Origin of the sequence: Modicisalibacter tunisiensis (assembly GCF_020148005.1) — a bacterium.
GTDB classification, from domain to species: Bacteria; Pseudomonadota; Gammaproteobacteria; order Pseudomonadales; family Halomonadaceae; genus Modicisalibacter; species Modicisalibacter tunisiensis.
Map to the genome: position 1 here is coordinate 1,597,510 of NZ_JAGXFD010000001.1, position 56,351 is coordinate 1,653,860.

The following is a 56,351-nucleotide window of genomic DNA, read 5'->3' on the forward strand; positions in this document are numbered from 1 at the left end:
ACATGCCCTGGCTGGCCGCCGCGGACAGCGCGCTGCGCGAGGCGTTCGGCTCGGCGCTGATCGACCTGGTGCCGTCCTACACCACGCTGCTGGTGCACTACGATGTCGTCGCGCTCACCCCGGGCGAGGCCCGGGAGCGCATCCGCACGGCGCTGACCGATCTGGCGCCGGCGTCGGCGGAGCAGGGCCGCCGTCACGTGATCCCGGTCTGGTACGACGAGAGCGTGGGGCCCGAGCTGCCGCGTATCGCCGAGCGGCTGGGCACCAGCGTGGCGGACGTGGTCGAGCGTCACTGCGCCCGGGACTATGGCGTCTTCGCGCTGGGCTTCGCGCCCGGCTATGGCTTCATGGGGCTGGTCGAGGCGACGCTGGCCACGCCGCGGCTGAAGACGCCGCGCCAGAAGGTCGCCGCCGGCAGCGTGGGCATCGCCGATCGACAGACCGCCATCTATCCACTGCGCTCGCCGGGCGGCTGGAACCTTCTCGGCCGCACCGCCGTGACGCTGTTCGACCGCGATCGCGAAGGCTACAGCCTGCTGCGTCCCGGCGATCGGGTGCGCTTCGAGGCCATCGATCGCGAGACCTTCATCGCCCAGGGCGGGGACACGACCCCCTTGGAGGAACGGGAGGAGCGCCCATGACCGCCGCGACCACACCGGGCCTGCGGGTCGAGCGGGCCGGCCCCCAGGCGCTGATCCAGGACGCCGGGCGCTTCGGCGTGCGCCATCTGGGGGTGACCCAGGGTGGCGCGCTGGACTGGGTATCGCTGGGCTGGGCCAACTGGCTGCTGGGCAACCCGCCCGAGACGCCGGGACTGGAAATCGCCATCGGCGACCTGGAGCTGCGCATCGAGGCGTCCGCCAGGCTGGCACTGGCCGGCGCCGACCTGGGGGCGACGCTGGACGGCCGCCCGCTGCCGAACAACGCCAGCTTCGCCGTCGAGGCGGGCCAGCGGCTGGCCTTCGCGGCCCCGGTGCGCGGGCTGCGCGCCTACCTGGCGGTGCCGGGCGGCATCGATGCCGAGCCGGTGCTGGGCAGTGTCGCCACGGTGACCCGCGAGGGGCTGGGTGGCCTGGACGGCCACGGCCGGGCGCTCGCCGCGGGCGACACCCTGGGCTGGCGCGGGCAGGGGTGTGCCGACCGGGTGCTGCCCCGCGACGTGGTGCTGCCGCCCGAGGCCGAGGCGGCCCTGGCGCTGGTGCCCGGGGCGCAGATCGCGCACTTCGCCGGCGACAGCGTGTTCGCCGCCTTCAACCGCGAATGGCGGGTAGATGACCGCGCCGATCGCATGGGCGTGCGCCTGCTCGGCCCCGAACTGCACTGTCGGCTGTCGGGGATGATTTCCGAGGGCATCCCGCTGGGCGCTGTCCAGGTTCCGGCGGACGGCCAGCCCATCGTGCTGCTCAACGACCGCCAGACCATCGGCGGCTATCCGCGGCTGGGGGCGCTGACACCGCTGGCCTGTGCCCGGCTGGCCCAGCTGGCGCCGGGCGAGTCGCTGCGGCTGACGCCGACCACGCCCGCACAGGCACGCCGGGCCCATCTGGCCCAATGGGCACGCTGGCATGCCGACGACTGAGCGGCGGCAGTGCGCTCAATGCGAGAACGAGAGCTATGCGGTGATGCGGGCAGCGCGTCTCCCAGGGTGTGCGGGTCACTCACTGCAGGCGCGCGCCCGCCTGGCGCGGCCGTGCCGTCATGACGGTCCGGCCACGAAAAGGCCCGGTCGAGGACCGGGCCGATACGTGTCAGCTAGCAGCCTGCCGCCAGCGGCAGGTCGGCGAGCGCTTACTGCGTCTTGTCGCCGTCCATGCTGTCGGCGGTGTCCTGGGCGGCCTGCTGGGTCTTCTCGCCGGCCGTGTCGAGCGCCTGTCCGGCGTTGGTCAGCGCCGAGGCGGTGGCGGCCTTGGTGCTCTGCCAGGCGCTCTGGGCGGACTGCTTGGTGTTCTCCCAGGCGTTGGCGGTAGTCTGCTTGGTCTTGCTCCACCAGTCGTTGGTGTATTCGGGCTGCTGGGTGATCTCCTTCTCGGTCATGTCGACGTGGACCTTGTAGGCGATGTTCTCGAGGTCATCGCCGTTGACGGTCTCGACGGTGAAGTGCCCGGTCTCGATCACGTATTGCTTGGAGCCGAGATCGAGCAGGTTGCCGGTATCGATCACCAGGGCGCGAACCTTCATGTTGTCGTCGAGCAGCACATCCTCGACATCACCGATGTCCTCGGACGGGTTGCTCTTGCTGTAGACGTCGGCATCGGTCAGCTCGTCGGCGGAATACAGGCCCTGCGGGGCGGCCATGGCGCTGGTGCCCAGGCTCAGGCCTCCGGCGGCGATCAGGGCGGCAAGAAGGGCTTTACCAGCGGGCTGGGTAAAAGTCGGGCGCATATCCATGTGTCGCTCCTTGTGCAAAATCCGTTTCATGGGGTCGCCTCGTGTCCCGCGATGGCGGATTCCCGAGGCGGCGAGCGATCCTGCTCAGGTGGCATGGCGACCGGCGCCGTCCCGACCCCGGCCGCCACTTTGCTCGCGTCGCCCCTTCACCATAGGAAGTGAGTGACGAATTTCAACCGCGCGGCGACAGTCTCGTTACAGAACCAGCCCCAGGTCGTCCTGGCAGCCGCCGATGCCGGTCAGCTCGATTGCCAGGTCGGCCACACCATCGCCGTTGACGTCGCCGCGCAGCATGCCGTCGGCCAGGCGCAGTTCGCCGCCCTGTCCGGTGAAGCTGTCGCTGCCGCGCCAGACGAAGGCCTGGTCGCCGTCCTGGGCCAGATCCGCATCGATGGCGGACAGGTCGATCACGTCCCCCTGAGACGGCAGGAAGTCGAGGATGCGATCCGGGGCGTCCGGCCCCGAGGCCTGGGTGGCCCGGAAGGCGAAGGTATCGGCGCCGTCGGTGCCGATCCATTCGTCGCCGCCCGCCGCGGTGGCCATGATGTCCGAGGCCGTGCCGTCGACATCCAGCTGCGTCGGCAGGGCCTTGGCCGCGTCGTAGGTCTTGTAGCTGAAGCGCCAGGCCTCGCCGGGGGCCAGGCTGAGCGGCGTGTCGTCGGTGACGACGTAATGGCCGCTGCCGTCCGCGTCGACGACCTGGGCATTCCACAGCGCGCTCAGGCCGCTGGGCAGGTCGAAGGCCAGGGAGATATCGTCGAGCGTGGCATCGCTGGTGTTCTCGACGATGACCTCGCCGACATAGCCGCTCGACCATTCGCTCTTGACCTGCGTGGTGACGCGGGTCAGGGCGTCGGCATCCACCGTGCCCACCGCCGTGGTGGCGCACAGGTCGCTGTCGTCGAGCGTGACGGCCTGGCCGCCGAGGGTCAGGGACGCCGGCAGCATCGACTCGTCGGCATAGGCCTTGAACGAGAAGCTCAGGCTGTCGCCGGCGGCCAGCATGCCGTCTCCATCCGGGGTGACCGTGTAGTGGCCTGCCTCATGGCGCGTCAGGGTGGCGCTGTACAGTTGGGTCAGGTCGGCGTTCAGATCGAAGGCCACGTCCGAGGCCTCGACGGCGTGGTCACCGTGGTTGCTCAGGGTGACCCGCATGACATAGCCGCTCGACCAGCGGCTGACCGGTGTCAGGGTATAGCTCAGCGCGTCGCTGTTGCCGGCGTCGGTGACCGTCGTGCCGGTCGGCAGCCAGTCACCGCCGGTCAGCGTCAGCGACGAGGAGGTATCGCTCGTGGCGTCGCCGTCGCCCAGGATCGTCTCCGCCGAGGGCACCTGAAACACCTCACCCTGGCGGAGTTCACCGGTTCTCAGGTCGAGGATCCGGCCGTCGGCGAAGTGGGCCTCTTCCATGTCGATCAGGATGTCGTCGTCGCCGGGGCCATCCAGATACCAGCGGTCGTTGCCGAGATTGGCGATGTGGTAGTCGCCGAATGCCTGATCGAACACGGCGATGTCGAAGCCGTCGCCGCCGTCGAGGACGTCGTTCCCCCAGCCGGCGCCGCCGCGCAGGATGTCGTCGCCGGCGCCGCCGTACAGATGGTCGTGCCCCAGGGCGCCGTCCAGATAGACCCCCGCGTCGGTGCCGTGAATGATGTCGTCGCGACGCGTACCGACCACGTAGTCGAAGGTCACGGTGTTGGCATCGCCGTCGGTGGGTGCGCCGAAGCTCTCGCCGTCGTTGACCCACAGCGTGGTCGACATCTCGTCATGGGCGGCGTCGCGCAGCGACTGCTCGACATGCACCGTGTTGGCGTGGTCGCGGCCGCCGTGGAAGTTGATGTCGCGGTCGGTGAGCGCGACGTTGATGCTATTGCCCACCGAGGAACTCCAGGAGGCGAACAGCACGCCGTGGCGCATGGCCAGGCTGGTCAGGTCATCGTACTGGCCGTCATAGCTTTCGCGCAGCTCGAACCCGTAGCCGTTGCCGCCGCCCCCCTTGTTGAAGCTGCCGTGGGTGCTCAGGCTCTCGGCGGTCATGTCGAGGGAGCGGGCGAACTCGAAGGCGGTCGAGGGGCCGTTGGTCACCGCCACGTCGCGGATCTCGGCCCCGACCGTGGCGTCGAACTCGATGGCGTGGTAGCGCAGCAGGTCCGTGCGCTGGTTGACGAAGTCGCCGGCGTCGGGCTCGCCGAGCGTGAAGCCCACGCCGAAGCCGGACAGCGAGACATGGTCGAGGGTATCGATACGCTCGACGTGCGTGTCGCCGGCGGCGAAGTCGAAGTGCACGCCGCGGTCGAGGGTGACGGTGTCGCCATCCACCGCGACCACCCGCGCCATGCTGGTGCGCAGCGGGGAGTCGGTCTCGCGCCACTGGCTGTCGCCGATGGCGTCGAGGAAGGCCGCGTCGTTGTTCTGGTAGAGACGGATCGTGTCGCCCGCCGCCAGGCCGTGGCCGTCGCCGAGCACCAGTTGGTCGCTGCCTTCGCCGACGGCGTCCTGCAGGGTACCGACGTCCACGGCATCGCCGCCCTGGACGCGAATCGCCTGGCTCGCGCCGTCGGCCAGCGCCGCCTCGCTGAAGAGGAAACGGGTCTCGGCCGAGCCGGCACCCACCAGCGACAGGTCGCTGCGTTCGATGGCCAGTGGTGCGTCGAAGTGATACTCGCCGGCGGCAAAGTGAATGCTCGCCCCCTCGGGGGCGTTGTCGATCAGCGTCTGCAGCTGCTCGGCGGTGATGTTCGTGTCGACACTGGACACGCCGTCGACGAAGACATAGGCCTCGGGCAGCTCGGCCAGCGGGTCGACGGGGGTGACGAGCGCGGCGGCGGCGTCGGTCAATGACGGCGTCTCGCCGTTGACGGTGAAGCCGGCCGGGAACTCGGTGCCGTCGCCGAGCACCTTGATCTTGAAGCGGGCGGTTTCGCCGGGGGCGATGTCGTTCTTGGCATCGTCGTCGCCGATTTCGTAGTAGCCGGCATCGGCGGTCAGCAGGCTGCCGCCCCAGACATCGCCGAGTGTTCCGTGAGTCGTGAAGCCGATCCGGTAGTCCGTGATCGGGTCGCTGCCCAGGTTGGTGATGAAGACTTCCATGACGTAACCGCCGTTCCACTGGCTGGAGAGAGTCAGGTCGATGAGTGAGCGCAAGGTGACCACCTGTTCGAAATCAAGGGTTCGACAAACCGCCGGCGGCCCTGGGGTCGTCGTGCGGAATCGGGGTGTGGTTACCGGTGAGGTGCTGTCGCTGGCGCCGTGATGGCGGAGAAGAAGCAGCGGCAGTGGGGCGGTCAGTCGCCCGGAGGGAACGTCCGTGGAATGCTTACCTCGCAACCGAATGGGTTATCGGCGCGCCGGCGAGATTTTTTAGTGAACTTTGGTATTCATTCTTTGCAGTCTGTTGTGCGCGGGTGAGTGCCTGCCGCTTGCGCAGTCTCCACGGCAACCAGGCCGGGGGCGCTGGCGAGGCGCCATTTCCCGCGAGCGTGATTACCCTGACGGGAGGACCGGGCAGGGCGCCTGGCACGGGTCGACCTGATGGCCAGCCTTGACCTGGCGCTACTGAGAGGCCCCATGGTGATCAGCCGGTCGCCGCCGGCACCGCGATCAGGCTCACCAGGCAGGCGTCGACCTGGCCGACCTGGCCGGTCAGGCGCCGCCCGGCGGACCAGTCGGGCGACAGCGTGCGGTCGAGTTCCAGGGTGGTGGCATCCAGCGGGTCGTGCGCATCGGCGACGAGGTGGGCATCCTGGAAGTAGAAGCGCACCCCGGTGAGCGGAAACAGCGCCTTGAACAGGCTTTCCTTGAGCGAGAAAACCCGGGTGGCGAAGACGCCGCGGACGTCGCGGGGCAGGGCATCCATGAGGGCCTGTTCCCCCGGAGTGAGGATCTGCCGGGACAGCCGCTCGGCGCGCGCGACGGGCAATATCGCTTCGGCATCCACGCCCAGCCCCTGCCAGCGTTCGGCGCAGGCCACCACGCCGGCGGCGAGACGGCCGCTGTGGGTGATCGAACCGACGATACCGGCGGGCCACAGTGGCGCCCGGCTGGGGGCAATGCCGGGCACCGCCGGGGTGCCGGTGAGCATGGCCAGGGCGGCGCGGGCGGCCAGGCGACCGCCCAGATACTCGAGCTGGCGCTTGGGTGCCGCCTGGTGCACGGATTCCGGGGGTGTGACCGGTACCGCTTCCCAGGCCCCGCCGTCGAAGGCATGGCGATCCAGGGCGATGCCGCGCCAGATGACCCCCGCCAGCGGCGCGGGCCAGGGCCAGTCGACATGCCAGGGGCCGAGACCCTGGGGGAGCGACTCGCCGAGGCTCATGGGCCGGCGGGCGCGTCCACCAGAACGGCGTCGAGGGCGACGGGCACCGCGTCGTCGATGCGCTGGTAGCCGAGCATCTGCAGTACCAGTCGGGCGACGCTGTTGTCCATCAGCGCCTGACCGTCCAGCGTCACCGGCTCGGCATTGGTGAGCCGGATACGGTCCCGGCTCTTGCGGGTGAAATGCACCGGCAGACTCTCGCGGCGCGGCTCGCCGTTGCCGTCGATGCGCAGCGTGAGCGTGTCGGTCAGCGACTCGCCGACCTTCAGGGCGTCCAGGCGCTGCGGATCGAACTCGGTGACCACGGTGACCAGCGGGGTGGTCGCCATCTCCTGAAGCCACGCCGGCAACGGACCGATGTGCTTCATGACATCGGTCTGCGACAGACGCAGCGGCAGGCGCAGGGTACCGTCCGTGCCGAGCGTGCCCTGCAGATGGTCGATGTGATGGGTATGCGGCTGCCTGCCCTCGGCTGTGATCTCGGTCAGCGTCGCGGTCACCCGGGACTCGGGCGCCAGCAGTTGCCAGGCTGCCTGCACGGGCGATGCCGCCAGCAGCAGACCGGCGACGCCGGCCGTCACCCACCCGCGGCGGGATCGTGCGGAACACGGTTGATCGAAGCGGACGTCCATGCCGAAGCCTCCTGAACAGGTAAGGGCCGAGAATACCAGCGGGACGCTGGTCTCAGCCATTGGCATTCGCTATCATAAGCCGCGCGTTTGCCGGGCCTATAGCTCAGCGGTTAGAGCAGGGGACTCATAATCCCTTGGTCGCTGGTTCGAATCCAGCTGGGCCCACCATTCAAATCAGCTACTTAAGAATTTTCTGTGGTGAGTCCCATAGTCCAAGGGTACAGTTTCGGTACAGTGCCGATCCTTCAGCCCCCTGGAGTTTTTCATGGCCACCATCGTCAAGACCCCCTCTGGTAGCTGGAAAGCTGTCATCCGCAAGACCGGCTGGCCCACTACCGCCAAGACCTTTCGAACCAAACGTGACGCTCAGGACTGGAGCCGCCGCACCGAAGATGAAATGGTGCGTGGTGTCTATATCCAGCGCAGCGCCTCGGAGCGTATGACGCTCGAAGCCGCGCTCAAGCGGTACCTGGCCGACGTTACCCCTACCAAAAAGCCCAGCACCCAGAAGAGCGAACGCCACAAGGCCAACACGCTGATTGAGCACTTGGGCAAGTACTCCCTCGCGGCCCTGACGCCGGAGCTGATCGCCAACTTCCGTGACACCCGTCTGAACAGCATTGGCCATCGTGGCCAGCCCATCAGCGCCAATACCGTGCGGTTGGAACTCGCACTGCTGGGGCACCTCTACACCGTAGCCATCCAGGAATGGGGCCTCGGCTTGACCTACAACCCCGTTCAGAACATCCGCAAGCCCAGCCCTGGAGAAGGGCGCGACCGGCGTTTGAGCGCCGACGAGGAGAAGCGCCTGTTCGCCGTGCTACGGCAGCACAGCAACCCCATGCTGGCCTGGATCGCCAGAATCGCCCTGGAGACGGGTATGCGCTCCTCGGAGATCCTGACCCTCACTCGCTCCCAGGTTGACGTGAAACGCCGTGTGGTGCGCCTCACGGACACCAAGAATAATGAAGCTCGCTTGGTGCCGCTGACTCAGGCTGCCACGGAGGTATTCAAGCAGGCGCTCAACAACCCGGTGCGCCCACTCGACTGCGACCTGGTGTTCTTCGGCGAACCTGGAAAGGACGGCAAGCGCGGTCCATATGTCTACACCAAGCTCTGGAACCAAGCGAAGAAGCAGGCAGGGCTCGATGACTTCCGCTTTCATGACCTACGCCATGAGGCTGTCAGCCGGTTGGTGGAGGCCGGACTGTCTGATCAGGAGGTCGCCGCGATCAGTGGCCACAAGTCGATGCAGATGCTGAGGCGGTATACACACTTGCGAGCCGAGGACTTGGTTGAGAAGCTGGATAAAACGATCAGTTTTAGTTCGGTGTGAAAATTGGTGTTACTACCGTTCACTTCGGCTAAAGATAGAATCTTTAAGTTTTTATTAGGGGAGTTTGGTGTTTACTATTATTGGTTGTTAGTATTATGCGTGAGTAAATAATTGTTGCGGAGATTTTTGTGTGTTATTGTATTTAATGTGAAATATCTTGGTGCGGATAATTATTAAAAAATTCCATGATAACTAAGTTAATCGCGGGTGCCAAATGAATAGCCGGAAGCCATCTAGTAATGAACGTATTAATTTTCGGGCAGGAGTGCCTGACATCCTATATAGGCAAGCCGGAGGCCGATGTTCAGTCCCGCGCTGCAAAAATCCTACAATGGGTCCGTATTATGAAAAGGATGGCGTCGTAAATATGGGTGTCGCTTGCCATATATATAGCGCTTCGAAGAATGGCCCTAGAGGTCAAGGTGGGAAGAGCGAAGAGTTTATAAGCAGTGAGAAAAATGGGATATGGTGTTGTCAATATCATGGTGCATTAATTGATAAAAATAAGGGTGGTGACTATCCGGCTGAGGTTCTTTTCGCCTGGAAGGAACTTGCAGAGGCCCGTGTTAGAAAGCAAATGAATGATTCGCCATCTCCACTTGGCTGGGTAGAGTCGATAGAGTTAACCTCATTTCCAATACTGAGTCCCTTGCCGAAAATTAATTTGTATAGAAATACTTTGATGTGGGGGAAGCACGGTAGTGGAAAGACTTCATTGCTCGAGATCGCTGCTTCTGTCACGAATTCATGTTTTGCAGAACGGTTTGTTAATACGAAAAGGCTAAGTGAGTGTGGAGAAAGTTGTCCAGCTACTATCTCCGGAAAGGTTGTCTATTCTACGGTTGATAATTTTGACAAAGAAATTTTTGTAGAGGTTAAGGGTCCTGTTATATCGAGATGCGACGGGTCCAGGACTTATCTTCTTCCACCCGGCGATTTAGAGATAATCTACTGCTCCTTCTCAAATGCAAGAAAACAGGAAGGAGAAGATGATGTCGATTTTTTCATGAGAGCTCTTGGTGTAGATAGGAGTGCTCTTTATTCCCTATGTGATATTGGTACAAAGACAATTATTCCAGGTGACATAAGGTTATCTGTTTCATACGCATATGATGATGAAAATGACAAAGAATATATAGAGCGGAAGAGCGATGGAGAACCTTGTTATAATATTGAGATTAAAGTTGAAGGTCGGGAGTTTTATGTTACATATAATGGCTTGTCAGGTAGTGAGAAAGGTCGTTTGATTATAGATTTGATGATAACAAAGGCGCGTGAGATTTGTAAGGAGCGCCTGACCTTGTTGTTAATTGAAGAGGTTTCTTATAACTTCGACGAAAGTAACTTTGAACGTCTTCTTGTTTCGCTTTCTAAAGAAGATTTTCAATCTGTTGTTTTAGTGCCTCCCGCAAGAGAAAATGAGATTTTGGATAATTCTGCTGAGCTGCCGTCTCTTAGAGATAAAGAATACCTTAGAAAGTGGAGCTTAGCGGTAGTAGGAAAAAATGATTGTTGAATAGATTTCACTGTCTGTGATGTGACGGTATTCACCTGACACATGATCTCGTGGGTTACCTATAGTTAAGCAGTTTTTTTCGCTTTCTTGGCTCCTCTTTCGGTGTTTTGGGGAGCCTTTTCTCGATGATGGCACAGGGCTTCATTCCCCATACGTTGAGGCCTGTTGCGGTCGTTTTGAGTTGTAGCTTTACTAACGAGGCGGTTGTGGCATTCATTGGCCACAAGACCATGAAGATGTTGCTGTGGTATACGTATTTTAGTGTAGCCGAACTTGTCTCAGAACTAGATAGATTCAAGTTATTTAGCTCAACTTCTACGTGTGGCTGGATGAGGTGATAATAGTGTGCTTACTGTCTCTTCTCCCGCCTGGGGGGATGACGAGGATTTGCTCGGCTGTTGTCCTAGGTTTTTATCTAGTCTAATGACAATAGCTTGTTACCTATGGTTAAGGTGGTGTCGAGCAGGCTATAAGAGAAGCCGCCCATGTATTCGGAATAATAAGAATAATAATCTTATTATTCTTATTGTTATTTCCCCGTTCCGGTTGGCTCGATCTCATTGATGCGATAATTGTTAAATTTTGTTATCTTCCTAAGGCGCTGAAATTAATGAATTTTTATGCGCATCATTTCTTCAAAAGAATACACCTTGATAATCAATATATAGTGCATTGATTGCTGCGCAAAAGGCGTGCGCTTGAGCTTTGACTTTGCTTGGTTAGCATTGGTTACGTCGATGTATGATTGATGGAGGGCTAGTCATGAAAGTCGAAGATTATCTTGTTGATCGGTTCGGCCTATTGATGAGCATAACAGACCTGGCGGATCTTCTTGGTCGTTCGCCCGATGGTGTGCGAGTTTCTCTTTATTCAGATACTGAGGTCTCTCGAAAGCTGAAGCCGACGATGGTGAAGGTAGGGCGTCGTGTCTATTTCCGGACGCTCCAAGTCAAAGACGCTCTGGATTTGGAGCCTTCTGAATATGGCGCGTGTTAGTCCCTCGGTAGTACAGAAGATCCTGGGTAGGGTAGTTGCTTATCATGCCGCATTCACGCTCCTTCCCGGCGTTTCAGTTCCTGGTGCAGTTTTTCTCAGCCAAGCATTTTACTGGACGCGTAACACCAAGGCGGAGGAAAGAGGTGGGTGGTTTTATAAGAATCAGCGTGGCAGAGATAGCTGGGAGTCAGAAACAGGGCTTTCTCCAAAGCAGCAGGCTAATGCTAGGAAATCGCTAGTGGAAATTGGCGTATTGGAAGAGGAAAGGAGAGATGTACCTGCAAAAATGTGGTATCGGGTGAACTGCGAGCGCTTGCTTGAGCTTCTGGCGGAGCAATTCGACGACGACCCTTCTGGAAGTGATTGTAATTCCCAGTTTTTCCCTTTGGTCGATTCTACTATCCCTTCTGTCCAATCTGGTGATCAGGATGGTCAAACCTTGATTCGACCAAAGGGCAAATCTATTACAGAGAATACAACACAGAGTACATCAAGAAATAAAAGCGAGGCGGCTAAGGCCAAGAGTTATCTTGGGTCCGAATCAAAATTAACTCGGGCGGAGATGGCTGAGTTATTGGGCCAGCAAAGAGCAGACCTCATAGCCAGAAATTACGGCAGTGACAAGGTTGGAGCTCCCGCAGTAGAAGAAATGCGAAGAACCCTCCGCACATAGGATTCAAGCGGCGCGGAACGGGGGTGATGACCCCGAACCGCGCCTAACCACAACTGCCTGCATAGGAGGCATCCATGGCTAACAAACAGGGTATCACACCCGCCTACACCGATAGTGGCCTGTCGCGGCTGTACCGGTCACACGCGGTCGAACAGCATGCCATCCAGAGCGAGGTTCGAGCTCTGGTGATCATCGCCGGCTACGCAAGCGATTTTCTGACCGAGGATTTGGAAATCCTTCCCGAGGATTTCTTCACCTGCATCGAGGAGATGAAAGAGGTGATGGAGTCCATCGACCTGAAAAGCCTGGATTTCGAAAAACGGTCGCTCACGCTCCAGAGGACGAGACGGCGTCTGGAGGCCAAAGCGACCCGTCAGGATCGTCAAAAGGAGGTTTGATCATGAGCAACAAAATTTCGTGCGCACGAAAAATGGCCGGTGTCGCTCTCGCGGCCACCGTCGGTCTTTCGCAGCCAGCTATGGCAGGCGGGATTCCCGTTATCGACGTGTCGAGCCTGACCCAGCAGATTTTGCAGGTTCAGCACATGCTTAACCAAATCGAGCAACTGAAAAGCCAGCTCGAAACGGCCAACAAGGAGCTGGACAGCATGAGCGGGGTTCGTGGCCTGGGCAACGTCATCGACTCGGCCTATGACACCGCCGTGAACGTCGATCCTAACCAGGTGCTGAGTGACGCCGGCATCAGGGGTGCGAGCGAACACGGCCTGTCCGGTGACGTGGCGGACCTGTACGACAGCGGCAACCAGAACATGGCGATCTGGCTTGGCCAGTCCCAAAAGTCCCTTGAGCAGGCTCAGGAGCGTTTCAGCGAGCTGACCGGCTTGGTGGCTGAGGTCAACAACAGCCCGGACCAGAAAGACATTCTGGACCTCCAGGCCCGTATCGGCGCCGAACAAGTCATGCTGCAAAACGAGATGGCCAAGCTGTCCATGCTCCGTTCGCAGGCCGAGGCCAACCAAGCCATGCAAAACCAGCGCGTGCAGCAGATGCGCGTCGCGTCATCAGGGGAACCGTTCGAACTTGATTGGTAAGGAGGCCTTATGAGTACCAAGAAAATTTCGTGCGCACGAAATATTGCCATTGTGGTTCTGATCAGCGTTGCGCAGTCCGGGTGCTTTGATGACACCCCGGATACTGGCCCGGTGCAGACCGTGGACTGGTACAAAGCACATGACAATGAGCGCAAGGTGACCCTGGAGACATGCGGCAACAACCCTGGCGAACTCCAGGAGACGCCGAATTGCATCAATGCACTCCAGGCAGAACGGGCACTGTCTAGCGGTGAGCCCTTCGAACTTGACCTGTCTAGCCTTAAGAGCGAGGAGGACTCATGAACCTGTTTGAAGGCATGTTCTCCGTCGTTGATCAGGCACTGGACCAGTACATCATCAATACGGCTACTGACCTAATCGCTTACATCACTCCGATGTTTACCAGCATGTTGATAGTCTGGATTGCCATCTGGGGCTATTTGATGATGTTTGGCAAGGTCAGTGAGCCCTTGCAGGAGGGCGTTTTTCGCATCCTTCGCATCGGCTTCATCATGACGCTGGGGCTGACGGTCGGTACCTATATGGGCGTCGTGGTGGACGTACTGGCTCGCGGCCCGGAAAAGGTAGCAGCAGTCATCACGGGGTCCAATGGAGGTGCCGCGGCCATTTTGGACAGCCTGTTCTCCCGCGTTCTCGCCGTAGCTGATCAGGCCTGGGATAAAGCGGGAGTCATGAGTGGTGATTTCGGCATGTATCTGGTGGCAATTCTGATCATGGTGTTTGGTGGTGGTGTTGCCATCGTAGTGGCGTTCCTCTTACTGGCCAGCAAGGTCGCTACCACAGTGCTGCTGGCAATTGGTCCGCTCTTCATCATCGGCCTGCTTTTTAACGCTACCCAACGCTTTTTCGAGAGCTGGCTGGGTATGGTGATCAATTTCGGCATGCTGCTGCTTTTGGGCTCAGCCATTGGCCGAATGGTCATCGATGTCAGCGAAGCGTTCATGAGCATCGTGGAATCCTCGGCAGGCAGCATGGCCAGTATGACCACAAGTGCCTATCTGATTGCTTTTTTTGCCCTTGGAATCCTCGTGCTGAAGCAGGTGCCGGCCATTGCTTCTGCATTGGGCGGTGGTGTGGCACTGGCAACTCAGGGCGCTCTGGGCTCTGCTATGTCCGCGATACGTCCCTCGGCAATCCGCCGTCAGTATCGCGGCGTTCAACGTGATGCACGCTTAGCAGGCAGTGCGGCAACCTCTCCTTACCGTGGCGCCAAGTCTGCCTATCGTGCCTACCAGAAGCGTTTCGGTGCTGGCAACACGATGACAAGAGGCTAAGTCATGAATACCAATATCAAGTGGTTAGATACTTGGCGCGCCCGTGTGGCGCGGGTAAAGCGTGGGGTGGGGCTGGTCATCTCGGGCCTGTTACTGGTGGTGGGTATCCTGTTGTCTGTGGCGTTGCTTCCTGAACTGCCTGGTTTGGTCAGCGGCACCATTACTGGCGATGGCGAGGCTGCTCGTACCCTGTTTGTCTGTGTGGCCGGTATTGCCGTGTGTGTTCTCCAGTGGCTTTGGCGCGCAACGATATATCCCGAGCTTCGGCGTGATCCACCTCAGAAGGAGACCTCATGAGCTACCGGCGCTTGACACCCGAAGAGATCGAGGACCTGCGAGCTGAGATGCGCGCTTCTGGACAGTGGATGAAAGCTGAGCTGGCCAAGCGTCGCCGGGAGCAAGGAGAGACGGGTGCGGTTGAGACAAGTGCCTCCCCTATTACTAATGGCGAAGCCTCCCGATCAGCCCCAAAGGTGACGAGCAGTTTTGAGACAGGTCCGTCCGTATTACTAATGGCGAAGCCTAACGCGTATCCCCGTGCTTGATAGCCTCGCCCTAGAAGCAGCCATTTTTCTTACGTAAGAAAAGTATTGGATGGGTTTGGGGCTAGGGCAGGATTCGCGAGCTGCCAGCAAGTGGTACCACTGCCCTATTCGGAGCACCGAGAGAGGGCACTGCCAGATTCAAAATTTCGTGCGTACGAAATCCATGAGTTTTTTTTGAGCTAGGGCAGGATTCGCAAAGTGGTAGCAGTTGCCGGCAGCGTGCTGGCATTTGGTACCAGATTCGATGAGCAGCACGTGATGAAGGATGACGAAATGACAGAAACAGCAGTGGTCAAGACCAGGCTGACACCAGCCGAGAAGGAAGGGCGGTCTCAAGTTCCAAGTGCAACGCTATTGAAGGGTGCTCGGACCGGCGACGGATTTCTTGAGCACTTCGGCATAAACTTCCAGCGGCGTTCGCCAGTCCAGTGTCTTGCGCGGCCGGGTGTTCAGTGAGTCAGCGATCTCGTCGAGTTCTTCCTGGCTGTAGACCGACAGATCCGTGCCCTTCGGCAGGTACTGCCGCAACAGCCCGTTGGTATTCTCATTGGAGCCTCGCTGCCATGGGCTATGCGGGTCAGCGAAGTAGATCGCCGTACCGGTCTTCTGCGTGATCTCGGCATGCTTCACCATCTCTCTGCCTTGGTCGTACGTCATGGACAGGCGCAGAGCTCGCGGCACCTCATTGAGCTTGTCGCTGAAGCCAACGGCCGCCGCTGTGGCGGTAGTGCCATCCACTTTCGCCAAGATCACCAGGCGCGTGGTGCGCTCCACCAGCGTACCGATGGCAGAGCGATTGTTGGCGCCCATGATGAGATCGCCTTCCCAGTGGCCAGGCATCAGGCGATCTTCGATCTCAGGCGGCCGCATGTGGATGCTGACCAGCTCGGGAATCTGCTGGCGTCGATCCTTGCCACGGCTGCGCGGCCGGCGCTTGCCATTGCCCTGGCGAAGACAGGCGATGAGCTCTTTCTTGAGGCTGCCGCGGGGCATCACATAGAGCGCGTTGTAGATGGCCTCATGTGAAACCCGTCGATGTGAATCGTTGGGAGACATGCGCTTCAGTGTGCGGGCTATCTGTTGCGGTGACCAGTACTTGCGCAGCAGGTAGACCACCACCTCGAAGAGCTCCCCGTCGGGGTGCAGCTTGGGACGCTGACGTGGCTGCTGTCGCGTCAGACGAGCTCGATAGCCCGCCAGGCCGGCATCGTAGCCCTTGATGGGATCAACCGTGTGGCGAGCGATTTCTCGCGACACGGTGCTCGGTGCACGGCCCAGGTGAGTGGCGATGGCCCGGATCGAATGCGTGGCTCGCATCATCATGATGGCGGCTCGGTCTTCAGCAGAGAGGTGGCGATAGCAGTGATTCATAGCAACACCGTACCTGATGGGTCACGTGTTGCACTTGGTCATTGAGACCGCCAAGCCTGGCAGCGCCTTTGTGAAGCATCTGGCCGTTCGGAGTCTGACGTACTACGAGAGATGATCCAGCGCGTCTGTGGGGAGAGCATCGCCGAAGAGGGGCGGGACATGATGCGGGGCCCCAAGTCCTGCAAGCTATCGATTCGCCTGACTCGTCAGGAACAGGAGCTGATCATCGAGCGAGCCGCCTACGAGGGGTTTCCGAATCGCACTCGCTGGGCTTCGGCACTGATTAGGGCCACGCTGCTACGCCAGCCAGTCATGAACGAGGAAGAGCTCTCGGCCCTGATCCAGGCCTCTCTTTCACTGACTGACGTGATTGAAAACTCGGGCGGCAGACGTTTGGGCTTACCTCGTATGCGGATCAAGGATCAGAGTGAGGGAGAAATCAGTATCAAGGAGCTACAGGACAGAGTCTGGGAGGTTAACGAGCGCGTGATGGCACTGGTCTCCGGTGGGCGAAAGCGTTGGAATCTGGTGTGAGAATAGGAGAATGGAAATGCCGCGATATAGTTTCAAGATCGATCCGTGCCCTCAAGAAGACGGCTATGGCTGGGTCCTGAGGTACTTTGAGGATGATTGGGAGATCCCAGGATATGAGATCTTTGCTGTACCTCACGATGTTGAATGGATGAAGAGAGTTGAATACGAAAATGCCAAGTTTTCCGGAGAGCTATGGGTCGAAGAGATGGTAGAAGGAGGAGTGAATGTAGTAGAAGCTCAGGCTGAGAGCGAGCCAGACCCTGGTCAACTGAGCTTCAAGCTCGAAAGATAATTGAAAGTGTGTCCAAGCTCCCACATTGCTGCCAATTGGGATCTGCATATCAGTCTATGTCCCATGCCTGCTTTAGGCGCGTCACTGTATGCTCCCATTTTGGTGTCGTGGGTTTGCAGACAGTGTTCTGATTGCCGAACAGGCCGACTTCGCTGAATGCCTGCGAGGCAGGAAATGAGGCGATCCAGCGGACCGGCACGAGATATTCCGCTGCCTCCTCGTCGTCTTCATCGGTCGCCCGGTGGATCTGCGGATACTCGGTGGCCGTAGTGAGATCCTGGAGTCGCTGACATGCCTGATCGGTTCGCACCGTGAAATGATCGCCTCGGCAACGCTCTCCGGTCACCTCGGCCACGCCTACATAGCCGGTCTTGGGGATGTTGACCCAGACCCGGTCCCCCTCAGAGAGCATGGCGAGGGTCTTCGAATACCAGGCCGCACCACCGCCGGCAATGAAGCCGTAGCGTCGTGCCAGCTCCCAAGGGCGGTTATCACCGAAGGAAGCGTAGAACTCGCCGTTCCAGGGCTCCTTGCGCGTCTTGCGGGCGGCCGGCTGAGTTGGCTCATCCGGGTCGATCATCCAGGCGCGGCTCAGGTAATGGTTGCCCTGGTCCTCGAAGGCGGCGAAGAACATGGCGTTGATCGAGAGCTGGGCATGCTCGTTGAGGTAATTGATGATCCGCTCGCTGCTGGCGTCGAGCTGGGTGGCTACGACGACCAGCTGGTGATTCTCGTTGAGGGTGACACTGTCCAGCGTGATGCCGAACTTGGCCTCGAAGGCGTCCTCGAGAGACGCGTGAGGGCGCTGATAGCGTTCGGCGAAGGCCTGGTATATCTCGATCAGCTGGTAGTCGGCCAAGGTGACGACCCAGGAGGCATAGTCGATGGCCTGAGCGACCACGTCGCGGGGCGTCTTGTCGCGCTTGAGCTCGATGACGATGACCGTGCCGTTGGCGTCGATAGCCAGCAGGTCGATCAGCTTGTCGAAGCCGGTGCGTACCTGCCGGCCGATCAGCAGCCAGTCCCGATTGAGGATCGAGACATCCTGCATGATCTGATCTTCCAGCTGCCCCTCGTCGGCGAGCCCCGTGGGCCGCAGCTTCTGCGGCAGCTCGCCCGTAGTACCTGCCAGCTTCCAGATTCCTTGCTCGATGGCCATCCAGGTGCCTCCTTGCGTTTGGTAGAGAAAAGCGTTGCCTCGCCTTAGGCGGTGTCCTACCATGGTCATCAACACGGCCCCCGCCTCTTGGCTCTCGCGAGCTTACGCGGGGGTTCTTATTTGTGTTCTCGCCGCCTCACTCGGCCCACCAGCGCTCCCAGCCCGGTGGAGCCCCCATGTCTTCCAGCGATAGTTGCCTTCTGGCATGTGGAGTCGGAAAGCTATCCAGATGGGCCTGCAAGCGCCGATGCCAACCGGTATTGGGGCAGACCACCAGGGTCATGTGCCGAGCGATGCCCAGTAGCAGGAAGGGACGGGCGAGCCGCTGTTCGTCTCGGAACGCATCGCACCATGGTATTTCGCCAGGCTTGGGCAGCCTGGGCTGGTCGATGACGTTGCGGTTCCAGAGCCGGCTGTGGTGGGCGCAGACATTGCGCAGGTAGTTGAGCGAGCGAAGCCAGCTCTGGAAGACCTTCCAGTCCTGAACTCCATACTTCTGCGCGATCCGTACCTGGTCCGGCACCTTCATCATGGCGAAGAGCTGCGAGAGGGTACCGAAGTCCCAGGTCTCGACGGCGACCCAGATCGGCAGCCGCGGCCCGTGCTTTTGCCGATAGTGCTTGACGAAGTCCTCCTTGGAGCGTCGCTCCATCCCCTCGCAGCGATCCTGCCACTTCTCGAAGCTGTCACGCGGGTCACGACCGGATTTGCGGCGGGCGAAGGAGGGGTGGAAGGTGGAGCGATGCAGGTGCGCGAAGGCATCGCTCTCGCCCAATAGGTAGGCGATATCCACGCGCAACGCGATCTCGATGCGCTCCAAGGCATCGGTCAGGCGAAGCCGAAGCTCCTTGTCGAAGAGGTATAGTCGCACCGCGTCGACGAACTGGGTGCCGGGAACGAACTGATCCGTTGCTCGGGTGATTGGGCGGTCATGTCGGTCATGACCGACCGTCTCGAAGACCCGGAAGGGATACCAGTAGGCGCTTAGCCGGTAGTAGCCGACGCGCTCCAGATACTCCAGGGCGGCGCTTTCATCGCCGACCTGCATTCCGCGCTCGGTGAGCAGTGCCAGCTGCTCTTGAAACGACTTCCAGGGGCGATCATAGGCCATCAGCTCACCGCTTGGTCCACTACTGCTTCGGCGAGTTGAGACCGGGTCTCTCCAGCCTTGCTCAGTCGGGCCTTGAGCTGGTCGCAGAGAGACATGAGTTCTTCGATTTTTTCGTTTATTCGATACTGCTCAGCTTCTGGAGGAAGAGGTATTGGCATGTCTCTTAGTGTTTTTAAGTTTAACCCTTTATAAGCAATCCCTTTTAGGTTTTCTTCGATCATGTCCCAGAAGTACGGCGAGGCAATCAGGTTGACTATATAGCGCCCAGAAATCAACCTATGAACTGGAATCATTGCAACCTCTCTTGCAATGTTGTAACCCTTTATTTCATCTGTCGCCAGGCCGACACCCCCAAGCGTCCCTCGAATGTTTAATAAAACTTCACCTCCTCGTATTCTTGTTCTTTTATAAGCTTCTTCGATTTCCGGCGAAACTTTTCTTACGGCATTGGTGTCAATTCTTCTGGGTTTTACATCACTGCATCTAAGAGTTGGGATGCCTCCAGTATGAGGCTCCTTTTCAAGCTTGATGATGCCGTAGGAAATTTCTCTGGCTGGTTCAACAAGATCTCTAACCTTTGTCCAGCTCCAGCTCTCCGGTATAGTAAAAGCTACTTCTTCAAAGCTGGCCCTAGAGTGCTTATTTTTACTGTCTTTACCTGATGAAATGGTTGGCAGAGATTTTCCCTCGAAGATCTTGTCCAGCAGCACGATAGCCGGCTCGTCATTGGGGTTCTGCTCCACCAGCCGTCCCATCACCGCCAGTTGGAGGATAGTCTGCTTTAGCTTGTCGATGCTGGTTTCGGTAGTGAATAGCGTATCGAAATGCTCGGCCACGCGAGCCCAGTGCTCAACCAGTTCGGCGGCGTCCGATGAGCGAGTCAGGGCATCGAGCAGGGTGTCGACCAGCACCTCATGGGCTTTCAGCTGGTCGCCGACCTGCTGCTCCAGGCGGTCGCAGAGGGCCATAAGCTCGTCGACTTTTTCGACGATTTTGCACTGTTCCGCAAATGGAGGGAGAGCAATCAAAGCATTATTGAGAACACTCTTCGTCACATGCTTTAGTCCGACCCCGCCCTGTGCACTCTGGACAAAGTGCGACATCTGGCCATTGACAGCCAGTTTCATAAAGAGTGGGTCGAGATGGTCGCCAAAGAAAACGCACTTGTTAATGTGCTGGTTTAGAGCTGCTGGACCTCTCTCCCAGATAAAAGCCCCAAAAGAAGTTCCGGGCGTTCCTGACCAGCTTATGAGGAAAGCACCGTTGTCGATTCTGTGGTTTTCATTTATCTCACCATTGAAGTAATTGGTGGGGGCATGAGGGTCGTTGAGGTTTTGAATTCTGACAATAGGGAGCCCAGAAGTTGACCATTCAGAGGATTTGAAAGCCTTGCCGTTGTACATTTCCATGGTCTCGCCCAAACGAACCCACGACCATCCTTCGGGAAGAAAGAATGGCTTATCTTCCTCATCAATTGGTTTCAAGCCTTTTGACTTCTTGATCTTCCCTTCCTTAACAAGCCGGGTCTTTTCTTCGGCGATACGGTCCAGTAGCTCGCTAGCGGGCTCGTCGCTAGGGTCCTGCTCCGCCAGCTTGCCGCGCACGGCGAGCTCTAGGATCAGCTCGCGCAGCTTCTTGATGCCAGTGAGCTCGATTTTCCCGTTCTTACCCGATGCACTATGCCCCGAGCCGCTCTTGTGCGTCACGGCGCTGGTCCAGAGATCGAGGTGGTCGGTGATCAGCTCCTGAGCGCTCATGCCGACTCCTCCGCTTGCTGGGGCGCTGGCTGATCCTGAGACGTATGACTGAGCGCGTCGCCGAGTACGGTCTTCAACTGGTCACGTAGCTCCTGGATCTCGGCCTGCTGGCGAGCGTATTGCTCGAGAAGCTCGTCCGGATCGTGGCTGACTTGCTCGTCCTGCCAGGGGTTCTTGATGTCCAGGTTGTAGTTTCGCGCCTTGATCTCCTCGATGCCGACCTTCCAGGCCTGCTTGGTTTCCTGGCGGCTGGCGAAGCCGTCGGCCTCGTCGCCCCACCAGTCGATCTCGGTGGCGAACTCCTCGACGCGCATAGGCTTGGTCTTGCTGTAGTTCTTGTAGCCCTCGGGGTAGGGGTGCTCGTAGTACCACACCTGTTCGGTCGGCTGGCCCTTGGTGAAGAACAGGAGGTTGGTCTTGATGCCGGTGTAGGGGTTGAACACGCCGTTGGGCAGGCGAACGATGGTGTGCAGGTTGCACTCGCTGAGCAGTTTTTCCTTGAGGCGCGTCTTCATGCCCTCGCCGAACAGGAAACCGTCCGGCAGCACCACAGCGGCGCGGCCATCCTGCTTCAGTAGGCGAATGAACAGCGCCATGAACAGGTCGGCGGTCTCACGGGTGCGGAATTCCGCCGGGAAATTGTTCTCGATGCCGTCTTCCTCGGTGCCGCCGAACGGCGGGTTGGCGACGATCACATCGACCCGCTCCTTCGGGCCCCAGTCCCGGTAGGGACGGTTCAGGGTGTTGTCATGACGAATCTGGCTGGGGACCTCGATGCCATGCAGGATCATGTTGGTGGTAGCCAGCAGGTGCGGCAGCGGTTTCTTCTCCCAGCCGTAGATGCTGTGTTGCAGCGTCTGCTCGTCGGCGGGCGTCTGCACATAATGTTTACGCTTGTGCTCGATAGCGCAGGTGAGAAAGCCGCCGGTGCCGCAGGCCGGGTCCATCACGCTCTCGGCAAGCTTGGGATCGACGCGGTTGACCATGAACTCGGTCACGGCGCGGGGCGTATAGAATTCCCCGGCATTACCGGCGCTTTGCAGGTCCTTGAGGATCTGCTCGTACATGTCGCCGAAGGCGTGACGCTGCTGAGAGGCGTTGAAGTCGATGCCTTCCTGAATGCGGTTGATCACTTGGCGCAGCAGGTGGCCGGACTTCATGTAGTTGTAGGCATCCTCGAACACGCTGCGGATGACGGCGGCGCGGGCGTCGCCGCCGGCATCCAGCTGTTGCAGTCCGGGAAAGAGGGTGTTGTCGATGAAGCTCTTCAGGCCCTCACCAGTCAGCCCCTCCGGGTCGGCGGCCCAGCTGCTCCAGCGCAATTGCTCGGGGATGGGGCTGACGTAGTCGTCGTAGTCCAGCTCCCATTCCTGTTCGCGGTCATCGTAGATCTTCAGAAACAGCATCCAGACCAGCTGGCCGATGCGCTGGGCGTCGCCGTCGACGCCGACGTCCTTGCGCATGATGTCCTGGATGCTCTTGATGGTGGTGCTGATGCTCATGGGAATCTCGTCTCGATAACCGAAAGCGCGCCGGTGTGGCTGCCGGCGCGCAGAATGCGACGTATTGTACCTAGCTGTGTCAGCCGGCTGTAGCGGCGTCGTCGTAGAGCGTTTCCTCGAGGGCTCTCACGGCCTCGCGATAGCCGGCCTTGCCGCCGAAGGCCTTGGCGAGCTCCACGGGGGTACCGAGCCGGTCCAGCGGTGCCAGTTTCAGTACCTTGGTGTCCTCGATGGTGGCCACGCCGTTGTCGGCGTACTTGTCGAGCAGGGCGTCCAGCACGGCGCGGGCCTGGCCTTCATAGCGAGTGAAATAGTCCGACTGGCGGGCCTTGGCCGCACGCTGGCGACGGGTGAGTGCAGGCTGGCCGTAGACGATGTGCACGATGGCATCGAAGGGGTCGGGCGTATCGCCGAGGGTCTTCTCGACCTCGCTGGTGAGGTCTTCCCAGAACACGCCTTGTTCGGCCAGCTCATCCAACACGGCCTGCTTGCGGTCGCTGGCCTCCCAACGGCGCAGGAAGTCCTTCAGGGTGGCGTAGTGGGCGCGTACCGTCTTGCGGGTGTAGTCGGTCAGCTCTTCGGTGATCAGCTTGCCGTCCGGCCCCAGGTACTGCACGCGCCGGCCGATGACCGCCACGGTGACGTCATCGACGACGTATCGCTTGGGCGGCTCGCCGATGCCGCCGTCTTCGTCATCCTCCCAGCCCCCTTCGGGGGGCAAGGCGGGATCGTTCGGTGACTCGTCGTCTTCGTCAGCGGGCGCGTTTCCATCGCCGCTGTCCTCGGCGTCATCGTCGTCGTCCGGTAGTAGCGGGTCGCCTTGGCCAGGTACGTAGACCTTTTCTGGTTCGCCGTCGAAGGCGGGGTCGGCGAACAGCTCCGTGGCCTTGCGGAAGTCCAGAATCGTGAACCAGAACTTATTGTGCTCTGCGTCAATCCGCGTACCGCGTCCGATGATCTGCTTGAACTCGGTCATCGACTGGATGCGCTGGTCGAGCACGATCAGCTTGCAGGTCTTGGCGTCGACGCCGGTGGTCATCAGCTTGCTGGTGACGGCGATGACGGGGTAGGGCTCTTCGGGGTCGATGAAGTGGTCGAGCTCGGCCTTCCCCTCGAGCTCGTCGCCGGTGATGCGCATCACGTACTTGCGGTTCTTGGCCACGTGCTGAGGGTTGAGATTGATCAACGCCTGGCGCATCCGCTCGGCGTGGTCGATGTTCTCGCAGAAGACGATGGTCTTCTGCATCGGGTCGGTCTGGGTCAGATAATCGGTGACGGTTCGAGCGACCAGCTCGGTGCGTTGCGTCAGGATCAGGTGACGGTCAAAGTCGCGCTGGTTGTAGATACGATCCTCGATCACCTCGCCGTGGATGTCGGTCTGGCCGTCGCTGGGGCGCCATCCCTGCAGGTCGCGGTCTAGGTCGACCCGAATCACCTTGTAGGGCGCCAGGTAGCCGTCGTCGATGCCCTGCTTGAGCGAGTAGGTGTAGATGGGCTCGCCGAAGTAGTGGATGTTGGAAACCTCGGTGGTCTCCTTGGGCGTCGCGGTCAGCCCTATATGGGTGGCCCCGCTGAAGTAGTCCAGGATGGCGCGCCAGGCAGAGTCTTCGGCGGCGCTGCCACGGTGGCATTCGTCGATGACGACCAGGTCGAAGAAGTCCGGACTGAACTGCTTGTAGATGTTCTTTTCTTCCTCGCTGCCGGTGACGGCCTGATACAGCGAGAGGTAGATCTCGTGCGACTTCTCGATCTGGCGCTTGGAGATCTTGGTCATGGCCGCGCCGAAGGGCTTGAAGTCGCCACTCTTGGTCTGGTCGACGAGTACGTTACGGTCGGCCAGAAACAGGATGCGCTGCTTGCGGCCGGCCTTCCACAGTCTCCAGATAAGCTGGAAAGCGGTGTAGGTCTTGCCGGTGCCGGTGGCCATCACCAGCAGCAGGCGATCCTGCCCTTTGGCGATGGCTTCGACCGTGCGATTGACCGCGACCATCTGGTAGTAGCGGGGCGTGCGGCCGCTGCCGTCATCGTAGAAGGGCTGCTCGACGACTGGGCGTGTCTCTTCACTTAGGCCTTTCCAGCGGCGGTAGCCGTGCCAGAGCGCATCGGGCCCGGGGAGCTGATCGAGCGCCAGGTTGGTCTCGGCTTGATCGAAGACCAGGCGGTGAGGGTCGCTGAACAGAAAACCGCTGCCGTTGGAGCTGATGGCGAAGGGCACATCGAGCTTTTCCGCGTAGGCCTGCGCCTGCTGCATGCCGTCCCCCAGGCTATGCTTGGCGTCCTTGGCCTCGATGACGGCGATGGGCTGATTCTTCTGGAAGGACAGCACGTAATCCGCTCGACGCGGGTGAGCCCGGTGGTGCATGCGGCCGCGTACCGTGATGCGGCCATCGCTAACCGGGTACTCTTCACGTACCTGGGTGTGGATGTTCCAGCCCGCCTGCTCGATGGCGGGGGTGATGAACTTGGTGCAGATGTCCCGTTCGCTGAAAGCTTGCCTTGTCATAGCTGCTTCCCTGCTGCGTTCATAGATTACTTATCACTTTTTACGCTAGCTTACGTGAAGCTGAGCAGATACGCATGGGGGAGGAGAGGAGGGGCCGGCAAGCCTCACGATTTTGCGAAGCAGCGCGCCTGGCTAAGATCATCGGCCAGCTCTACGGCGACGGGGCAGAGAGGGCCCTGGTGCGCAGCCATAGCGAGATGCTTAGCCTGTTCCCGAAGGAATGGTACCGATGTCGTTCTCGACGCCCTCTGCGACCATGAGAAGCTCAGAATGCCGCTGCTGCAGGAAGAAGAGACAAGCAGGTAGTTCGCGCTTTTGATCCTGAAGCTGTTGGCAGGAAGGGAGGGGCGAAATGAGTAGCCCAACAGATGAATCGTTGACTTGCCGGTTAGCAAAGGCGTGAATTAGGGTCAGTCACCGATTCCTCTTGATGTCGAAGGTGAATTTTTAAGAGCTTTTGGTTATTAAAATTGCCGATCTAATGCTTGGTAGTTCTTTGGCCTTTGGCTCGGGTTATTGAGCCGTTTCTTGAAGCTGTGTTAATGTAGTATTTACCAGTATCTCGCATGCCCAATTTGCAGTCTCGCAGGTTGCGGATAAGGCGAAACATTGGCGAAATCGAGATAGCGCGTGTGATCGCAGTCGCGAGAAGTCCATTGAGCGTACGCAGGGAAACACCCTGGACGCGTATTCTCAGGGGCGGTCGCCAATTGTTAACGGGCTCCTTCCCCTTATTGCTCGGGGAGCCAGTAAAGCCTTTAAAGCGGCCGCCAAGCAGGGTGCGGGCTCGGGAGGCAGGTTTGCACCTTGGTGGCATGCCACCCAACGCTATCTGCTCGCGATGGCGGTCGCAGTAGGCTTGAGCGGAGACATTAGTCTTCAAGTGGGCCAAAACGACACGGGTGGAGTGATACAGATGAGAATTGAGGTGCAAGCGATAGGCATTCGCATCCTTGGGGCCGAGATGTCGGCAGACTTTGAATCGCATGCCCAATTTGCAGTCTCGCAGGTTGCGGATAAGGCGAAACATTGGCTCAATCGAGATAGCGCGTGTGATCGCAGTCGCGAGAAGTCCATTGAGCGTACGCAGGGAAACACCCTGGACGCGTATTCTCAGGGGCGGTGCCCGTCTGATACCCGCTGATAGGGGCTAGGAGCACAGCGGGGTAAGGAATCCTACCGATGAGCAAAAGCGCTTTGAGAACCGTCGCATCACCTGATTACTTAAAGGTGGTGTGGAAAGAAATGTATGATAATACACTTCCCAGGAAGCGAAACTCGAAAGGACGTGACGGAATAAGCATAAACTCTTTTCAAGAGCATAAGAAAGAGTTTATTAAGAGAATATCTGATGATATAAAAAATTCACGCTATTCCTTTTGGGACCTGGCTCCTGTTTTTCTTCCTAAGTCAGATGGCAAAGAGCGATTGATCTGCGTTCCTGTTGTTCAGGATAGGTTGGTTCAGAGAGCGATACTTAAGTTTCTGTACGATAACGGTTGCAGGGCAGAAACAAGTATAAGTTATGGCTTTGTAAAAGGAAGGAATGTAAGTAAGGCTTTGAAAGAAGCGGTAAGGCTAAGAAGAAAAAAAGGCTTTGTCTACAAGGCTGATATTTCATCATTTTTTGATAATATCAGTAGAGAAGGTCTTGAAGAAAGGGTTAAGCGAAAGGTTAAGCATAGATCCCTTCATGATTTGCTGGTTTCTACTATATCCTTAGAAGTGGCAACAGCTACGAAAGCAGAAGGAAAAAGAATACGCCGCCAAGGTTTAGTGCTTGGTAAAGGGGTAAGGCAAGGGATGCCTATCTCGCCATTTTTTGCCAACTTGATATTGGAAAGATTTGACAATCATCTGATTTCAAGGGGTTTTTCTGTAATAAGGTATGCTGACGATATTATTGCTTTTTCTGAAAGTGAGGAGGGGTGTCAAGAAATAGAAGATGTTATAAAAGATGAGCTGGAGAAAGTGGGTTTGGGTATAAAAGAGAGCAAGTCAGGCTTGTATGATCCTGTCGAGTCTGTGGATTTTTTAGGCCTTGGTATAGTGAGAAAAGGGAAGGGTTATAGTGTTGAAGTAACCGACAGCCAGCTTCAAAAAATTAGAGCGAAGATTCTAGAAGTATCTGATCTTGATTATTGCAATGCAAGAGGGATAACCATAACACAGTTTCTGTCAAGGTTAGATAATATTTGCGAGGGTTATAAAAACTACTATGGAAAGTTTGATAACGAGCGCCAAGTAGATGACTTGCTTGTTAGTGCAAGAAATAATGCATTAGATAACATGATTCGAGGCGTTTTTGGTATCGATTATAAAGATTTGAACAATAAGAAGAAGAGATTTATTGGGATAGACGAATAAAACGCTTTATAAAACTTGATTTGATTGAAATGGTGTATGTTTTTGATGACAATCAATGTGCTGGAGCTGGAAGAGTGTCTACATCGCTTCACACCTCAAGTAGGGTGCTTGGAGGTACACCAGCGGTACACAAACCAGCTTCGTATGCTATCCTCAACCTTCGCTAAGTTACTGATTCCAAAGAAATGTACCTTTCGCTCGATTACGTTTGCTTTTCCTTGGATATCAGTAACATATTGATTTACAAGCGAACTCATAATCCCTTGGTCGCAGGTTCGAATCCTGCTGGGCCCACCATGAAATCAATCACTTGCGATTGTTTCTCCCGCCTTTTTCTTCCGCTTTTTCCCCTTGTGTCAACAAAGTGTCAACGGGCGCTTTCGGCCCGAATTTCACCGCTTCGCTGAGATGGTCCGGGGACAGGTGCGCATAGCGCATGGTCATCTGGATGCTCTGGTGTCCCAGGATCTTTTGCAGGACGAGCAGGTTGCCCCCGTTCAGCATGAGATGACTGGCGAAGGTATGCCGGAGGACGTGAGTACGTTGTCCTCGGGGTAACCTCGATCCCGGCCCGCTCCAGGGCGTTGGTGAATGCCTGGTAGCAGCCCGGGTAAGTCCGGGGTCATTTCACCTCGAAAGCGCCCTATTGTTGCATCTGCGACAGGTTCGCTGATCGTCATTTCTCATCTGGTATTGGATAACACCAGACAGCCGGGGTTATCAGGCAAATCGTTAACCCATCTCAATGATCAATGAATTCCCCGCCCCCCAGGGCGAGCGGCAGTAGAAAAAACGCGACCGGGCGACTAGCTTTCGTAATCAGTGGCCCTTTTTCGCAAGCCTCTTTTTAGTGCTTTTTAATTAGTAACTATTCAGGTCACGCTGCCTGATCCAGGCCGTCCCGACGCATGAATTCGGGCACTTCACCGGCAAACAACTGTTCTAGTGCGGTGTGCGCTGCCAGGCCCTGCTTGACCGCCGTCGAGAGGAAGCTGCGCATCCGGCAGAAGATCTCGGCACCTTCCCAGGAGCGGAAACAGCCTGAAATCTTCTGCTGGACCTTGGTCATCCGCAGGTCACGCTCCCCTTGGTTATTGGTGAAGGGCGCGGCGGGGTCGTCGAGGAAACGCAGCACATCGTCCTCGTACGCCTGGAGACGTTCGAGCAGGTTACGTGCCTTGGTACGTTTGGCACGACCGCGCTTTCCCGGTGGTGGTGGGATCGGTGGCGGACACTCGGTCTCACCCTCTGTCAGGCACTGCCGATAGCGGACTCGCCAGCGTTGCGCCTCTTCGGGCGAGAGCGTGCCACCGGCAGCGTCAACGGCCTGATGCATCTCCAGCAGCAGATCATGCAGCGCCTTGGCCCACTTTTGGTGGTCATTTTCCCAGGCCGCAGTCAATTCACGCAGGTGATGGGCGTTGCAAAGTGCGTGGCGGCAATCCCTATGCTTCAACGTAGTTGTCACCTAAACGGATTGAGAGGTGAACAACGTGCGTTACCCCGCAGAACGTAAGGAAGCCATCCTCAAGAAGATGGCACCGCCCATGAGCATGACCATCCCGGAATTGGCCGAGCAGGAAGGCATCACCGCGACAACCCTCTACAATTGGCGGAAACAGGCCAGAGCACGAGGACAGGTTTTGCCATCACGTTCCACCAAGCCCGATCACTGGACCAGCCAGGAGAAATTCCAGATCGTCCTGGAAACGGCCCCGATGAATGAGGCCGAACTCAGCGCCTATTGCCGCGAGCGTGGGCTCTATCCCGAGCAGGTGGAGGCCTGGCGGGATGCCTGCATGAACGCCAACGACGATGCGGCAGCGCAGGCCAAGCAGCTTCGCCAGGCGCGGAAGGCCGAGCAAAAGCGGCTCCGTCAGTTGGAGCGTGAGCTGCGCCGCAAGGACAAGGCCCTGGCCGAGACGGCGGCGCTGCTGGCCCTGTCAAAAAAGGCCGAGGCGATCTGGGGCACGACCAACGACGAGGACGACTGACCAGCCTCCCGGATCGCCAGCGCATCGTGACCCTGGTGCAAGACGCCCAGCGTGACGGTGCTCGGCTGGCCAAGGCCTGTCAGGTGATGGGCATTAACGTGCGGACCTACTATCGCTGGGTCTCCGAAGGCGAGGTGACGGCGGATCGCCGCCCCGACGCCGACCGCCCGGAACCGGCTAATAAGCTATCGCCTGAGGAGCGAGAGGCGGTCTTGGCGCTGTGCAACGCCCCGGAGTACCGGAGCCGCCCTCCGGCCTTCATCGTGGCCGATCAGGCGGACAAGGGCCGCTACCTGGCCTCTGAGTCGACGATGTATCGAGTGCTCCATGAATACGACCAGCAACACCACCGGGGCCGACAGCAGGCCCCGCAGCGCAAGCGCTCTCCGACGACGCACCAAGCCACGGCGCCTAACTACTTGTGGTGTTGGGATATCAGCTGGCTGCCGGGCCCAGCACGCGGTACCTGGTGGTACCTGTACCTGATCATGGACGTCTTCAGCCGCAAGATCGTTGGGCACGAGGTCTACGAGACGGAGACTGGCGAGCTGGCCGCCGAGCTGATCCAGAAGGCCTGCTGGCGAGAGCACCTCACCGATCGTCACAAGCCCCTGATCCTTCACTCAGATAACGGCAGCCCGATGAAGGCAGCAACCTTCTTGGAGAAGCTCTACGACCTGGGCATCACCCCGTCGTACAGCCGTCCACGGGTGAGTAACGACAACGCCTTCGCCGAGTCGGCCTTCAAGACGCTCAAGTACCGGCCGGGCTTCCCCGCCGAGGGGTTCGCTACCCTGACCGAGGCTCAGGACTGGGTTCAGCAATTTACCGAGTGGTACAACCATGAGCACCGGCACAGTGCCCTTCGCTACGTCACGCCGAGTCAGCGCCATAACGGCGAGGCCAAGGGCATCTTGGCGCAGCGCCGGGAAGTCTTCGAGGCGGCTAAGCAGCGCCACCCGGAGCGCTGGTCGGGTGACATCCGGAAACTCAGCCTGCCTGAGATCGTACACCTAAATCCCGAGCGGGACCCGGTGCCACAGGCAGCGGGATTTTAAAGAGCCAGAACCATTTCATGTGCCATCTATGTTGACAGACTCCGGTTCGGCCGCATATACTATGGTGGAGTATTGTATAATGCGGCGGTGTACCCAAGTAGAGAGGTGTTCGATGCCACACAGCCCGGAAGAAAAGAAGCAAGCCCTGACGCGCATCCGGCGCATCAAAGGTCAGGTAGCGACTCTTGAGCAAGCGCTCGATGCAGGTGCGGAATGCCCTACAATTCTTCAGCAGCTTGCGGCCGTTCGTGGGGCAGTCAACGGATTGATGGCAACCGTTCTGGAGAGCTATCTGCGGGAAGAGTTTCCCAGTAGCGAAATCAGGAGCGATTCGCAGAACAAGTCCATTGACGAGACCATCTCTATCGTCCGCTCCTATCTGCGGTAGAGGCACCAGGGTGCCCTCGGTGAGGGCAAATTTAGTTAGCTAGTAAAGGAAGCGACATCATGAAATCACGTGCAGCAGTTGCCTTCGGGCCAGGAAAGCCGCTGGAAATCGTCGAGATCGACGTCGAGCCGCCGCGCAAGGGCGAGGTGCTCATCAAGATCACGAACACCGGCGTTTGCCATACCGACGCCTTCACCCTGTCGGGCGACGACCCCGAAGGTCTCTTCCCGGTCGTGCTGGGTCATGAAGGTGCGGGTATCGTCGTGGAGGTGGGTGAAGGTGTGACCAGCGTGAAGCCTGGCGATCACGTCATTCCCCTCTATACCGCCGAGTGCGGCGAGTGCCTGTTCTGCAAGTCCGGCAAGACCAACCTGTGTGTCGCGGTGCGCGCCACCCAGGGCAAGGGCGTGATGCCCGATGGCACCACCCGCTTCAGCTACAACGGCCAGCCGATCTACCACTACATGGGCTGCTCGACCTTCAGCGAATACACGGTGGTGGCCGAAGTCTCGCTGGCCAAGATCAACCCGGACGCCAATCCCGAGCATGTCTGCCTGCTGGGTTGCGGTGTGACCACCGGCATCGGCGCTGTTCACAACACGGCCAAGGTTCAGCCGGGTGACTCTGTGGCCATCTTCGGCCTCGGCGGCATCGGGCTCGCTGCGATTCAGGGGGCACGCCAGGCCAAGGCAGGTCGCATCATCGCCATCGACACCAATCCAGCGAAGTTCGAGCTGGCTCGTACCTTCGGCGCGACCGAATGCCTCAACCCGAAGGACTTCGACAAGCCGATTCACGAGGTTCTCATCGAGATGACCGGTTGGGGTGTCGATCACACCTTCGAGTGCATCGGCAACGTCAACGTGATGCGCTCGGCACTAGAAGCAGCACATCGTGGCTGGGGCCAGTCGATCGTCATCGGCGTGGCTGGTGCAGGCAAGGAAATTTCGACGCGCCCGTTCCAGTTGATCACCGGTCGCACCTGGAAGGGCTCGGCTTTCGGCGGGGTCAAGGGCCGCACTCAACTTCCCGGCATGGTGGAGGACGCAATGAAAGGCGAGATCGATCTCGCCCCGTTCGTCACCCACACCATGGGCCTCGACGACATCAACAAGGCCTTCGACCTGATGCATGAAGGCAAGTCGATTCGCACGGTGATCCACTACTGACCGCCCACTACCCATTCAACACCAACCACCAAGGAAATTAATCATGTCCACTCCTGTCATTTCTGGCGATGGCATCTTTTCGCACATTTTTATCGGCGCTGCCGACGTTCAGAAGTCGGTCGCGTTCTACGACGCCGCTCTGGGTGCTCTTGGCATCAAGAACCTCGGTCCTTTCAACAACGGATGGGTACTTTTCGGTCGCGAAAAGCCGGCTTTCATCATCGCCCGTCCGGGCAATGGTGAAGCGCCCTCCAGCAACGGCGTGACGATCGGCTTTGCGGCCGCCACTCCCGCCGAAGTGGATGCCTTCCATGCTGCCGGCCTTGCCGCAGGCGGCACCGACGAGGGCCAGCCTGGCGCACGTGGTCACCTGCCGGGTGCCTATGCGGCCTACCTGCGTGATCCGGCGGGCAACAAGGTCTGCTCGTACACCTTCGTCTGAAAGCAAGGAAGCTGAGGGCGTTCTGAAAGGGCCAGCACAAGCCTCTATACGGCGAGCCTATTAGACGGACCGTGTAGAGCGGTGCCTGCTCATGAAGATCGGCCCGCAGCCATGTGCGAAACGCATGGCTGCGGGCATTTGCTTTGAAGCGTGTTTTTCAACCAATGAGAAATGAGGTCGTTATGCAAGAGCCGGCCAACATCAATACGACGACCGTACAACCCGCCCCGACCGCCACCGTGTACGGCATGCCGGCCTATGCCGATCGTGCTGCGGCCGTGGGTGAAGTGCATGCGCGCCCGCATCTGTTGATTCAGGCCCCCCGCGGCATATTGCAGCTCGCTTTCATGACCGAAGGCGATCAGGCCAGGGATCAGATGGCGATGAGTGAGTTGTCTCATCGCTTCGGCGTTGCCGAGCCCGACCACGCTACGCCGCTTCACGGCATGACATGGGATGAGGGAGACCTGCACTGTGAAAAGCACACCGAGTTCTCAACGTATCTCTGGTGCGCTTCGCTGGATTCCGAGACGGGAGAGCCGTGCGGCGAAAATCCGTTCAAGCATGGATTTGTTCCTCCCGGCCCGGTCGTATCCGGCATCCGTTTGAGACTTCTTCCATGGACGCCGGAAACGGAGAAGGAGGCCGATCGCTTCGATCCTGCCAGCCTGTGCTACTCGCTGGTGGAGAACGGCTCTGCCGCCATCCTCACCGACTTCCGACAGGATGAGGATGGCCTGACGCAGATCCTCGTCCTTGCCCGCGATTTGACCCCGGCGCGGGCGGGTGCGCTGGCTCAACGTCTGCTGGAGATCGAGACCTACCGTACCTTGGCGTTGCTGTCCTTGCCGTTGACGCGGTCGATGACGTCGGAGCTGCGGCGCATGGAGTCGCGCCTTGCGGCGATCACCGACGAGATGTGTACGAGCTTGGTGGAACGGCGCGACAGCGACGTGCTGCTGTCCGAATTGACCGGCCTGGCTGCCGAACTGGAAGCTGGCGTTGCGGCGAATCTCTATCGCTTCGGCGCCAGTCGTGCCTACTACGAGATCGTCGAGGAAAGGCTGGCAGCGCTTTCGGAAGAGGCCGTATCCGGGTACTGCACCTGGGCGGATTTCCTGCAGCGTCGCATCGCTCCCGCCATGCGGACATGCCAATCCGTAAAGGAGCGCCAGACCAAGCTCTCCGACAAGCTGACCCGGGCCATCGCGTTGCTGCGTTCCTGGATCGACGTCGAGCTTGAACGCCAGAACCGCGATCTGCTTGCGTCGATGAACAACCGGGCCAAGATGCAATTGCGCCTTCAGCAAACCGTCGAAGGCCTGTCGGTCGCGGCAATTTCTTATTACGTCGTGAGTCTTCTCGGCTATTTGCTCAAGGGCATTCCGATGGTTCACGACAGCGTGGCGCCGGTGATGGCGGTTCTGGTGCCTGCGGTGATGCTGACGATCTGGTGGATCGTGCGCAGGATCAGACACGCCCACGGCGACACGGCAGCGGAAGAGAAATCTTCCTGACGAGCTGCCGTCCTGGCGCGCGAGAGCTGCGCCGTTCCTTTGAACATAGGAGAACTACATGGAACGCATCGAACATCACGCCAGCTTTGATGGTTGGCAGGACGTTTATCAGCATGAATCCACGACGCTCGGTTGCACGATGAAGGTCGGCGTCTATCTGCCTCCGCAGGCACAGCACGGCAAGGTGCCGGTGCTGTACTGGCTTTCAGGCCTCACCTGCACCGAGCAGAACTTCATCACCAAGGCCGCCGTCCAGCGCTACGCGGCCGAACATGGCATTGCCGTCGTCGCGCCCGATAGCAGTGCTCGCGGCGAAGGCGTTGCCGACGATCCTGCCTATGACCTCGGACAGGGGGCGGGTTTCTACGTCAACGCCACACAGGAACCCTGGGCTGCGAATCATCGGATGTACGACTACGTCGTGCAGGAATTGCCGGCGCTGATCGAGGCCCACTTTCCCGTGACAGCGGAGCGGAGCATCAGCGGCCATTCCATGGGAGGACACGGCGCTCTGGTCATCGCCCTGCGCAACCCGGGCCGTTATCGAAGCGTCTCGGCCTTCTCGCCCATCGTCGCCCCCACCCAGGTTCCCTGGGGGCACAAGGCCTTCGAGGCGTACCTGGGCAGCGATCGGGAAGTGTGGAAGCAGTACGACACCGTGGAGCTGATTCGCACCGTGCAGGAGCGTTTGCCGTTGCTGGTTGATCAGGGCTTGGGCGACGAGTTCCTGGAGAGCCAGCTTCAGCCCGACCTGCTGCGCAAAGCCTGCGACGAGACGGGGCACCCGCTCACGTTGAATCTGCGCCCAGGCTACGACCACAGCTACTACTTCATTGCCAGCTTCATTGGCGAGCATATGGCACACCACGCATCGGCGCTGAAACGCTGAGAGAGGAGATCAGGTCATGACAAAGACCTCCAAAAACCGACATCACGTCGTCATTATCGGAGCGGGCTTCGGCGGGATCGAGGTTGCCAACCAGCTTGCTGGTGTCGAGGTCGATGTGACGATCATCGATCGGCGCAATCATCACCTGTTCCAACCCTTGCTTTACCAGGTCGCAGGTGCGTCACTTTCGACATCCGAGATCGCCTGGCCTATTCGCTATCTCTTCCGAAATCGCCCGGAAGTGAACACCTTGATGGCGGAAGTGGAAGGTATCGATCAGGACGCGCGTCAGGTCATTCTCAACAATGGAATGCGGCAAACCTACGACACGCTCGTGCTCGCGACAGGTGCTACCCATGCCTACTTCGGACACGACGAATGGGGGGCTTTCGCGCCGGGGTTGAAGACGCTGGAAGATGCCACGACCATTCGGGGCCGAATCCTCGCGGCTTTCGAGGAAGCTGAGCGCACGAGCGATCCTCAGCAGCGTGCCGCGCTGCAGACGTTCGTCATCATCGGTGGTGGTCCCACCGGGGTTGAATTGGCCGGAACCATCGCCGAGCTGGCACGAGACACGCTGGCGCGTGACTTCCGCTCGATCGACCCGAGCACATCGCGGGTTGTACTGATCGAGGCTGGCCCGCGTCTGTTGTCGGTCTTTCCAGAGGATCTTTCGGCCTATACGCGCCAGGCACTCGAAAAACTCGGGGTCGAGGTCGTGCTGGGTACTCCGGTCACCGAATGCTCGGCCGACGGCGTGGTGTATGGCGGCAAGCCCCTTTCGGCCAAGACCATCGTCTGGGCCGCCGGAGTCCAGGCGTCTCCCGCGGCTCGCTGGTTGGGCGCTGCGTCTGATCGTGCTGGTCGAGTGGTCGTTGGCCCTGACCTGACGGTGGCCGGTCGCCCGGAGGTCTTCGCCATCGGCGATACAGCCTCGTGCACCATGGCCGATGGGAAGCCCGTGCCGGGCATCGCCCCGGCCGCCAAACAGCAAGGGAAGTACGTCGCTAACCTGATTGGACGGCGTTTGAAGGGCAAGCCCGCTGACGGGCCTTTCAAATACCGGCATCAGGGGAACCTGGCCACCATCGGCCGCAGCCTGGCGGTGATTGACATGGGGCGGGTGAAGCTGCGTGGTGCCTTTGCGTGGTGGATCTGGAAGCTGGCGCACATCTACTTTCTGATCGGCACGCGAAATCGTCTCAGTGTCGCTTTGAGCTGGGTATGGAACCACAGCATCGGCTACCGCGGCTCTCGCATCATCATGCATGCGATTGCCGACAAAGAGCCCACGGCGTTGGATAAATCCGGCTCTCTGGATTGAGGTGCCCACCTTATCGGAACGTCAACTATCAGAAATGCCAGGGAGAGGAACTTGACCGATCTATTCACGACAAAGCCCAAGCCTCCCTTGGCCGAACTCCTGCGGCCCAAGACGCTGGACGAATTCGTCGGGCAACGGCACTTGCTCGGCCCCGGCAAGCCGCTGCGTCTCGCGTTCGAGGCGGGCAAGTTGCACTCGTTCATCCTCTGGGGGCCGCCAGGCGTGGGCAAGACCACCCTAGGGCGCCTGGCCGCCAGTGCGACCGACAGCCGATTCATCGCCATCTCGGCCGTGCTGGCCGGGGTGAAGGACATCCGGCAAGCCATCGACGAGGCCCAGGCCGAACTGGACAACCATGGTCGATCGACGGTGCTTTTCGTCGATGAGATCCATCGCTTCAACAAGGCGCAGCAGGATGCCCTGCTGCCCCATGTCGAGTCGGGGCTCCTGACCCTGGTGGGGGGGACGACCGAGCATCCGGGGTTGGCGGTCAATTCCGCACTGCTCTCGCGCGCGCAGGTCTATACCCTCGAACCGCTGTCCAGCGACGAACTGAACCAACTCTACGAACGCGCACTGCCGCATCTCCAGGGCGTCACGTTGGACGCGGACGCGCTGGATCTGCTCAAGGGCTTTGCCGATGGCGATGGCAGGCGCTTCCTCAATCTGCTTGAGCAGGTGACGAATGCGGCGTCCCTATGCTTCAACGTAGTTGTCACCTAAACGGATTGAGAGGTGAACAACGTGCGTTACCCCGCAGAACGTAAGGAAGCCATCCTCAAGAAGATGGCACCGCCCATGAGCATGACCATCCCGGAATTGGCCGAGCAGGAAGGCATCACCGCGACAACCCTCTACAATTGGCGGAAACAGGCCAGAGCACGAGGACAGGTTTTGCCATCACGTTCCACCAAGCCCGATCACTGGACCAGCCAGGAGAAATTCCAGATCGTCCTGGAAACGGCCCCGATGAATGAGGCCGAACTCAGCGCCTATTGCCGCGAGCGTGGGCTCTATCCCGAGCAGGTGGAGGCCTGGCGGGATGCCTGCATGAACGCCAACGACGATGCGGCAGCGCAGGCCAAGCAGCTTCGCCAGGCGCGGAAGGCCGAGCAAAAGCGGCTCCGTCAGTTGGAGCGTGAGCTGCGCCGCAAGGACAAGGCCCTGGCCGAGACGGCGGCGCTGCTGGCCCTGTCAAAAAAGGCCGAGGCGATCTGGGGCACGACCAACGACGAGGACGACTGACCAGCCTCCCGGATCGCCAGCGCATCGTGACCCTGGTGCAAGACGCCCAGCGTGACGGTGCTCGGCTGGCCAAGGCCTGTCAGGTGATGGGCATTAACGTGCGGACCTACTATCGCTGGGTCTCCGAAGGCGAGGTGACGGCGGATCGCCGCCCCGACGCCGACCGCCCGGAACCGGCTAATAAGCTATCGCCTGAGGAGCGAGAGGCGGTCTTGGCGCTGTGCAACGCCCCGGAGTACCGGAGCCGCCCTCCGGCCTTCATCGTGGCCGATCAGGCGGACAAGGGCCGCTACCTGGCCTCTGAGTCGACGATGTATCGAGTGCTCCATGAATACGACCAGCAACACCACCGGGGCCGACAGCAGGCCCCGCAGCGCAAGCGCTCTCCGACGACGCACCAAGCCACGGCGCCTAACTACTTGTGGTGTTGGGATATCAGCTGGCTGCCGGGCCCAGCACGCGGTACCTGGTGGTACCTGTACCTGATCATGGACGTCTTCAGCCGCAAGATCGTTGGGCACGAGGTCTACGAGACGGAGACTGGCGAGCTGGCCGCCGAGCTGATCCAGAAGGCCTGCTGGCGAGAGCACCTCACCGATCGTCACAAGCCCCTGATCCTTCACTCAGATAACGGCAGCCCGATGAAGGCAGCAACCTTCTTGGAGAAGCTCTACGACCTGGGCATCACCCCGTCGTACAGCCGTCCACGGGTGAGTAACGACAACGCCTTCGCCGAGTCGGCCTTCAAGACGCTCAAGTACCGGCCGGGCTTCCCCGCCGAGGGGTTCGCTACCCTGACCGAGGCTCAGGACTGGGTTCAGCAATTTACCGAGTGGTACAACCATGAGCACCGGCACAGTGCCCTTCGCTACGTCACGCCGAGTCAGCGCCATAACGGCGAGGCCAAGGGCATCTTGGCGCAGCGCCGGGAAGTCTTCGAGGCGGCTAAGCAGCGCCACCCGGAGCGCTGGTCGGGTGACATCCGGAAACTCAGCCTGCCTGAGATCGTACACCTAAATCCCGAGCGGGACCCGGTGCCACAGGCAGCGGGATTTTAAAGAGCCAGAACCATTTCATGTGCCATCTATGTTGACAGACTCCGCCTGCAGGGCGTCACCGGCATTGAAGGTCGAATCCCCCGTCAGGTCCTGGCGCTGGATGTCGACCGTCATCGAGGCCGCCCCGCCCAGCGAGATCAGGTACTGGTCGGCGTAGTCCTGCACCGCCGCCGTGATGGCGGCATCCTCGGCCGTCAGGTCGCGCGGGTCGGGGCGGAAGAGAATGCCCGTGCGCGCGCCCTCGCGGCTGGCATTGGTCAGCGTCGCCTTGTCGAACAGCGCCACGCTGAACTCGATGATGCCGAACAGCAGCAGGAAGAGCAGGCTCGCGCTGATCGCGAACTCGACCGTCTCCGATCCATTCTGTCTGCGCAATGATTTCATGGTCGGCCTCCGTCACAGGGCGCTGCCGCTCATGCGGTTCAGCTTGCGTTGTACGTTGCGGGCGTTCTCGCTCGCCGTGACGTAGTAGGAGGGCGACTGGCGCATGGCCTCCTCGAAGAAGGACAGGGCCCGCGAGTAGTCGCCCGAGATCATCGTCACGTAGCCGACGTCGTTGTAGGCCTGGGCCGGCTTGCTGCTGCGCTCCAGGGCCTCCAGGGCGTAGTCGTAGTCGCCCTGGCGGGCGTGGACGAGCCCCAGGTTGCGCCAGGCCAGCTCGTAGCCGGGCTGGGCGCGCAATGCCGACTCCAGCGCCTCGTTGGCGCCGTCCCAGTCGCCGCGCAGGTAGCGCGAATAGCCCAGGTTGTTGAGCACCAGTGCCGAGTTCGGGTTGACCTTCAGCGCTTCCTGGTAGACCTTCTCGGCCTCCTCGCCCTTGCCCTGGATGTCCAGCAGGATGCCCAGCCCGTTGTAGGCCCGCCACGGCGCCTGCCCGTGGGCGATGACCACACCGCGCAGCTGCTTCTCGGCCTCCTTGTAGTGGCGGGTCTTGAGCAGCACCTCGCCGAGCCCGGTGCCCGCCAGGGCGTTGTCGGGCTCGAGCTTGAGCACCCAGCGGAACGCCAGCGAGGCGAGACGGTAGTTGTCCCGCTGGTAATGGATGTAGCCGATCTTGTAGAGCGCCTCGGCGGAGGGCGTGTCGGCGAGGCGCAGCCCGCGGATGTACTCGAACAGCGCCCGGTCGTAGTCGCCGGACTGCACGGCCGCGTCGCCGTTCCGATAGGCCTCCTCCGGCGAGCCCACCGGGAAGGCGGTCGCGTAGGTGGCCGACGACTTGCCGTCGGAGAAGACCCCGAACTCGTCCTGGGTGTTCTTCTGCGGCGTGCCGGCGCAGCCCGCCAGCCAGGCGCTGGCGGCGAGGATGCCGAGAAGCCGGAGGGTCCTGCCGGTGGTTTTCACGCCCTTGGTTTTCATTTTCATGATGGTGCCCCCTGCTCGATGAACTTGTTGTCTGCCTTCCCGAGAAACCCGACTTTTCGGATAAAACCTAGTGACCGCTCATGGCCCGGAACGCGCCCAGCAGCGGCGGCCCGATCGACACCACGAAGAAGCTGGGCAGCACGCAGAACACCAGCGGGAACAGCATCTTGGTGCTCACCTTGGCGGCCTTTTCCTCGGCTTCCTGGGTGCGCTTGTCGCGCAGTTCCGAGGCGTAGATGCGCAGGGTGGTGGCGATGCTGGTGCCGAAGCGCATGCTCTGCAGCAGGCTGGTGACCAGGCCGCGGATGTCGTCGACCCCGGTGCGTTCCTCCAGGTCGCGCAGGGCGGTGCGGGTGTCCATGCCCGCGCGGGTCTGCATGCCGAACAGGGTCAGCTCCTCGGCGAGTTCCGGCTGGCTGATCGCCAGGTCACGCGCCACCCGCTGGATGGCCGCGCCCAGCCCCAGGCCGGCCTCGCAGCAGACCACCAGCAGGTCGAGGGCGTCGGGCAACCCGCGGCGCAGGGCGAGCGTGCGCCGCTTTATTCGGCGGTCGAGCCAGAAGGAGGGCGCCACGAAGCCCACCACCCCCGCCCCTGCTGCCACCAGCAGGCCGATGTTCAGGGGCACGCGGAAGGGGATCGTCGCCACCATCGCCACGCTGGGCAGCAGCAGCGCGAGCCCGAGCTTGGCGCCGAAGAAGGTGTTCAGGGCGCCGGGGGTGCGGATGCCGGCCTGGCGCAGCCGGCCGTAGGCCTTGCTGCGGGCCTCCTCCTCGGTGGGCATCAGCCGCTTGCCCATGGGGTCCACCAGGCCGCGCAGGCCCTGGCCGACACCATCCCCGGCGGTGGCGCTGCCGGCGTTGCCCGCCGTGGCACCGGCCGGCTGCGCCTCGAGATGCTTGAGCCGGCGTCGCAACGGGTCGGCCAGCCCCAAAAACAGCAGCATGATGGCGGCCAGCAGGGCGAAGACCGCCAGGCCGAGCAGGGCCACGAAGCTGAGCTGGGCCAGCTCGGGGTCGACGATCAGGCTATTGAGCAGGGCCCGCAGCTGATTCAGGAATTCCATGACGCGTCTCCCTCTACACCTCGATGCGCACGATGCGGCGCATCCACAGGATGCCGATGATGGTCATCACGAACGCCGCCATGACCATCTGCCGGCCGACCGGATCCTTGACCAGCATCGGCAGGAAGTCCGGGCTGGTGATCGACAGCACGCCCGCCAGACCGAACGGCAGCAGCGACAGGATCCAGGCGGCCAGGCGCCCCTCGGCGGAGAGCGTCTTCAGCTTGCGGTGGAAGCGGAAGCGCTCGCGGATCACCGCGGCCAGCCCCTCCACCAGCTCGGCGAGGTTGCCGCCGGTCTCGCGCTGGATCAGCACCGAGGTGACGAAGACCATCACCGTCACGCTGCCGATGCGCTCCAGCAGCCCCTCCAGGGCCAGGCGGATGTCGCCGCCGTAGTTGATCTCCATGAAGGTGATGCGGAACTCCGGCCCGATGGGGTCGGGCATCTCCTCGGCGACCAGCTTCATGGCGTCGTTGAAGGGATGCCCGGCGCGCAGCGCCCGGGCCATGATCACCAGGGCGTCGGGCAGCTGCTCCTCGAACGTCGCCAGGCGCTGGTTGCGCTCGCGCAGCAGCTTGAGCAGGGGCAGGGCGCCGGCCACGATCCCGCCGATCGCGCCCATCAGCGGAAAGCTCGTCCACTCGGCGAGCAAAAGGCCGGCCACCACGGCCAGGGTCAGGCTGACCAGCACCACCCGGTAGGCCGGGGTCTCGCGACCGGCCTGGTCGATGAGGCGCTCGAGGCGGCGCATGCCGGGCAGCGTCCCGAGTGCCCGTTCCAGCGACGAGCGCTGCCGGTGCTGGTTCAGCAGCGCGAGTCGCTCGCGGCGCTCCGGGGTGTCGGCGACCGCGCGCAGGCGCTTGCGCAGGCGCTTGCGGGCCTGCCGGTTCTCGCCGAAGGCCGGCACCATGAAGCTCTGCACCAGCAGGAACACCGCGACGGCGACCATGATGACGACGATCGCCTGGTCGGAGAGGTTGACGTTCATCGCCATTGCTCCTCGCCCGGCTGGAACACCTCGAGGCCGGGGTCCATGCCGCGCTGCTTGAGGCGGTCATAGAAGTGCGGCACCACCCCGGTCGCGCTGAAGCGGCCGATGACGTTGCCGTCGGTGTCCACGCCCTCGCGGCGGAAGGTGAAGATCTCCGACATGGTGATGACATCGCCTTCCTGGCCGTTGATCTCCTGCACGCTGACCAGGCGGCGCCGGCCGTCCTCCTGACGCTCGACCTGCAGCACCACGTCGATCGCCGAGGCGATCTGCGCGCGCAGCGGGCGCATCGGCAGAGTGATCCCGCTCATCGCCACCATGCTCTCGATGCGGGTCAAGGCGTCGCGCGGGGTGTTGGCGTGGATGGTGGTCAGCGAGCCGTCGTGGCCGGTGTTCATCGCCTGCAGCATGTCCAGGGTCTCGCCGCCGCGCACCTCGCCGATGATGATGCGGTCGGGGCGCATGCGCAGGCTGTTGCGCACCAGGTCGCGCTGGCTCACCTCGCCGCGGCCCTCGATGTTGGGCGGGCGGGTCTCGAGGCGCACCACGTGCGGCTGCTGCAGCTGCAGCTCGGCGGAGTCCTCGATGGTGACGATGCGCTCGCGATGCGGGATGAAGCTCGACAGCACGTTGAGCATGGTGGTCTTGCCCGCCCCGGTGCCGCCCGAGACCAGCACGTTGAGCCGCGACTTGACGATCGCCTCGAGCAGCCGCGACACCGTCTCCGACAGGGTGCCGATCTCGACCAGGTTGGCGGCGGTGAGGTTGTCGACCGCGAAGCGGCGGATCGACAGCATGGGGCCGTCGATGGCCAGCGGCGGGATGATGGCGTTGACCCGCGAGCCGTCCTTGAGGCGGGCGTCGACCATCGGCGAGGACTCGTCGATGCGCCGGCCCACGCTGGAGACGATGCGATCGATGATCGACATCAGATGGCGGTCGCTGGCGAAACGCAGGCGGGTCTGCTCGAGCTTGCCGTGGCGCTCGACGAAGATCGGTGCCGTGCCGTTGACCAGGATGTCGGAGACCGTGCGATCGGCCAGCAGGGCTTCCAGCGGGCCCAGGCCCAGCACCTCGTCCTGCAGGTCGGCGACGATGCGCTGGCGCACGCTGGCGTTGAAGGGCAGCGTCTCCTCGCGCATCAGCGTCTCGCAGACCATCTGGATCTGGTTGCGGGCCTCCTTGTCGCCCAGCCCGCCGAGCAGCGACAGGTCCAGTGTCTTGACCAGCCGCTTGAACAGCGCCTCCTTGAAGGCCTGCTCCTCCTCGCTCAGGCCGCCGTCGCCACCGCGCAGCCCCGGGGCCGTCCAGCCGGCATTGTTCGGCGGCGGGGTGGTACCGGCGGGGTTGCCGTTGGCGGCATGGCCGTTGGAAGCGTGGCCGTTGCTGCCGGTGAGTCGTTCGCGCAGGTTCATCGATTCTCTCCTCTCGGGCATCGTCAGGCATGGTCAGCCATCGTCAGGCGCGCCGGGCCCAGCCCAGCAGGTTCCATCCCGAACTGCGGGTGCGCAGCTGGCCGTCGCCCTCGTCGAGCGAACGGGCCAGGCGTTCCAGGTGGCGGGTGATCGCGGCGCCGCCGGCCGTCTCGAGCAGCGGGCTGCCCATGTTCACGCTGCGGCTGACCCGCCGGTAATCGTTGGGCAGGCTGATCACCTGCAGGTCCGGCAGCGCCTCCTGGATATCCTTGAGCGAGATCGGGTTGCTCTTGCTGAACCGGTTGACCACCACGGTGATGCGCGAGTCGGCGATGCTCAGCTCGTTGCCCAGGATGCTCACCAGCTGCTGGGCGTCGCGCAGGTGGGCCACGCCCTGTTCCATGACCACCAGCACCTGGTCGGCGTGTTCCAGGGTCATGGCGGTGGCGCCGCTGACCCAGCGCGGCAGGTCGACGACGATGTCCTCGTAGGCCTCGCCGAGCAGCTTGAGCAGCATCTCCACCCGCTCCTCGGGCACCTCGGCGATGGTCATGCGGTCCTCGGGGGTCGAGGCCATCAGGTCGAGCCCGCTCTGGTGGGGCAGCACGTAGCCCTCCAGGGCCAGCAGGTCGAGGCTGTCGACCAGCTCCAGGGCGCGGACCAGGCCGTTGCGGGGCGTGAGGTTGAAGTACAGCGGCAGGGCGCCGAACTGCACGTCCATGTCCACCAGCACGGTGTGGCGTTCGAGGGAGGCGGCTAGGGCATGGGCCAGGTTGGCGGCGATCACGCTCGCCCCCGAGCCGCCCTTGGCGTTGATCACCGCGGTCAGCCGGGCGGCCTTCTGGCTGGCGGCGACCCGCTGGTCGCGCAGCAGTTCGCCGAGGAACTGGCCGATCTCGCCGTCGTCGACGGGGGGCGACAGGTAGTCCCGGGCGCCGGCGCGCATGGCCACCCGGATCAGCTCGGTATTGGACGCCTCGCCGACCACCAGCAGCGGCGGGCGCTCGCCCGGCGGGCGCTCGGCGTAGGCCGCCAGCTCGGCGCGCCAGTTCTCGCTGGCCACCAGCACCAGGGCATCCGGCAGCGGATAGACGTCCTTGAGCGGGTCGACCGTGCCGTTGAGCAGCACGCGGGTCCTGACGCCGACATCGCGGCGGGTGCGCAGCAGGGTCTCGAGCGCCCCCAGCTCATCCCGCGAGCGGCCGGCCAGCAGTACATCCAGTCGATTGCGCATACCCTACCTCACTGATCGGAATGTGGATGTGTCCCGCCGCCGCCGGGCGTGGTGCCCGAGGGCGCGGGGCTCATTGCGAGACATCGGGCATCCTGGCGCCGTAACCGGCGGACGGCGCATCGCCATTCCGATAGGCGTTCATGGTGCCGGCCGCCCGGTCGCCGTGCAGCGTCGGTGGCGGCGGCGTGTCGCCCGGGCGGTAGGTCTGGGCCTGCAGCATGTGGTGAACGCTGGCGCCGTAGGGCGGCAGCCCTTCCTCGGGATTGGGGGCACAGGCGGCGACCAGCGCCGAGCAGAGGGTCACGAGCAGCAGTCGATGGCGGTACATGGCGGCTCTCCTGGGTTGGCACGCGTTCATGGGCACGCTCAGAGGTCATGGCCGAAGCGGCCTTCGGTGCCGCCGTCGCGGCGATTGAGCAGCGGGTCCACGGACTCGCCGCCGCCCTGGCTGGCCGGGGCTTCCGGGCGGCCGCCCAGGCGCCCCAGCAGGTAGAAGTCCACGTCGCTGGGGGCGACGAAGCTGCCGGTGGGCAGGTGGGCCTGGTCCGGGGTCATCGGTTTGGCCAGGCGCGGGGTGACGAAGATCACCAGCTCGGTCTGGTCCTTGATGAACTCCTGGCTGCGGAACAGCGCGCCGAGCACCGGCAGGTCGCCCAGGCCGGGCAGCTTGCTGACGTTCTGGCGCAGGTTCTCGTTGAGCATGCCGGCGATGGCGATGGTCTGGCCGTTGCCCAGCTCCAGGGTGGAGCTGGCGCTGCGCTTGACCAGCGCGGGCACGAAGAACTGGCTGGAGGCGCCGCTCGGGGCCACGGTCAGGCTGTTGTCCGAGACCAGATCCGAGACCGCCACGCCCACCTTGAGGTTGATGACCCCCGAGTCCAGCACCACCGGCACGAAGTTGAGCCCGACGCCGAAGTCCTTGTAGTCGATGGTCACCTTGCCGTCGCCCTGGGGCACGGGGATGGGGAACTCGCCGCCGGCCAGGAAGGTGGCCTCCTCGCCGGTCAGGGTGGTCAGGTTGGGCTCGGCGAGGATCTTGGCGACCCCCTGGCGGTTGGCGGCGTCGAGCACCAGGTTGAGCAGGTAGTCGCCGCGCTGGTAGCTGGCGAAGATCCCGGCATCCTCGATGGTCGCCGTGCTCGGCGCGAACTCGTCGACGACCGGGCCCGTCGGCGTGCCGAGCGGATTGCCGCCGCTGACCGCCGGCAGGCGCCCTTGCCCGGCTGCATCATTGAACAGGGCGTCGGGGAAGGTGGCGCCGCCCTTGACGGCGCCCAGGCGCAGCGACGAGCCGACGATGTTGAAGACGTTGAACTGGCTCTCGAGGCGCTTGACCAGCGAGCGCGTGACCTCGGCGACCTTGACCTCGAGCATGACCTGCTGGGCGCCGCCCACCTGCATCATGTTGAGGATCGGCGAGTCGCCCTTGTCATCCTTGCCCTTAGGCACGTAGCTTTCGGCCAGCCGCAGGGCGGTGTCCATGCGCTCGGCGCTGGAGACCTCGCCGCTCAGGATCAGCCGGCCGTTGGCGGCGCGCACCTGCACCGACTCGTCGGGCAGCAGCTCGTGGAGGTCCGCCTTGAGCGACTCCATGTCCGGGGTTACCTCGATGTTGAGCGAGCCCTGAACCTTGTCGTTGCGGTCCCACAGCACCACGTTGGTGTTGCCCAGCGACTTGCCGAGCACGTAGATCTGCCCCGAACGCACCACCACGATGTCGGCCACGTCAGGGTTGCCCACCGAGAGGATCTTCACCGGGTGGGGGAAGTCCAGCACCTTGGACTTGTCGATCGCCACGTCCACCGACATGGCCCGGTTCTGCCCGGAGATGGCGAGCGGCACCGCGCCGGTGGACTGGGCGCCGGCCACCGGCCCCCAACCCAGACCCAGCACCAGGACCAGCCCGGTCAGCAGCCTTCTTGTTCCCTGGTTGTTCATGAGACCCTCACCCTTGTTTTCGTTATGAAGCGGCATTGGCGGGCTCGCCGGCGGCGCGTCAGTTGCGCACTACCGTCGAGCTCATCTGGGTGCCGCGGATCACGCTGACCCGCATCGCCACCGGCCGGTGGTGGGTGACCGCAGCCTTCGGCGGTGCCTTGGGCGCGGCCGGTTCGGCCTAGGCGACCTCAACGGGTGCCTTCTTCTTGTCCAGCGGGTTGCGCAGGGTCAGCTGCACCCGGCCTTCCTGGGTCGCCTCGACGAGCTGTTCGGCCTGCGACGGGGTGACCTCGAGGGTCACGGCGCGCACGATCACCGGGCTGTCGCGGTCCTGGGAGGCGATCTGGTCCACGGCCAGCACCTTGATCTCCTGCAGGATGGTCTTCGACGTGACCTGGCGGCCGCCGCCATTGCGACGGGTCGAGACGATGTCCACCATGTTGCCGGGCAGCAGGAAGCCGGCGACGCCGACCACGTCATCGACGCGAACGCTGATCGCCCGCTTGCCGGGGGCGAGCACCGCCGACAGGGCGCTGCCGCCCAGGTACTCGGAGAGCCGGTTCTTGAGCACCACCTCCCCGGGGTAGATGGGCTGCGAGCTGACCTGGCCCACCACCTGATCCACCGAGGTGAAGCTGCCCTTGGGCACCGCGTAGGGCGGCAGCTGGATGGTATTGAGATCGGCGGCTTGGACCTTGCGCCCGAAGGGGATTTCCAGCGCCGCCACCACCACCGAGGCGGTGTCCGGCGCGTCGCCGCCTGCGCGTTGCTTGAGCCAGCTGTTGGCCAGCCCCGCGGCTCCCGCCGCCAGTACCAGGGAGATCCCCAGCATCGCGACCACACCCTTCTTTCTCATGACTCACGCTCCTCCCCGGCGGCACCGGGCTCCATGAAGTAGGTTCGCCAGGCCCAGCGCAGCGCGGCCTCGTCGAGCGCGGCCTCGCCGCGGTAGCCCAGGTAGTCCATCGCCAGCCCCAGCAGGTCGCGGGGGTGGCAGGGCAGCAGCGGCACGCCGTGGCGGCCGTGCAGGGCGTCGATGACGAAGTCCGCCATCGCCGGGTCCGCGTCCAGCCCGTGGCGGTGGCACTCCTGCTGCCAGATCGTCCGGTACTCGTCGCGGGCCAGCGGGTCGAAGCGGATCTTGTAGCCGATGCGGCGCAGGAAGGCCGGGTCGGCCAGGTCCCGCGGGTGGCGGTTGCTGGAGAACACCAGGGCGACATCGAAGGGCACCTGGAAGTGCTGGCCGCTGCGCAGGCTCAGGAAGTCGCGACGCTCCTCCATGGGCACGATCCAGCGGTTGAACAGCTCGTCCGGCGGCATGCGCTGGCGCCCCAGGTCATCGATCACCAGCATGCCGTTGTTGGCCCGCAGCTGGGCCGGGGCATGGTGGATGCGGGTCGCGGTGTCGTACTGCACCTCGAGCATGTCCATGGTCAGCTCGCCGCCGACCACCACCACCGGGCGGTGGCAGGGCACGTAGCGCGGGTCGTGGCCCTGGCCGAGATGCAGCGAGTTCAGGTATGACTCGGCGACGCTCGCTGTATCCTCCAGCGGTGCCTCGAGGGGTTCGTGCACGCCACCATCGAACAGGCGCACCGCCTTGCCGGCGACCAGCACGGCATGGGGTATCAGCACCTCGCCGGCCAGCAGCCGCGCCAGCCGGCGGGCGATATAGGTCTTGCCGGTGCCGGCGTCGCCGTGGATGAAGGTGGCCCGCCCGGAGTGCAGCGCCGGCCCCAGCTGGTCGAGCAGCTCGGGGCGGATCTGGATATCGGCGAAGGCGGCATGCACGCGGTCACGATCGACACTGCGGGCGCTCATCGACTGCCGCTCGACGAGGGCGGCGTACTGGGCCAGCGGCACCGGCGCCGGGCCGATGTAGCCGTCCCGCGCCAGGGCTTCCTGTGCCGCCAGTCGACCACGCTCGGTGAGCGCGAAGCGCAGCAGCCCGTCCAGGGTGGCGCCGCGCACCTCGACACGCGCCGTCTCGCGCAGGAAGGCCAGCACCGGCTCCAGCAGGCCGCCGGCGAGCGCGACGCAGCGGGTGAGTTCCTGCAGGTCGAGCACGCCCTGCTCGAACAAATGCTTGGAGATCAGGTCCGACACGTACAGCTCGCTCAGCCCGGCCTCCGCCAGGTCGCGCGGGCGCGGCGCCAGAGGGGCTGGCGCTGACGGCTCGGCGGCAAGCGGGGCGGCATCGGGGCGGATCATGGCGTCATCTCCGTCAGTTCACGAGAAGGGGCACGAGAAGGTTCAGGCTCAGTTAGCCAGCCACGGCGACTGCCAGAGCAGAACCAGGGTGGTGCCGATGGCGATCGACACCGCATAGGGGAACTTGCGGCCCATCACCTCACCCTCGGCAGGCGCGAGGTAGACCGGCCGGCCGGTAACGACCAGCGTCCTGAGCATCAGCCCGTAGCGTGCCCAGGGCGAGATGGTGGTACGGGAAAACGGTGCGCTCGCGGCGAAGCCCAGGGCGATCAGCCCCCCCCACGGCGATGCTGGCCAGTGCGGCAAGAAAGACACTGTAGGGTCCCAGGAAGGTGCCGATGGCGGCCATCAACTTGACGTCGCCGGCCCCGGTAAATCCGGCCAGATAGCCCGGAAGAAGAACAATCAGGCCGATACCCAGCCCTTCGATGGCGGCCAGGGCCCCGTCGTGGCCTGCCAGCAGTCCCTGCAGCAGGATGCCCACAACGGCCCCGGCCATAATCAGTAGATTGGGGATGCGGCGCTTTCGCAGATCCCACATCACTGCGCTTACCAGCAGGAGTGCCAAAGGAGCGGCAAGAATCAGTGATGAAGGCTGCATCGATTTCGCTCCTTTATTGACCATATTAATAAGGGCACCGGGTAAGCCCGGTGCCCCAATTCACCTTCTATGCAACTGCAGTGCCGCCCATGGCGGTCAGCAGATTGTTCAGGTAAAGCTTGGCTTGTGTACCGATCCCCGTGAATACTGCAGCACCCACCGCCACAATCAGTCCGGCCACCAGCGCCCATTCCACGACTTCGGTCCCTTCCTCGTCCTTCAGGAACCGCTGCACACCCATCATCAACTTGTTCATGTCCTGAATCTCCGTTGCATCCTGTTTTTGACTGGGCTTGTTGTTTTGCCCCCGGGAGTCAGCTCCCGAAGTCAGCTTGGGTGTATCTGAATGTTACGGCTTGTATTCTCTTGCAATGGATCAGGAGTATCTTGCAGCTCGGGCGGGCGCATGAGGCGGCGTCATGCGCGGCTGGAGAGGGGGACTGAGGCGACGGGGGCGAGGAAGGTGGCTCTCGCCATGCGATGAGCGTTCATAAAACAACGACTTGTGACGCGATTGTTGCACGGCTCATGAGTCGCTGTTTAACGATCGAGGGCCACTCAGCTAGCCGGTTGGGCAGGCGGGAGATGAAAAAAATCATCCCGAATCGAGCGGGTTTTTCAGTTTGTGGCGGGTACCGTAGATGAGCTTTTTCGACGGTGTGGCAGGGATTGTTTACGCATTGTTACGTAGCGGGGCGGCCATAGGGTTTGCCCGAAAAGTCGGCGAGCGAAGATCAGGCAAGGCAAAAATCAGCGAGAAAGCGGAGTTTACGAGGTGTAAATGAGCATTTTGAGCTGATTTTTAACGCAGCATGATCGAGCGCAGCCAGTTTTCAGGCAAAGCCTACCCCCGCGCCGAGGGGGTAGACATGTCGCTCAGCGAGTCGAGCAGCTTGCGGGTGGTGGTTTCCTCGGCGCCGCTGGGGATCGCCCGGGCGGGCAGCCAGACGTGGAAGATGGTGCCGCGCCCCGGTGAGGAGGCGACGCTCAGCTCGCCGCCGCTGCGCCGGACGATGCCGCGGCTGATGGCCAGGCCGAGCCCGGAGCCGGCCTCGCGGGTGGTGAAGAAGGGGTCGAAGATGCGTTCGCGCAGCGCGCGGGGAATGCCCGGGCCGGGGTCGGCGACGCGGATGTCCACGCCCTCGACCCGGCCGTGGCCGGGCAGCTCGCGGCTGGCGTCGCGGGTGCGCAGGTGCAGCGTCATCGGCGCGTCGCTGGCCTGGGTAGCGTTGAGCAGCAGGTTGACCAGCACCTGCTGGAGCTGGCCGCGGTGGCATTCCACCGCGCGGGTGGCGTGCAGCGCCAGGTGCAGGCGATGGCCGTGACGGTCCAGCGCGTGACGCACCAGCAGCTCGGTGTCGGCGGCGATGGCGTTGATGTCCTCGCGGTGAAAGCGGGTGTCGTGGCGGCCGGCCCGGGAATACTGCAGCAGGTTGTCGATCAGGGCGCGGATGCGCTCGACCTGGGCGATGATGGTCTCGACCTCGTCGCGCACCGGCTCCACGTCGGGCCCCAGCCGGTCGGCGAGCACCTCGATGTGGCCGAGGATCACGGCGGCGGGGTTGTTGATCTCGTGGGCGATGCCGGCGGTCATCTCGCCCAGGGCGGCGAGCTTCTCCTGGGTCATCAGGCTGGCGCGGGCCTGCTTGAGCAGGGCGACGTGTTCCTCCAGGGCACGGGTCTTCTCGCTCAGCGAGCGGGTGCGTGCCTCGACGCGCCGCTCGAGGGTCTGCGCGGCGCGCTGCAGGGCGTCCTGGTGGGCGTCCAGGCGGTCGAGCATGGCATCGAACTCCTGGGCCAGCTCGGCCAGTTCGTCCTGGCCGTTGAGGTGGCCGATGCGCAGCCGGCGGCCCTCGCGGATGCCGTGGATGACGTGGTGCATGCGGCGCACCGGGCTGGCGAGCACGTCCACGCCGCGGATCACCAGCAGCCCCGAGATCAGCACGATCACCGCCAGCACGGCGCCGATCTGCAGCAGGGTCTCGCGGTAGAGCGCCTCGTAGGGGGCCAGCGGGAAGCCGGCGTAGATCATGCCGATGCGTTCGCCGGTCAGCGACTCGAGCGGCGCATAGGCGGCCACGTACCAGCCGCTGACCACGAAGGCGTTGTCGATGAAGCGCTTGCCGTCGCCCAGCACCCGGCGGCTGACGGGTTCGGAGACGCGGGTGCCCAGGGCACGCTCGCCGTTGTCCAGGCGCACGTTGGTGGCGACGCGAACGTCGTCGAGAAACAGCGTGACGCTGCCGGTGGTGCCCTCGGGCAGGGTGCCCGGGCCGTAGACCAGGTCGCGGATGTCGTCGACGGGATCGGTCGCGCCGTTGAGCAGGCGCCCGCCATCCAGCAGCAGGCGGGGGTGACCGGTGGTGGCGGGCAGGGTATAGAGCGTGCGCAGCACCATGCCGCGGGTCTCGTACTGCCGGGTGCTGGGGGTCGCCCGTGGCGTCTTGCGCAGGGCGATGCGCGCCCGGCGGGCCAGCCCCGGCGCGAGGTTGTCGAGCCGCCCGGCGTCGAGCACGTCCAGCCCCGAGAGGCCGCCGTCATCGGCAGGCGACTGCAGGCGTCGTTGCAGCTCGGGGGCGTCGTCGAAGGCCGTGAGCGGGACGACACGCAGCCAGTCCAGCTGCATGGCGGCGCGGGTCTCGTCGAGCAGCGCGGCGAGCGACTGGGTGCTTTCGCCGTTCAGCGCCGAACCCAGCGCATGGCTGTGACCGAGCTCCTCGAGACGCGCCTGCTGGCGCTGGCTCAGCCCGTCGAGCACCCGCGAGGCCACCGCCAGGTCGGCGCGCACCTTCATGTACAGCTGGCGATCGTTGTAGGTCGAGGTCCAGTAGGCGGTGAGGGCGGTCAGGGCCAGGATCAGCAGCCCCAGCGGCGCGAAGGCCAGCCACAGCAGGCGGCGCCGGATCGAGGCGCGGACCCAGCGCCGCAGCCGCTTCATGCGCCGGTGTCCTGCCAGGCGGCCAGCTTGCGATCGAGGGTCTTGCGCGACACGCCCAGGGCGCGGGCGGCGCTCGACTTGGTGTGGCCGTGGGCGTCGAGCACGGCGAGGATGTGCGCGCGTTCCACGGCGTCCAGCGTCCAGTCGCTGGGGTAGCCGGTGCCGGGCGCGTCCTCGGGAGTGGCAGCACCGTCATCGAGCATTTCACCGGGCAGCTTGCCGAGCAGGATGCAGCGTTCGATGAAGTTCTTGAGCTCGCGGATGTTGCCGGGCCAGGCGTAGCGGGTCAGGCGCTCGAGGTCGGCATGCTGCCAGGGCAGAGCGGCCAGGCCGAGCTCCCGGGAGAGCTGCCGGGAGAAGTGGTGCGCCAGGGCGGGAATGTCCTCGGGGCGCTCGCGCAGCGCGGGCAGCGTCAGGGTCAGCACGTTGAGGCGGAAGTAGAGGTCCTCGCGGAAGCGGCCCTCGTTGACCTCCTGCTGGAGGTCGCGGTGGGTGGCGGCGACGATGCGCACGTCCACCGGGCGCTCCTGCTCGCTGCCCACCGGGCGAATGCGCTTGCTCTCCAGCACGCGCAGCAGCTTGGCCTGCATGGCCAGCGGCATCTCGGCGATCTCGTCGAGGAACAGGGTGCCGCCGTCGGCGTAGGTGAACAGGCCGTCGCGGGTCTTGACCGCGCCGGTGAAGGCGCCCTTGACGTGGCCGAAGAGCTCGGATTCCAGCAGGTCGCCGGCGACGGCCCCGCAGTTGAGGGGCACGAAGGCGCCGAAGCGCCCCGAGAAGCGGTGCAGGTCGCGTGCCACCAGCTCCTTGCCGGTGCCCGACTCGCCGTGGATCAGCACCGCCGAGGGGGTCGGCGCGACCCGCTCGATGAGTGCGCGCACCTGAGCCATGGCCTGGCTGTCGCCGATCATGCTCTCGTCGGCGTGACGCAGGCGCTTTGATTCGCGCTGCAGCACGAAGTTTTCCCGCGCCAGGCGGCGCTGGGCGAGGCAGCGGTCGACGGCGCTCTGCAGCTGTTCGAGGCGGAAGGGCTTGATGATGAAGTCGCTGGCACCGGCGCGTAGGGCCTTCACCGCCATGTCGAGGTCGGCATAGGCGGTCATGAAGATGACGTCGCTGCGCCGTTCGGGACCCAGCGCCTCGTGCCAGTCGACCCCCGAGCGGTCGGGCAGGCGGATGTCGACCAGCAGCAGGTCGAAGTGCAGCCGCTGGCGCAGGGCTTCCGCCGCGGTCAGCGAGTCGGCGGTCTCGATCAGCGCGAAGCGCGAGGCCAGGGCCTTGGACAGGTAACTGCGCATGCCGGGTTCGTCGTCGACGATGAGGACGGACGCGGTCGGCAGTTCGGTGGATGCGGTCATGTACGGCGTTCTCTGCGTCTCGGGACAAAGTGTCCCGATATTGGGTCAATTTGTTACATCTAATGAGCGACCGGATTATTTTCATGGTAAAAGCCCGGATAGAATCCGGCAATTGTCCGGAAGCAGGGGGCTCGCATGATCGTCTTCGGTGACGCGCTCGAGGCTGTTCCGGCGACAGGCCTTCGCGGGGGCGCTGTAAGCCCGTCCCTGGGCGCTACCTCGGCCCTCCCTGGGCCGAGGACCCCCTCTCCGGCCTGTCCCCGGCGCCTCTCGCTGACATGATCGCGATAGCCCGGTGCCGGGCGCTTGATGCCGCAGGCGGGCACAAAAATTGCTGAGGGAAGCGAGCACATCGCAATCCGACACGACACGAGGAGATCCCATGCTGAAACGTCGGCTTTCGCTGCTCGCCATCGCGGCCGTCACCGCCATGCTGGCGACCGGGGCTCAGGCGGCCGAGATCATTCGCCTGGCGACCACCACCAGCACCTACAACTCCGGCCTGCTCGACTACCTGCTGCCCAAGTTCGAACAGGATCATCCCTACCAGATCCAGGTCATCCCCGTGGGTACCGGCAAGGCGCTGCGCCTGGGCCGGGACGGCGACGTCGACCTGGTGCTCACCCACGCGCCCGCGGCGGAGAAGGCCTTCGTCGATGCCGGTTACGGCGTCGAGCCCCACGGCGTGATGTACAACGACTTCGTCATCGTCGGCCCGAGCGACGATCCGGCCGGCATCAAGGGCGGTGATGACGCCGTCAAGGCGCTGGCCACGCTGGCCGACAAGAACGCGACCTTCGTCTCCCGCGGCGACGATTCCGGCACCAACAAGAAGGAAAACCACCTGTGGAAGGCGGCGGGCGTGACCCCCGACTTCTCGAACTACAAGGCCGCCGGGCAGGGCATGGGCGCCGTGCTCAAGATGACCAGCGAGCTGCAGGGCTACACCCTCACCGACCGCGGCACCTGGCTGGCCATGAAGGATAACCTGGATCTTTCCATCCTGGTCGAGGGCGACACCAAGCTGTTCAACCCCTACCAGGTGATCCTGGTCAACCCGGAGCGTTACAAGAACCTCAATACCGAGGGCGCGCGGGCCCTGGCGCAGTGGCTGATCTCCGACGAGGGGCAGACCCTGATCGACGCCTTCCGCCTCAAGGGCAAGGTGCTGTTCCACGCCAGCGCCGGCGAGGCGGTCGACCCGTCCAAGGCGGTCGGCGCCAACTGAGCCGACTCTCCCTCCCGCCCGCCTCTCTCCGGGGGCGGGCCCGATTCCTGAATCCACGAGGACGCGTCGATGCATGAACTCATGGCCACGATGGGGAAGGCGCTGCACCTGCTGGTCTCCTTCGACCCGGCGCTGTGGGAGATCATTGGCGTGTCGTTCCGCGTCTCGCTGACGGCGATCCTCGTGGCGCTGCCCCCGGCGTTACTGGTGGCGCTGGTACTGGCGCGGGTCGCCTTTCCCGGTCGCTGGCTGGCGATCTCGCTGGTGAACACCTTCATGGCCGTGCCCACGGTGGTGGTGGGGCTGGTGCTGTTCATGCTGCTGTCGCGCAGCGGTCCGCTGGGCGAATGGCAGCTGCTCTTCACCCAACGTGCCATGGTCATCGGCCAGATCATCCTGGCGTCGCCGATCCTGATCGCCATGCTGCACAGCTCGCTGCAGAGCATCGACCAGCGCGCCTGGGAAACCGCCCGCCAGCTGGGCGCGGGCCGGCTGCAGGCCTTCGCCATGCTGATCCACGAGGCGCGCTTCGGCGTCATCGCGGCGGTCCTGGCCGCCTTCGGTCGCATCATCGCCGAGGTCGGCAGCGCGGTGATGATCGGCGGCAACATCGAACACTTCACCCGGACCATCACCACGGCGATCGCGCTGGAAACCCTCAAGGGCGAGTTCGCGCAGGGCATCGCGCTGGGCATGGTGCTGCTGCTGCTGGCGCTGCTGCTCAATGTGCTGCTGGGGGTGATGCGTGGACGGGGGCAGCAGATGGTGAGTGCCTGAGAACCGCCGAGGAACCGATCATGCTCGAGGTAAGCCGGCTGTCCCACGGCTTCGGTCGTCGGCCGCCCCTGTGGGAGATTCCGCACCTGCGCTGGGACGGGCGCTCGCTGGTGCACCTGCGCGGCGACAACGGCAGCGGCAAGACGACGCTGCTGCGCCTGCTGGCCGGGCTGGACACGCCGCGTCGCGGCACCATCCGCTGGACCCTGGACGACGGCGCGCCGGCGGCGCCGCCGCGCTTCGGCGATCTGCTCTACCTGCACCAGCAACCCTACCTCTTCGATACCAGCGTCGCCGGCAACCTGCGCCATGTGGCGCGCTGGCAGGGCTGGCGCGGCGACGATGCGCGCTCGCGCATCGCCTCGATGCTGGCGCGCTGCGGGCTGGCCGACCATGCCCGGCAGCACGCCCGCTCGCTGTCCGGCGGCGAGCGCATGCGCCTGGCGCTGGCGCGGGCCTGGCTGCTGTCGCCGCGCGTGCTGCTGCTCGACGAGCCCACCGCCAGCCTGGATCGCCAGGCGATCGACGACATCACCGCGCTGATCCTCTCGCTGCGCGAGACGGGCTGCGCCATCGTGCTCAGCGCCCACCAGCAGAGCGTGCTGACCGAGCGCTGCGACGCCGAATGGCATCTGGAGCGTGGCGGCCTGCAGGTCGGCGACATGCAGGCCGGCATTGCGGAGCCCCGGCCTCTCGGCGCGGACTCCTGAGCCGGGTATGATGCCGGGACAACGCTATGAGTGGAGTGAGGTCATGCGCGAGGGTGAAGTGACCGCCGTGATACTGTCCGGCGGGGAAGGGC

51 protein-coding genes, 1 tRNA gene and 2 pseudogenes (2 of these 54 only partly in view) are annotated in these 56,351 nt (G+C 62.4%); 28 read left to right on the forward strand and 26 right to left on the reverse strand.

Annotated elements, in window-relative coordinates:
* A protein-coding gene (pxpB, locus tag KGQ91_RS07440; RefSeq protein ID WP_224420671.1) for a 5-oxoprolinase subunit PxpB crosses the window boundary here: on the forward strand, window positions 1-641 show its 3' portion. 73 nt of this gene lie to the left of the window's left edge; 641 of the gene's 714 nt are visible here — the last part of the coding sequence; the start codon falls outside the window, past its left edge; the stop codon is at window positions 639-641.
* Window positions 638-1,579: a 5-oxoprolinase subunit C family protein gene (locus tag KGQ91_RS07445; RefSeq protein ID WP_224420672.1), complete on the forward strand. Its 942-nt coding sequence runs from the start codon at window positions 638-640 to the stop codon at window positions 1,577-1,579. The genes pxpB and KGQ91_RS07445 overlap by 4 nt, the downstream gene beginning before the upstream one ends.
* A gap of 209 nt (window positions 1,580-1,788) precedes the next feature.
* Here the strand turns inward: KGQ91_RS07445 and KGQ91_RS07450 are convergent, their stop codons facing one another.
* The 4 genes from KGQ91_RS07450 to KGQ91_RS07465 form a co-directional block, all read right to left on the reverse strand.
* A complete protein-coding gene (locus KGQ91_RS07450) occupies window positions 1,789-2,388 on the reverse strand; it encodes a PRC-barrel domain-containing protein (RefSeq protein WP_224415660.1) in 600 nt (199 codons plus the stop codon).
* 195 nt (window positions 2,389-2,583) lie between these two features.
* Window positions 2,584-5,532, reverse strand: coding sequence for a cellulose binding domain-containing protein (locus KGQ91_RS07455; RefSeq protein ID WP_224420673.1), 2,949 nt, complete (start codon window positions 5,530-5,532; stop codon window positions 2,584-2,586).
* Between the two features lie 430 nt (window positions 5,533-5,962).
* A complete protein-coding gene (locus KGQ91_RS07460) occupies window positions 5,963-6,703 on the reverse strand; it encodes a 4'-phosphopantetheinyl transferase family protein (protein ID WP_224415658.1) in 741 nt (246 codons plus the stop codon).
* Entirely contained in the window at window positions 6,700-7,335 is a 636-nt protein-coding gene (locus KGQ91_RS07465; protein WP_224415657.1) for a hypothetical protein, read from the reverse strand. Before KGQ91_RS07465 ends, KGQ91_RS07460 begins: the two co-directional genes overlap by 4 nt.
* 92 nt (window positions 7,336-7,427) lie before the next feature.
* On the opposite strand from KGQ91_RS07465, the gene KGQ91_RS07470 reads away from it, so the two are divergent.
* The 10 genes from KGQ91_RS07470 (at window position 7,428) to KGQ91_RS07515 (ending at window position 14,499) form a co-directional block, all read left to right on the forward strand.
* Window positions 7,428-7,503: transfer RNA gene (locus KGQ91_RS07470), tRNA-Ile, on the forward strand.
* Between the two features lie 97 nt (window positions 7,504-7,600).
* A complete protein-coding gene (locus tag KGQ91_RS07475; protein ID WP_224415656.1) occupies window positions 7,601-8,671 on the forward strand; it encodes a tyrosine-type recombinase/integrase in 1,071 nt (356 codons plus the stop codon).
* A gap of 331 nt (window positions 8,672-9,002) precedes the next feature.
* On the forward strand, window positions 9,003-10,187 hold the full coding sequence (locus KGQ91_RS07480) for a hypothetical protein (RefSeq protein ID WP_224420674.1): 1,185 nt from the start codon (window positions 9,003-9,005) through the stop codon (window positions 10,185-10,187).
* Window positions 10,188-10,949: 762 nt separating this feature from the next.
* Window positions 10,950-11,183 carry a hypothetical protein gene (locus KGQ91_RS07485; RefSeq protein ID WP_030073720.1) on the forward strand — a complete coding sequence of 78 codons (234 nt, stop codon included), beginning with the start codon at window positions 10,950-10,952 and terminating at the stop codon, window positions 11,181-11,183.
* Window positions 11,170-11,856: a hypothetical protein gene (locus KGQ91_RS07490; RefSeq protein ID WP_224415654.1), complete on the forward strand. Its 687-nt coding sequence runs from the start codon at window positions 11,170-11,172 to the stop codon at window positions 11,854-11,856. Before KGQ91_RS07485 ends, KGQ91_RS07490 begins: the two co-directional genes overlap by 14 nt.
* Before the next feature lie 74 nt (window positions 11,857-11,930).
* Window positions 11,931-12,254 carry a hypothetical protein gene (locus KGQ91_RS07495; RefSeq protein WP_224415653.1) on the forward strand — a complete coding sequence of 108 codons (324 nt, stop codon included), beginning with the start codon at window positions 11,931-11,933 and terminating at the stop codon, window positions 12,252-12,254.
* A gap of 2 nt (window positions 12,255-12,256) precedes the next feature.
* Window positions 12,257-12,907 carry a TrbJ/VirB5 family protein gene (locus tag KGQ91_RS07500; RefSeq protein WP_224415652.1) on the forward strand — a complete coding sequence of 217 codons (651 nt, stop codon included), beginning with the start codon at window positions 12,257-12,259 and terminating at the stop codon, window positions 12,905-12,907.
* 9 nt (window positions 12,908-12,916) lie between these two features.
* Complete coding sequence (locus KGQ91_RS07505; RefSeq protein WP_224415651.1) at window positions 12,917-13,210, forward strand: EexN family lipoprotein; 294 nt, start codon at window positions 12,917-12,919, stop codon at window positions 13,208-13,210.
* Entirely contained in the window at window positions 13,207-14,202 is a 996-nt protein-coding gene (locus KGQ91_RS07510) for a TrbL/VirB6 family protein (protein ID WP_224415650.1), read from the forward strand. Before KGQ91_RS07505 ends, KGQ91_RS07510 begins: the two co-directional genes overlap by 4 nt.
* 3 nt (window positions 14,203-14,205) lie before the next feature.
* Complete coding sequence (locus tag KGQ91_RS07515; protein ID WP_224415649.1) at window positions 14,206-14,499, forward strand: hypothetical protein; 294 nt, start codon at window positions 14,206-14,208, stop codon at window positions 14,497-14,499.
* A gap of 599 nt (window positions 14,500-15,098) precedes the next feature.
* Here the strand turns inward: KGQ91_RS07515 and KGQ91_RS07520 are convergent.
* Window positions 15,099-16,118 (reverse strand): IS30 family transposase, encoded by a 1,020-nt coding sequence (locus KGQ91_RS07520; protein ID WP_224415647.1) that lies wholly within the window; start codon window positions 16,116-16,118, stop codon window positions 15,099-15,101.
* A gap of 111 nt (window positions 16,119-16,229) precedes the next feature.
* Between KGQ91_RS07520 and KGQ91_RS07525 the strand changes: the two genes are divergently transcribed.
* Both KGQ91_RS07525 and KGQ91_RS07530 read left to right on the forward strand, forming a co-directional pair.
* Entirely contained in the window at window positions 16,230-16,652 is a 423-nt protein-coding gene (locus tag KGQ91_RS07525) for a hypothetical protein (protein WP_224415646.1), read from the forward strand.
* Window positions 16,653-16,668: 16 nt separating this feature from the next.
* A complete protein-coding gene (locus tag KGQ91_RS07530) occupies window positions 16,669-16,944 on the forward strand; it encodes a hypothetical protein (protein WP_224415645.1) in 276 nt (91 codons plus the stop codon).
* Window positions 16,945-16,993: 49 nt separating this feature from the next.
* Here KGQ91_RS07530 and KGQ91_RS07535 read toward each other — a convergent pair whose 3' ends face one another.
* The 5 genes from KGQ91_RS07535 to hsdR form a co-directional block, all read right to left on the reverse strand.
* Window positions 16,994-18,103 carry a PDDEXK family nuclease gene (locus KGQ91_RS07535; protein ID WP_224415644.1) on the reverse strand — a complete coding sequence of 370 codons (1,110 nt, stop codon included), beginning with the start codon at window positions 18,101-18,103 and terminating at the stop codon, window positions 16,994-16,996.
* 136 nt (window positions 18,104-18,239) lie between these two features.
* On the reverse strand, window positions 18,240-19,214 hold the full coding sequence (locus KGQ91_RS07540; RefSeq protein WP_224415643.1) for an Abi family protein: 975 nt from the start codon (window positions 19,212-19,214) through the stop codon (window positions 18,240-18,242).
* Window positions 19,214-20,971, reverse strand: coding sequence for a restriction endonuclease subunit S (locus tag KGQ91_RS07545; RefSeq protein ID WP_224415642.1), 1,758 nt, complete (start codon window positions 20,969-20,971; stop codon window positions 19,214-19,216). The genes KGQ91_RS07540 and KGQ91_RS07545 overlap by 1 nt, the downstream gene beginning before the upstream one ends.
* Complete coding sequence (locus KGQ91_RS07550) at window positions 20,968-22,473, reverse strand: type I restriction-modification system subunit M (RefSeq protein WP_224415641.1); 1,506 nt, start codon at window positions 22,471-22,473, stop codon at window positions 20,968-20,970. The genes KGQ91_RS07545 and KGQ91_RS07550 overlap by 4 nt, the downstream gene beginning before the upstream one ends.
* Before the next feature lie 79 nt (window positions 22,474-22,552).
* Window positions 22,553-24,976, reverse strand: coding sequence for an EcoAI/FtnUII family type I restriction enzme subunit R (hsdR, locus tag KGQ91_RS07555; RefSeq protein WP_224415640.1), 2,424 nt, complete (start codon window positions 24,974-24,976; stop codon window positions 22,553-22,555).
* Window positions 24,977-26,158: 1,182 nt separating this feature from the next.
* On the opposite strand from hsdR, the gene KGQ91_RS07560 reads away from it, so the two are divergent.
* Entirely contained in the window at window positions 26,159-27,343 is a 1,185-nt protein-coding gene (locus KGQ91_RS07560) for a reverse transcriptase domain-containing protein (protein WP_224415639.1), read from the forward strand.
* A 306-nt stretch (window positions 27,344-27,649) separates the two neighbouring features.
* On the opposite strand, the pseudogene KGQ91_RS07565 reads toward KGQ91_RS07560, so the two are convergent.
* Window positions 27,650-27,947: pseudogene (locus tag KGQ91_RS07565) on the reverse strand (tyrosine-type recombinase/integrase); the annotation flags it as partial.
* 273 nt (window positions 27,948-28,220) lie between these two features.
* Window positions 28,221-28,784: pseudogene (locus tag KGQ91_RS07570) on the reverse strand (IS66 family transposase); the annotation flags it as partial.
* A gap of 94 nt (window positions 28,785-28,878) precedes the next feature.
* Between KGQ91_RS07570 and KGQ91_RS07575 the strand changes: the two are divergent.
* From KGQ91_RS07575 to KGQ91_RS07615, 9 genes are all read left to right on the forward strand, one after another.
* A protein-coding gene (locus KGQ91_RS07575) for an IS3 family transposase (RefSeq protein WP_231514359.1) occupies window positions 28,879-30,395 on the forward strand; the annotation gives its coding sequence in 2 pieces (ribosomal slippage) (window positions 28,879-29,313 and window positions 29,316-30,395; 1,515 coding nt in all).
* Between the two features lie 112 nt (window positions 30,396-30,507).
* Entirely contained in the window at window positions 30,508-30,783 is a 276-nt protein-coding gene (frmR, locus tag KGQ91_RS07580) for a formaldehyde-responsive transcriptional repressor FrmR (protein ID WP_006402495.1), read from the forward strand.
* Between the two features lie 59 nt (window positions 30,784-30,842).
* Entirely contained in the window at window positions 30,843-31,952 is a 1,110-nt protein-coding gene (locus tag KGQ91_RS07585; RefSeq protein WP_007182549.1) for an S-(hydroxymethyl)glutathione dehydrogenase/class III alcohol dehydrogenase, read from the forward strand.
* A 43-nt stretch (window positions 31,953-31,995) separates the two neighbouring features.
* On the forward strand, window positions 31,996-32,394 hold the full coding sequence (locus KGQ91_RS07590; RefSeq protein ID WP_006402499.1) for a VOC family protein: 399 nt from the start codon (window positions 31,996-31,998) through the stop codon (window positions 32,392-32,394).
* Between the two features lie 182 nt (window positions 32,395-32,576).
* Window positions 32,577-33,911, forward strand: coding sequence for a DUF3422 family protein (locus tag KGQ91_RS07595; protein WP_007182550.1), 1,335 nt, complete (start codon window positions 32,577-32,579; stop codon window positions 33,909-33,911).
* Window positions 33,912-33,969: 58 nt separating this feature from the next.
* Window positions 33,970-34,800, forward strand: a complete 831-nt coding sequence (fghA, locus tag KGQ91_RS07600; protein ID WP_011871465.1) for an S-formylglutathione hydrolase — start codon at window positions 33,970-33,972, stop codon at window positions 34,798-34,800.
* A 16-nt stretch (window positions 34,801-34,816) separates the two neighbouring features.
* A complete protein-coding gene (locus KGQ91_RS07605) occupies window positions 34,817-36,124 on the forward strand; it encodes an NAD(P)/FAD-dependent oxidoreductase (protein WP_011871464.1) in 1,308 nt (435 codons plus the stop codon).
* Window positions 36,125-36,175: 51 nt separating this feature from the next.
* Window positions 36,176-36,847 carry an AAA family ATPase gene (locus KGQ91_RS07610; RefSeq protein ID WP_377173143.1) on the forward strand — a complete coding sequence of 224 codons (672 nt, stop codon included), beginning with the start codon at window positions 36,176-36,178 and terminating at the stop codon, window positions 36,845-36,847.
* Window positions 36,848-36,910: 63 nt separating this feature from the next.
* Window positions 36,911-38,427 (forward strand): IS3 family transposase gene (locus KGQ91_RS07615; protein ID WP_231514359.1). Its coding sequence is split into 2 segments (ribosomal slippage): window positions 36,911-37,345 and window positions 37,348-38,427, totalling 1,515 coding nucleotides; the frame shifts between segments, so codons are not numbered across the junction.
* 15 nt (window positions 38,428-38,442) lie between these two features.
* On the opposite strand, the gene KGQ91_RS07620 is transcribed toward KGQ91_RS07615, so the two are convergent.
* The 14 genes from KGQ91_RS07620 to KGQ91_RS07685 form a co-directional block, all read right to left on the reverse strand.
* The gene (locus tag KGQ91_RS07620) at window positions 38,443-38,811 is read right to left on the reverse strand and encodes a TadE/TadG family type IV pilus assembly protein (protein WP_224420675.1); all 369 of its coding nucleotides are present in this window, start codon (window positions 38,809-38,811) and stop codon (window positions 38,443-38,445) included.
* 12 nt (window positions 38,812-38,823) lie between these two features.
* The gene (locus KGQ91_RS07625; RefSeq protein ID WP_224420676.1) at window positions 38,824-39,789 is read right to left on the reverse strand and encodes a tetratricopeptide repeat protein; all 966 of its coding nucleotides are present in this window, start codon (window positions 39,787-39,789) and stop codon (window positions 38,824-38,826) included.
* A 67-nt stretch (window positions 39,790-39,856) separates the two neighbouring features.
* Window positions 39,857-40,855, reverse strand: coding sequence for a type II secretion system F family protein (locus KGQ91_RS07630; protein ID WP_224415634.1), 999 nt, complete (start codon window positions 40,853-40,855; stop codon window positions 39,857-39,859).
* Window positions 40,856-40,868: 13 nt separating this feature from the next.
* On the reverse strand, window positions 40,869-41,846 hold the full coding sequence (locus KGQ91_RS07635; RefSeq protein ID WP_224415633.1) for a type II secretion system F family protein: 978 nt from the start codon (window positions 41,844-41,846) through the stop codon (window positions 40,869-40,871).
* Window positions 41,843-43,264: a TadA family conjugal transfer-associated ATPase gene (locus tag KGQ91_RS07640; protein ID WP_224420677.1), complete on the reverse strand. Its 1,422-nt coding sequence runs from the start codon at window positions 43,262-43,264 to the stop codon at window positions 41,843-41,845. Before KGQ91_RS07640 ends, KGQ91_RS07635 begins: the two co-directional genes overlap by 4 nt.
* Before the next feature lie 43 nt (window positions 43,265-43,307).
* Window positions 43,308-44,498 carry a CpaE/TadZ family protein gene (locus tag KGQ91_RS07645; RefSeq protein ID WP_224420678.1) on the reverse strand — a complete coding sequence of 397 codons (1,191 nt, stop codon included), beginning with the start codon at window positions 44,496-44,498 and terminating at the stop codon, window positions 43,308-43,310.
* Window positions 44,499-44,568: 70 nt separating this feature from the next.
* A complete protein-coding gene (locus KGQ91_RS07650; RefSeq protein WP_224420679.1) occupies window positions 44,569-44,826 on the reverse strand; it encodes a hypothetical protein in 258 nt (85 codons plus the stop codon).
* A 38-nt stretch (window positions 44,827-44,864) separates the two neighbouring features.
* Window positions 44,865-46,436, reverse strand: coding sequence for a type II and III secretion system protein family protein (locus KGQ91_RS07655; protein WP_224420680.1), 1,572 nt, complete (start codon window positions 46,434-46,436; stop codon window positions 44,865-44,867).
* Between the two features lie 178 nt (window positions 46,437-46,614).
* A complete protein-coding gene (gene cpaB / locus KGQ91_RS07660) occupies window positions 46,615-47,292 on the reverse strand; it encodes a Flp pilus assembly protein CpaB (RefSeq protein ID WP_224415628.1) in 678 nt (225 codons plus the stop codon).
* A complete protein-coding gene (locus KGQ91_RS07665; RefSeq protein WP_224415627.1) occupies window positions 47,289-48,647 on the reverse strand; it encodes an ATP-binding protein in 1,359 nt (452 codons plus the stop codon). The genes cpaB and KGQ91_RS07665 overlap by 4 nt, the downstream gene beginning before the upstream one ends.
* A 139-nt stretch (window positions 48,648-48,786) precedes the next feature.
* Window positions 48,787-49,248 (reverse strand): A24 family peptidase, encoded by a 462-nt coding sequence (locus KGQ91_RS07670; RefSeq protein WP_224415626.1) that lies wholly within the window; start codon window positions 49,246-49,248, stop codon window positions 48,787-48,789.
* Window positions 49,249-49,315: 67 nt separating this feature from the next.
* The gene (locus tag KGQ91_RS07675) at window positions 49,316-49,504 is read right to left on the reverse strand and encodes a Flp family type IVb pilin (protein WP_224415625.1); all 189 of its coding nucleotides are present in this window, start codon (window positions 49,502-49,504) and stop codon (window positions 49,316-49,318) included.
* Window positions 49,505-50,092: 588 nt separating this feature from the next.
* Window positions 50,093-52,186 (reverse strand): sensor histidine kinase, encoded by a 2,094-nt coding sequence (locus KGQ91_RS07680; RefSeq protein WP_224420681.1) that lies wholly within the window; start codon window positions 52,184-52,186, stop codon window positions 50,093-50,095.
* The gene (locus KGQ91_RS07685; RefSeq protein ID WP_224420682.1) at window positions 52,183-53,544 is read right to left on the reverse strand and encodes a sigma-54-dependent transcriptional regulator; all 1,362 of its coding nucleotides are present in this window, start codon (window positions 53,542-53,544) and stop codon (window positions 52,183-52,185) included. The genes KGQ91_RS07680 and KGQ91_RS07685 overlap by 4 nt, the downstream gene beginning before the upstream one ends.
* Before the next feature lie 382 nt (window positions 53,545-53,926).
* On the opposite strand from KGQ91_RS07685, the gene KGQ91_RS07690 reads away from it, so the two are divergent.
* From KGQ91_RS07690 to mobA, 4 genes are all read left to right on the forward strand, one after another.
* Complete coding sequence (locus KGQ91_RS07690) at window positions 53,927-54,772, forward strand: ABC transporter substrate-binding protein (protein ID WP_224420683.1); 846 nt, start codon at window positions 53,927-53,929, stop codon at window positions 54,770-54,772.
* 69 nt (window positions 54,773-54,841) lie between these two features.
* Complete coding sequence (locus KGQ91_RS07695) at window positions 54,842-55,549, forward strand: ABC transporter permease (RefSeq protein ID WP_224420684.1); 708 nt, start codon at window positions 54,842-54,844, stop codon at window positions 55,547-55,549.
* A gap of 20 nt (window positions 55,550-55,569) precedes the next feature.
* On the forward strand, window positions 55,570-56,259 hold the full coding sequence (locus KGQ91_RS07700; RefSeq protein WP_224420685.1) for an ABC transporter ATP-binding protein: 690 nt from the start codon (window positions 55,570-55,572) through the stop codon (window positions 56,257-56,259).
* 43 nt (window positions 56,260-56,302) lie between these two features.
* On the forward strand, window positions 56,303-56,351 hold the 5' end (the start) of the coding sequence (gene mobA, locus KGQ91_RS07705; protein WP_224420686.1) for a molybdenum cofactor guanylyltransferase MobA. Its footprint extends 551 nt past the window's final position; the window shows 49 of its 600 coding nt (coding positions 1-49); the start codon lies at window positions 56,303-56,305; its stop codon lies off the right edge, out of view.

What these genes read in the sequence shown, in the direction of transcription:
- KGQ91_RS07445 (WP_224420672.1), top strand. Translation starts at nt 638, where the DNA reads ATGACCGCCGCGACCACACCGGGCCTGCGGGTCGAGCGGGCCGGCCCC.
- KGQ91_RS07450 (WP_224415660.1), bottom strand. Translation starts at nt 2,388, where the DNA reads ATGGATATGCGCCCGACTTTTACCCAGCCCGCTGGTAAAGCCCTTCTT.
- KGQ91_RS07460 (WP_224415658.1), bottom strand. Translation starts at nt 6,703, where the DNA reads ATGAGCCTCGGCGAGTCGCTCCCCCAGGGTCTCGGCCCCTGGCATGTC.
- KGQ91_RS07465 (WP_224415657.1), bottom strand. Translation starts at nt 7,335, where the DNA reads ATGGACGTCCGCTTCGATCAACCGTGTTCCGCACGATCCCGCCGCGGG.
- KGQ91_RS07475 (WP_224415656.1), top strand. Translation starts at nt 7,601, where the DNA reads ATGGCCACCATCGTCAAGACCCCCTCTGGTAGCTGGAAAGCTGTCATC.
- KGQ91_RS07480 (WP_224420674.1), top strand. Translation starts at nt 9,003, where the DNA reads ATGGGTCCGTATTATGAAAAGGATGGCGTCGTAAATATGGGTGTCGCT.
- KGQ91_RS07485 (WP_030073720.1), top strand. Translation starts at nt 10,950, where the DNA reads ATGAAAGTCGAAGATTATCTTGTTGATCGGTTCGGCCTATTGATGAGC.
- KGQ91_RS07490 (WP_224415654.1), top strand. Translation starts at nt 11,170, where the DNA reads ATGGCGCGTGTTAGTCCCTCGGTAGTACAGAAGATCCTGGGTAGGGTA.
- KGQ91_RS07495 (WP_224415653.1), top strand. Translation starts at nt 11,931, where the DNA reads ATGGCTAACAAACAGGGTATCACACCCGCCTACACCGATAGTGGCCTG.
- KGQ91_RS07500 (WP_224415652.1), top strand. Translation starts at nt 12,257, where the DNA reads ATGAGCAACAAAATTTCGTGCGCACGAAAAATGGCCGGTGTCGCTCTC.
- KGQ91_RS07505 (WP_224415651.1), top strand. Translation starts at nt 12,917, where the DNA reads ATGAGTACCAAGAAAATTTCGTGCGCACGAAATATTGCCATTGTGGTT.
- KGQ91_RS07510 (WP_224415650.1), top strand. Translation starts at nt 13,207, where the DNA reads ATGAACCTGTTTGAAGGCATGTTCTCCGTCGTTGATCAGGCACTGGAC.
- KGQ91_RS07515 (WP_224415649.1), top strand. Translation starts at nt 14,206, where the DNA reads ATGAATACCAATATCAAGTGGTTAGATACTTGGCGCGCCCGTGTGGCG.
- KGQ91_RS07520 (WP_224415647.1), bottom strand. Translation starts at nt 16,118, where the DNA reads ATGAATCACTGCTATCGCCACCTCTCTGCTGAAGACCGAGCCGCCATC.
- KGQ91_RS07525 (WP_224415646.1), top strand. Translation starts at nt 16,230, where the DNA reads ATGATCCAGCGCGTCTGTGGGGAGAGCATCGCCGAAGAGGGGCGGGAC.
- KGQ91_RS07530 (WP_224415645.1), top strand. Translation starts at nt 16,669, where the DNA reads ATGCCGCGATATAGTTTCAAGATCGATCCGTGCCCTCAAGAAGACGGC.
- KGQ91_RS07535 (WP_224415644.1), bottom strand. Translation starts at nt 18,103, where the DNA reads ATGGCCATCGAGCAAGGAATCTGGAAGCTGGCAGGTACTACGGGCGAG.
- KGQ91_RS07540 (WP_224415643.1), bottom strand. Translation starts at nt 19,214, where the DNA reads ATGGCCTATGATCGCCCCTGGAAGTCGTTTCAAGAGCAGCTGGCACTG.
- KGQ91_RS07545 (WP_224415642.1), bottom strand. Translation starts at nt 20,971, where the DNA reads ATGAGCGCTCAGGAGCTGATCACCGACCACCTCGATCTCTGGACCAGC.
- KGQ91_RS07550 (WP_224415641.1), bottom strand. Translation starts at nt 22,473, where the DNA reads ATGAGCATCAGCACCACCATCAAGAGCATCCAGGACATCATGCGCAAG.
- hsdR (WP_224415640.1), bottom strand. Translation starts at nt 24,976, where the DNA reads ATGACAAGGCAAGCTTTCAGCGAACGGGACATCTGCACCAAGTTCATC.
- KGQ91_RS07560 (WP_224415639.1), top strand. Translation starts at nt 26,159, where the DNA reads ATGAGCAAAAGCGCTTTGAGAACCGTCGCATCACCTGATTACTTAAAG.
- frmR (WP_006402495.1), top strand. Translation starts at nt 30,508, where the DNA reads ATGCCACACAGCCCGGAAGAAAAGAAGCAAGCCCTGACGCGCATCCGG.
- KGQ91_RS07585 (WP_007182549.1), top strand. Translation starts at nt 30,843, where the DNA reads ATGAAATCACGTGCAGCAGTTGCCTTCGGGCCAGGAAAGCCGCTGGAA.
- KGQ91_RS07590 (WP_006402499.1), top strand. Translation starts at nt 31,996, where the DNA reads ATGTCCACTCCTGTCATTTCTGGCGATGGCATCTTTTCGCACATTTTT.
- KGQ91_RS07595 (WP_007182550.1), top strand. Translation starts at nt 32,577, where the DNA reads ATGCAAGAGCCGGCCAACATCAATACGACGACCGTACAACCCGCCCCG.
- fghA (WP_011871465.1), top strand. Translation starts at nt 33,970, where the DNA reads ATGGAACGCATCGAACATCACGCCAGCTTTGATGGTTGGCAGGACGTT.
- KGQ91_RS07605 (WP_011871464.1), top strand. Translation starts at nt 34,817, where the DNA reads ATGACAAAGACCTCCAAAAACCGACATCACGTCGTCATTATCGGAGCG.
- KGQ91_RS07620 (WP_224420675.1), bottom strand. Translation starts at nt 38,811, where the DNA reads ATGAAATCATTGCGCAGACAGAATGGATCGGAGACGGTCGAGTTCGCG.
- KGQ91_RS07625 (WP_224420676.1), bottom strand. Translation starts at nt 39,789, where the DNA reads ATGAAAATGAAAACCAAGGGCGTGAAAACCACCGGCAGGACCCTCCGG.
- KGQ91_RS07630 (WP_224415634.1), bottom strand. Translation starts at nt 40,855, where the DNA reads ATGGAATTCCTGAATCAGCTGCGGGCCCTGCTCAATAGCCTGATCGTC.
- KGQ91_RS07635 (WP_224415633.1), bottom strand. Translation starts at nt 41,846, where the DNA reads ATGAACGTCAACCTCTCCGACCAGGCGATCGTCGTCATCATGGTCGCC.
- KGQ91_RS07640 (WP_224420677.1), bottom strand. Translation starts at nt 43,264, where the DNA reads ATGAACCTGCGCGAACGACTCACCGGCAGCAACGGCCACGCTTCCAAC.
- KGQ91_RS07645 (WP_224420678.1), bottom strand. Translation starts at nt 44,498, where the DNA reads ATGCGCAATCGACTGGATGTACTGCTGGCCGGCCGCTCGCGGGATGAG.
- KGQ91_RS07650 (WP_224420679.1), bottom strand. Translation starts at nt 44,826, where the DNA reads ATGTACCGCCATCGACTGCTGCTCGTGACCCTCTGCTCGGCGCTGGTC.
- KGQ91_RS07655 (WP_224420680.1), bottom strand. Translation starts at nt 46,436, where the DNA reads ATGAACAACCAGGGAACAAGAAGGCTGCTGACCGGGCTGGTCCTGGTG.
- cpaB (WP_224415628.1), bottom strand. Translation starts at nt 47,292, where the DNA reads ATGAGAAAGAAGGGTGTGGTCGCGATGCTGGGGATCTCCCTGGTACTG.
- KGQ91_RS07665 (WP_224415627.1), bottom strand. Translation starts at nt 48,647, where the DNA reads ATGATCCGCCCCGATGCCGCCCCGCTTGCCGCCGAGCCGTCAGCGCCA.
- KGQ91_RS07670 (WP_224415626.1), bottom strand. Translation starts at nt 49,248, where the DNA reads ATGCAGCCTTCATCACTGATTCTTGCCGCTCCTTTGGCACTCCTGCTG.
- KGQ91_RS07675 (WP_224415625.1), bottom strand. Translation starts at nt 49,504, where the DNA reads ATGAACAAGTTGATGATGGGTGTGCAGCGGTTCCTGAAGGACGAGGAA.
- KGQ91_RS07680 (WP_224420681.1), bottom strand. Translation starts at nt 52,186, where the DNA reads ATGAAGCGGCTGCGGCGCTGGGTCCGCGCCTCGATCCGGCGCCGCCTG.
- KGQ91_RS07685 (WP_224420682.1), bottom strand. Translation starts at nt 53,544, where the DNA reads ATGACCGCATCCACCGAACTGCCGACCGCGTCCGTCCTCATCGTCGAC.
- KGQ91_RS07690 (WP_224420683.1), top strand. Translation starts at nt 53,927, where the DNA reads ATGCTGAAACGTCGGCTTTCGCTGCTCGCCATCGCGGCCGTCACCGCC.
- KGQ91_RS07695 (WP_224420684.1), top strand. Translation starts at nt 54,842, where the DNA reads ATGCATGAACTCATGGCCACGATGGGGAAGGCGCTGCACCTGCTGGTC.
- KGQ91_RS07700 (WP_224420685.1), top strand. Translation starts at nt 55,570, where the DNA reads ATGCTCGAGGTAAGCCGGCTGTCCCACGGCTTCGGTCGTCGGCCGCCC.